This is a genomic window from Vibrio sp. 10N.247.310.23, from assembly GCF_041467155.1.
Classification (GTDB): Bacteria; Pseudomonadota; Gammaproteobacteria; order Enterobacterales; family Vibrionaceae; genus Vibrio; species Vibrio crassostreae_C.
The window spans coordinates 1-57671 of sequence record NZ_JBFSTZ010000027.1; the positions used below are offsets into that span (position 1 = coordinate 1).

51 protein-coding genes and 1 pseudogene (1 of these 52 running past the window's edge) are annotated in these 57671 nt (G+C 44.7%); 29 read left to right on the forward strand and 23 right to left on the reverse strand.

What is annotated here, in order from left to right; genetic code table 11:
- The first annotated feature begins 212 nt into the window (after positions 1–212).
- Positions 213–1259 (forward strand): lactonase family protein, encoded by a 1047-nt coding sequence (locus AB6D93_RS18550; RefSeq protein WP_102333783.1) that lies wholly within the window; start codon positions 213–215, stop codon positions 1257–1259.
- 68 nt (positions 1260–1327) lie between these two features.
- On the opposite strand, the gene AB6D93_RS18555 is transcribed toward AB6D93_RS18550, so the two are convergent.
- On the reverse strand, positions 1328–2503 hold the full coding sequence (locus AB6D93_RS18555; protein WP_102333782.1) for a 2-octaprenyl-3-methyl-6-methoxy-1,4-benzoquinol hydroxylase: 1176 nt from the start codon (positions 2501–2503) through the stop codon (positions 1328–1330).
- Positions 2504–2811: 308 nt separating this feature from the next.
- Here AB6D93_RS18555 and miaB point away from each other — a divergent pair, with 308 nt between their 5' ends.
- The 5 genes from miaB to lnt all read left to right on the forward strand — a co-directional run bounded on the left by miaB (position 2812) and on the right by lnt (position 8544).
- Positions 2812–4236, forward strand: a complete 1425-nt coding sequence (miaB, locus tag AB6D93_RS18560) for a tRNA (N6-isopentenyl adenosine(37)-C2)-methylthiotransferase MiaB (protein WP_065584439.1) — start codon at positions 2812–2814, stop codon at positions 4234–4236.
- A 163-nt stretch (positions 4237–4399) separates the two neighbouring features.
- The gene (locus AB6D93_RS18565) at positions 4400–5521 is read left to right on the forward strand and encodes a PhoH family protein (RefSeq protein ID WP_017062327.1); all 1122 of its coding nucleotides are present in this window, start codon (positions 4400–4402) and stop codon (positions 5519–5521) included.
- Complete coding sequence (gene ybeY, locus AB6D93_RS18570; protein ID WP_102333781.1) at positions 5522–5983, forward strand: rRNA maturation RNase YbeY; 462 nt, start codon at positions 5522–5524, stop codon at positions 5981–5983. It abuts the gene before it with no gap.
- Positions 5984–6103: 120 nt separating this feature from the next.
- Positions 6104–6994 (forward strand): CNNM family magnesium/cobalt transport protein CorC, encoded by an 891-nt coding sequence (gene corC / locus AB6D93_RS18575; protein WP_012603382.1) that lies wholly within the window; start codon positions 6104–6106, stop codon positions 6992–6994.
- A gap of 32 nt (positions 6995–7026) precedes the next feature.
- The gene (gene lnt / locus AB6D93_RS18580) at positions 7027–8544 is read left to right on the forward strand and encodes an apolipoprotein N-acyltransferase (RefSeq protein WP_017064170.1); all 1518 of its coding nucleotides are present in this window, start codon (positions 7027–7029) and stop codon (positions 8542–8544) included.
- 90 nt (positions 8545–8634) lie between these two features.
- Here the strand turns inward: lnt and AB6D93_RS18585 are convergent, their stop codons facing one another.
- Complete coding sequence (locus AB6D93_RS18585; RefSeq protein ID WP_017062329.1) at positions 8635–9105, reverse strand: zinc ribbon-containing protein; 471 nt, start codon at positions 9103–9105, stop codon at positions 8635–8637.
- Between the two features lie 263 nt (positions 9106–9368).
- On the opposite strand from AB6D93_RS18585, the gene leuS reads away from it, so the two are divergent.
- The 12 genes from leuS (at position 9369) to lipA (ending at position 22131) form a co-directional block, all read left to right on the forward strand.
- Positions 9369–11945 carry a leucine--tRNA ligase gene (gene leuS / locus AB6D93_RS18590; protein ID WP_102333780.1) on the forward strand — a complete coding sequence of 859 codons (2577 nt, stop codon included), beginning with the start codon at positions 9369–9371 and terminating at the stop codon, positions 11943–11945.
- Between the two features lie 179 nt (positions 11946–12124).
- Complete coding sequence (lptE, locus tag AB6D93_RS18595) at positions 12125–12763, forward strand: LPS assembly lipoprotein LptE (RefSeq protein ID WP_102333779.1); 639 nt, start codon at positions 12125–12127, stop codon at positions 12761–12763.
- 12 nt (positions 12764–12775) lie between these two features.
- Complete coding sequence (holA, locus tag AB6D93_RS18600) at positions 12776–13801, forward strand: DNA polymerase III subunit delta (protein WP_102333778.1); 1026 nt, start codon at positions 12776–12778, stop codon at positions 13799–13801.
- Between the two features lie 64 nt (positions 13802–13865).
- Positions 13866–14183, forward strand: a complete 318-nt coding sequence (gene rsfS, locus AB6D93_RS18605) for a ribosome silencing factor (RefSeq protein ID WP_017067142.1) — start codon at positions 13866–13868, stop codon at positions 14181–14183.
- Between the two features lie 3 nt (positions 14184–14186).
- Positions 14187–14657: a 23S rRNA (pseudouridine(1915)-N(3))-methyltransferase RlmH gene (gene rlmH / locus AB6D93_RS18610; RefSeq protein WP_004735246.1), complete on the forward strand. Its 471-nt coding sequence runs from the start codon at positions 14187–14189 to the stop codon at positions 14655–14657.
- A 6-nt stretch (positions 14658–14663) separates the two neighbouring features.
- On the forward strand, positions 14664–16556 hold the full coding sequence (mrdA, locus tag AB6D93_RS18615) for a penicillin-binding protein 2 (RefSeq protein WP_102333777.1): 1893 nt from the start codon (positions 14664–14666) through the stop codon (positions 16554–16556).
- Positions 16556–17677: a rod shape-determining protein RodA gene (gene rodA / locus AB6D93_RS18620; protein WP_017062334.1), complete on the forward strand. Its 1122-nt coding sequence runs from the start codon at positions 16556–16558 to the stop codon at positions 17675–17677. Before mrdA ends, rodA begins: the two co-directional genes overlap by 1 nt.
- Positions 17678–17680: 3 nt before the next feature.
- A complete protein-coding gene (locus AB6D93_RS18625) occupies positions 17681–18520 on the forward strand; it encodes a septal ring lytic transglycosylase RlpA family protein (RefSeq protein WP_048615264.1) in 840 nt (279 codons plus the stop codon).
- 93 nt (positions 18521–18613) lie between these two features.
- Positions 18614–19795 carry a serine hydrolase gene (locus tag AB6D93_RS18630; RefSeq protein ID WP_017067140.1) on the forward strand — a complete coding sequence of 394 codons (1182 nt, stop codon included), beginning with the start codon at positions 18614–18616 and terminating at the stop codon, positions 19793–19795.
- 232 nt (positions 19796–20027) lie between these two features.
- Positions 20028–20306, forward strand: coding sequence for a DUF493 family protein YbeD (ybeD, locus tag AB6D93_RS18635; protein WP_026084358.1), 279 nt, complete (start codon positions 20028–20030; stop codon positions 20304–20306).
- Between the two features lie 195 nt (positions 20307–20501).
- A complete protein-coding gene (lipB, locus tag AB6D93_RS18640) occupies positions 20502–21161 on the forward strand; it encodes a lipoyl(octanoyl) transferase LipB (RefSeq protein ID WP_004737632.1) in 660 nt (219 codons plus the stop codon).
- Positions 21162–21165: 4 nt separating this feature from the next.
- On the forward strand, positions 21166–22131 hold the full coding sequence (gene lipA / locus AB6D93_RS18645) for a lipoyl synthase (RefSeq protein ID WP_017064177.1): 966 nt from the start codon (positions 21166–21168) through the stop codon (positions 22129–22131).
- A gap of 204 nt (positions 22132–22335) precedes the next feature.
- Here lipA and AB6D93_RS18650 read toward each other — a convergent pair whose 3' ends face one another.
- From AB6D93_RS18650 to AB6D93_RS18660, 3 genes are all read right to left on the reverse strand, one after another.
- Entirely contained in the window at positions 22336–23697 is a 1362-nt protein-coding gene (locus AB6D93_RS18650) for a sodium-dependent transporter (protein WP_102333776.1), read from the reverse strand.
- Between the two features lie 289 nt (positions 23698–23986).
- Entirely contained in the window at positions 23987–24763 is a 777-nt protein-coding gene (locus tag AB6D93_RS18655; RefSeq protein ID WP_102333775.1) for a YggN family protein, read from the reverse strand.
- An 88-nt stretch (positions 24764–24851) separates the two neighbouring features.
- A complete protein-coding gene (locus AB6D93_RS18660; RefSeq protein WP_102333774.1) occupies positions 24852–25325 on the reverse strand; it encodes a GreA/GreB family elongation factor in 474 nt (157 codons plus the stop codon).
- A gap of 145 nt (positions 25326–25470) precedes the next feature.
- Between AB6D93_RS18660 and AB6D93_RS18665 the strand changes: the two genes are divergently transcribed.
- Entirely contained in the window at positions 25471–27405 is a 1935-nt protein-coding gene (locus AB6D93_RS18665; RefSeq protein WP_102333773.1) for an ATP-dependent DNA helicase RecQ, read from the forward strand.
- Between the two features lie 64 nt (positions 27406–27469).
- On the opposite strand, the gene dinB is transcribed toward AB6D93_RS18665, so the two are convergent.
- Positions 27470–28546 carry a DNA polymerase IV gene (dinB, locus tag AB6D93_RS18670; protein ID WP_029235195.1) on the reverse strand — a complete coding sequence of 359 codons (1077 nt, stop codon included), beginning with the start codon at positions 28544–28546 and terminating at the stop codon, positions 27470–27472.
- Positions 28547–28708: 162 nt separating this feature from the next.
- Between dinB and AB6D93_RS18675 the strand changes: the two genes are divergently transcribed.
- Entirely contained in the window at positions 28709–29947 is a 1239-nt protein-coding gene (locus AB6D93_RS18675; RefSeq protein WP_102333772.1) for a response regulator, read from the forward strand.
- A 135-nt stretch (positions 29948–30082) separates the two neighbouring features.
- Here the strand turns inward: AB6D93_RS18675 and nqrM are convergent, their stop codons facing one another.
- From nqrM to bolA, 9 genes are all read right to left on the reverse strand, one after another.
- Positions 30083–30337 (reverse strand): (Na+)-NQR maturation NqrM, encoded by a 255-nt coding sequence (gene nqrM / locus AB6D93_RS18680; RefSeq protein ID WP_009848378.1) that lies wholly within the window; start codon positions 30335–30337, stop codon positions 30083–30085.
- A gap of 16 nt (positions 30338–30353) precedes the next feature.
- On the reverse strand, positions 30354–31358 hold the full coding sequence (locus tag AB6D93_RS18685; protein WP_017059913.1) for an FAD:protein FMN transferase: 1005 nt from the start codon (positions 31356–31358) through the stop codon (positions 30354–30356).
- A gap of 174 nt (positions 31359–31532) precedes the next feature.
- Positions 31533–32759 (reverse strand): NADH:ubiquinone reductase (Na(+)-transporting) subunit F, encoded by a 1227-nt coding sequence (gene nqrF / locus AB6D93_RS18690; RefSeq protein ID WP_017059912.1) that lies wholly within the window; start codon positions 32757–32759, stop codon positions 31533–31535.
- Positions 32760–32788: 29 nt separating this feature from the next.
- Positions 32789–33385 (reverse strand): NADH:ubiquinone reductase (Na(+)-transporting) subunit E, encoded by a 597-nt coding sequence (gene nqrE, locus AB6D93_RS18695; RefSeq protein ID WP_009848375.1) that lies wholly within the window; start codon positions 33383–33385, stop codon positions 32789–32791.
- A 7-nt stretch (positions 33386–33392) separates the two neighbouring features.
- Positions 33393–34025 (reverse strand): NADH:ubiquinone reductase (Na(+)-transporting) subunit D, encoded by a 633-nt coding sequence (locus AB6D93_RS18700; protein ID WP_008223083.1) that lies wholly within the window; start codon positions 34023–34025, stop codon positions 33393–33395.
- A complete protein-coding gene (locus AB6D93_RS18705; RefSeq protein WP_017059911.1) occupies positions 34025–34792 on the reverse strand; it encodes a Na(+)-translocating NADH-quinone reductase subunit C in 768 nt (255 codons plus the stop codon). Before AB6D93_RS18705 ends, AB6D93_RS18700 begins: the two co-directional genes overlap by 1 nt.
- Positions 34782–36026 carry an NADH:ubiquinone reductase (Na(+)-transporting) subunit B gene (locus AB6D93_RS18710; protein WP_017067139.1) on the reverse strand — a complete coding sequence of 415 codons (1245 nt, stop codon included), beginning with the start codon at positions 36024–36026 and terminating at the stop codon, positions 34782–34784. Before AB6D93_RS18710 ends, AB6D93_RS18705 begins: the two co-directional genes overlap by 11 nt.
- Positions 36027–36031: 5 nt before the next feature.
- A complete protein-coding gene (locus AB6D93_RS18715; protein ID WP_032547482.1) occupies positions 36032–37372 on the reverse strand; it encodes a Na(+)-translocating NADH-quinone reductase subunit A in 1341 nt (446 codons plus the stop codon).
- Between the two features lie 519 nt (positions 37373–37891).
- Positions 37892–38200, reverse strand: a complete 309-nt coding sequence (bolA, locus tag AB6D93_RS18720) for a transcriptional regulator BolA (protein WP_017059909.1) — start codon at positions 38198–38200, stop codon at positions 37892–37894.
- A gap of 174 nt (positions 38201–38374) precedes the next feature.
- On the opposite strand from bolA, the gene AB6D93_RS18725 reads away from it, so the two are divergent.
- The 4 genes from AB6D93_RS18725 (at position 38375) to AB6D93_RS18740 (ending at position 42122) form a co-directional block, all read left to right on the forward strand.
- The gene (locus AB6D93_RS18725) at positions 38375–39526 is read left to right on the forward strand and encodes a methyltransferase (protein ID WP_017059908.1); all 1152 of its coding nucleotides are present in this window, start codon (positions 38375–38377) and stop codon (positions 39524–39526) included.
- Positions 39527–39592: 66 nt separating this feature from the next.
- Entirely contained in the window at positions 39593–40162 is a 570-nt protein-coding gene (locus AB6D93_RS18730) for a YajG family lipoprotein (protein WP_017059907.1), read from the forward strand.
- The gene (locus AB6D93_RS18735) at positions 40162–40710 is read left to right on the forward strand and encodes a peptidylprolyl isomerase (RefSeq protein WP_017059906.1); all 549 of its coding nucleotides are present in this window, start codon (positions 40162–40164) and stop codon (positions 40708–40710) included. The genes AB6D93_RS18730 and AB6D93_RS18735 overlap by 1 nt, the downstream gene beginning before the upstream one ends.
- Positions 40711–40763: 53 nt before the next feature.
- A complete protein-coding gene (locus AB6D93_RS18740; protein WP_102333771.1) occupies positions 40764–42122 on the forward strand; it encodes an AmpG family muropeptide MFS transporter in 1359 nt (452 codons plus the stop codon).
- Between the two features lie 62 nt (positions 42123–42184).
- Here AB6D93_RS18740 and AB6D93_RS18745 read toward each other — a convergent pair.
- A pseudogene (locus AB6D93_RS18745) lies at positions 42185–42404 on the reverse strand (2-dehydropantoate 2-reductase); the annotation flags it as partial.
- A gap of 360 nt (positions 42405–42764) precedes the next feature.
- Here AB6D93_RS18745 and AB6D93_RS18750 point away from each other — a divergent pair.
- The 3 genes from AB6D93_RS18750 (at position 42765) to csdA (ending at position 45850) form a co-directional block, all read left to right on the forward strand.
- A complete protein-coding gene (locus tag AB6D93_RS18750; RefSeq protein ID WP_017059903.1) occupies positions 42765–43547 on the forward strand; it encodes an outer membrane protein OmpK in 783 nt (260 codons plus the stop codon).
- A gap of 110 nt (positions 43548–43657) precedes the next feature.
- Positions 43658–44551 (forward strand): 2-dehydropantoate 2-reductase, encoded by an 894-nt coding sequence (panE, locus tag AB6D93_RS18755; protein WP_102333770.1) that lies wholly within the window; start codon positions 43658–43660, stop codon positions 44549–44551.
- A gap of 87 nt (positions 44552–44638) precedes the next feature.
- On the forward strand, positions 44639–45850 hold the full coding sequence (csdA, locus tag AB6D93_RS18760; protein ID WP_102333769.1) for a cysteine desulfurase CsdA: 1212 nt from the start codon (positions 44639–44641) through the stop codon (positions 45848–45850).
- Between the two features lie 69 nt (positions 45851–45919).
- Here the strand turns inward: csdA and csdE are convergent, their stop codons facing one another.
- The 4 genes from csdE to AB6D93_RS18780 all read right to left on the reverse strand — a co-directional run bounded on the left by csdE (position 45920) and on the right by AB6D93_RS18780 (position 48980).
- Positions 45920–46348, reverse strand: coding sequence for a cysteine desulfurase sulfur acceptor subunit CsdE (gene csdE, locus AB6D93_RS18765; RefSeq protein WP_102333768.1), 429 nt, complete (start codon positions 46346–46348; stop codon positions 45920–45922).
- A 41-nt stretch (positions 46349–46389) separates the two neighbouring features.
- Positions 46390–47199 (reverse strand): tRNA cyclic N6-threonylcarbamoyladenosine(37) synthase TcdA, encoded by an 810-nt coding sequence (gene tcdA / locus AB6D93_RS18770; protein ID WP_102333767.1) that lies wholly within the window; start codon positions 47197–47199, stop codon positions 46390–46392.
- Between the two features lie 113 nt (positions 47200–47312).
- Positions 47313–48425 (reverse strand): murein transglycosylase A, encoded by a 1113-nt coding sequence (gene mltA, locus AB6D93_RS18775; RefSeq protein WP_017064192.1) that lies wholly within the window; start codon positions 48423–48425, stop codon positions 47313–47315.
- An 81-nt stretch (positions 48426–48506) separates the two neighbouring features.
- Positions 48507–48980, reverse strand: a complete 474-nt coding sequence (locus AB6D93_RS18780) for a DUF2850 domain-containing protein (protein ID WP_017064193.1) — start codon at positions 48978–48980, stop codon at positions 48507–48509.
- Positions 48981–49141: 161 nt separating this feature from the next.
- On the opposite strand from AB6D93_RS18780, the gene argA reads away from it, so the two are divergent.
- The gene (gene argA, locus AB6D93_RS18785; protein ID WP_017065782.1) at positions 49142–50479 is read left to right on the forward strand and encodes an amino-acid N-acetyltransferase; all 1338 of its coding nucleotides are present in this window, start codon (positions 49142–49144) and stop codon (positions 50477–50479) included.
- A gap of 283 nt (positions 50480–50762) precedes the next feature.
- Positions 50763–50954 (forward strand): hypothetical protein, encoded by a 192-nt coding sequence (locus AB6D93_RS18790; RefSeq protein WP_046224581.1) that lies wholly within the window; start codon positions 50763–50765, stop codon positions 50952–50954.
- Positions 50955–51035: 81 nt separating this feature from the next.
- Here the strand turns inward: AB6D93_RS18790 and recD are convergent, their stop codons facing one another.
- The 3 genes from recD to recC all read right to left on the reverse strand — a co-directional run.
- Positions 51036–53246 carry an exodeoxyribonuclease V subunit alpha gene (recD, locus tag AB6D93_RS18795; RefSeq protein WP_102333766.1) on the reverse strand — a complete coding sequence of 737 codons (2211 nt, stop codon included), beginning with the start codon at positions 53244–53246 and terminating at the stop codon, positions 51036–51038.
- Positions 53246–56920 carry an exodeoxyribonuclease V subunit beta gene (gene recB, locus AB6D93_RS18800; protein WP_102333765.1) on the reverse strand — a complete coding sequence of 1225 codons (3675 nt, stop codon included), beginning with the start codon at positions 56918–56920 and terminating at the stop codon, positions 53246–53248. Before recB ends, recD begins: the two co-directional genes overlap by 1 nt.
- Positions 56921–57329: 409 nt before the next feature.
- A protein-coding gene (gene recC / locus AB6D93_RS18805) for an exodeoxyribonuclease V subunit gamma (RefSeq protein WP_102333764.1) crosses the window boundary here: on the reverse strand, positions 57330–57671 show its 3' portion. The gene runs 3135 nt beyond the window's last position; the window shows 342 of its 3477 coding nt (coding positions 3136–3477); its start codon lies off the right edge, out of view; its stop codon occupies positions 57330–57332.

Consider the following 57671-nt stretch of genomic DNA (forward strand, 5'->3'; position numbering starts at 1 on the left):
ATTTAGGTTCTGGCGCCGAGAGGTGTGAGAGTTCAAGTCTCTCCGACCGCACCATCATTAAATAGAACCCAGCTTTTTAGCTGGGTTTTGTTTTATCTGGAATATGCAAATCTGCTAGCCAAGTCACCAAGTATTCTCTTCTATAACCTCACTTTTAATACGATTTTATAAGACAATGTCAGCTCCATTTTCTAATTGAGTATGACTAGCCTATGAAACCCCTCCCCTTAACGATCGGTTGCTACACAGATACACCAAGTAAAAGCCAAGGTGTTTATCAAACTCAGTTAGATCTAGGAACAGGAAAACTATTACCTCTAGAGCTGATCATCAAATGTACTAACCCCTCTTTTATTACTGTAACAAAGACTGGGATCTATACTGCATCGGAAGTGGACCAGCAAAAACAGCCCCAGCTCATTCATATACCTAATGTTGATTCACAGCTAACACACAATACAAGCCTCATCTCGGGAGATCACCCTTGTCACGTCGCGATAGATCCACACAATAAGTTTGCTATCACGTCGCAATACTCATCAGGCACATTCGATATTTTTAGCTTAAGTATCAACGGCAGCATCGATAAACGACTCAAAACAATCCAGATGGTTGGTTCCGGGCCAAACAAAGAGAGACAAACTAGCCCACACGCCCATCAATGCCTGTTCTTACAAAACTCACCACAGTTTGTGACTGTCGATCTCGGCACCGATCGCATCAACTTCTATTGCTTTGATGAAGAGCAAGAAGAGTTCCTTGATGAGCCAATGCAGTCTATTAAGGTGCCCGCCGGCAATGGACCTCGCCATTTAATCTTTAACAAAGCTGAAGACAGAGCCTATGTGGTCTGTGAACTCTCTGAAACGTTGCTGACTTTGGAAAAGGTTTTAGGCATTTGGAATGTAGCGGAAGAGATTGATGCATTGCCTAATATGGAGAAGGGAGAAGCCGCAGCTGCGATTAAGCTATCGCCTGATGAGCAATTCCTTTATGTGTCATGTCGACACCAATCAAGAATCAGTAGCTTCAAAATCGACTCTGAGACTCAAAGGCTGACTTTCATTGATAGCTACGACACTGAAGGCAAATTCCCAAGAGACTTCCATATAACGAACGATGGGAAATGGCTTATCGCCGCCAACCAGCACTCCAACAACATCACCTCATTCAAGCGAGATAATGAAGATGGGTCTTTGGTTTATACAGGGTACTCTTTAGAGATCGATGCACCGGTTTGTGTGACGCAACAGCGATAGTAGTCATCTGATACAAAAAAGGAGAGCATTCGCTCTCCTTCTTTTCATAAGCAGTCTTAAACGCTCAATTAGAGACCCAAAGCGTATTTCAATACTTGAGCTTTAATCGGGCCTGAATTTTCAGCTAGTTTTAGAGCAGCATTACGTACAAATTTCAGTGGGCCAATGTCGTTGCTGAATGTCTTGTAGAAGAAATCCATGCCACTTTGCATCATTAGATTGTCGCCTCTTCTTATCACTTCATAGCGTCTTGCTACAGACTGGTTCAATTCACCCTTTTCTTTGGTGACATCCAGCAGTACTGATACATCTTTGAAGCCTAAGTTAACACCCTGCCCAGCCAAAGGGTTGATGGTATGCGCAGAGTCTCCGACCAAAATACAGTTATTCTTCGAGTATGATTGAGCATGACGTCGTGTCAGAGGAAAAGAACCCGAATTCAAGACTTTGATATCACCTAACTCTTTAGGAAAGTGAGTAAGTACTTCGTTACGTAGTTTTTCAGGGGCCATTGCTGACAGTTGCTTAATACGCAGTGGAGAATCATACCAAACTAACGAGCCCAGCCCGACTTCTTGACCGTCAGAGGTTAGAGAACACAAAGGCAAAAATGAACGAGGGCCACTTGGTAGAAATTGCTGCCAAGTAATATCTTGCTGAGGTTGTTCTGTTTCTACATTGATAAGCATACAGTGTTGTCGATAATCCCAAGCCGTGATGCCAATTCCAGCTTGTTGGCGAACGGCTGAATTCGCACCATCAGCACCAACCACCCACTTCGCAGACAACTCAGCCCCTGATTGAAGCTTTACGATATTGATTTCACCAAACTCAATCACATCGAGCTTTTCTGGGCATAACAGTTCGAGATTGTCGTAGGCATCAAATTGAGACCATAAACCTAATTGAATGAGTCTGTTCTCAACGATATAGCCCAAACGAGGAAGGTCTAGTGAGGCAGCATCAAATCGAGTACGACACTCTGGGTGCTCCCACGTCTCTAAACGTTTATAAGAACACACTCGCATTGCTGCAATACTTTGCCATGCACCAAGATTTTCAAGCAAATCGACCGATGCTTGAGAAATCGCTGACACACGAATGTCCATCGCTTGCGATTCATCAAAAGCTTGTGGGGCAAAACCTTCGATCACCGCAACACTCAGACCTTGCTTTGCAAAACCGATTGCTGTTGCTGCGCCAACCATGCCGCCACCGACTACTACAATATCGTAACTGTTCATATTTCGTACTTATCAGTTTGATTCTTTGACTGTTTTTGATTGTACTTTTTCATAACTAACTTGTAACCAAAAACCTTATTCGAAAAAAGGGTTATCCCTTATGGCATATGGCGTTAACGATAATAAAAACCACCACATAAGAGATTTGTTCAGACTACTAGTCAGTCGGTTTTGAAACCAGTACAATACTCCGCTTGCCGCTAGAGCCTGTCATAAAATTGAATACCGAATTATGACAAACGGGGCTAGCGGATGAATAATGGGCGATTTGCTCCCTTAAATTAAACTAACGATCGAGCGAACATATAATGAGTAAGAAACTGCTAATTAAAACTTGGGGCTGTCAGATGAATGAATATGATTCATCAAAAATGGCCGACCTGCTTAACGCTGCAAATGGCTATGAGCTAACTGAAGTACCTGAGGAAGCAGACGTACTACTATTGAATACTTGTTCTATCCGCGAAAAAGCGCAAGAAAAAGTATTCCACCAGCTTGGTCGTTGGAAAACGCTTAAAGATAAAAAAGAAGGTGTGGTGATCGGTGTGGGTGGCTGTGTAGCGACTCAAGAAGGTGATCACATTCGTCAACGTGCACCTTACGTAGACGTTATCTTTGGCCCACAAACATTACACCGTTTGCCAGAGATGATTAAATCATCACTGTCTAACGAAAAGCCAGTAATGGATATCTCTTTCCCAGAGATCGAAAAGTTCGATAACCTGCCAGAGCCAAAAGCTGAAGGCGCGACGGCGTTCGTTTCTATCATGGAAGGTTGTTCTAAATACTGTACTTACTGCGTTGTACCATACACACGTGGCGAAGAAGTTAGCCGTCCAATGGATGATGTACTTTTCGAAGTTGCTCAACTTGCAGAGCAAGGCGTACGTGAAGTTAACCTGCTAGGTCAAAACGTAAACGCATACCGCGGTCCAACACACGAAGGCGATATCTGTTCATTCGCAGAACTGCTTCGTCTTGTTGCTTCTATCGACGGTATCGACCGTATTCGTTTCACAACAAGCCACCCGCTTGAGTTTGGTGACGACATCATTGAAGTTTACAAAGACACACCAGAGCTAGTGAGCTTCCTTCACCTACCAGTACAAAGTGGTAGTGACCGTATTCTTACGATGATGAAGCGCCCACATACGGCTATCGAGTACAAATCTATTATCCGTAAACTGCGTAAAGCTCGCCCTGACATTCAAATCAGCTCTGACTTTATTGTTGGTTTCCCTGGTGAGTCTAAGCAAGACTTCCAAGATACAATGAAGCTAATTAAAGACGTTGATTTCGATATGAGCTTCAGCTTTGTTTTCTCTCCACGTCCAGGTACGCCAGCGGCAGATTACCCATGTGATGTACCAGCACAAGAGAAGAAAGATCGTCTGTACGAACTGCAGCAAACGGTAAACACACAAGCTATGCGTTTCTCTCGTCTAATGTTAGGCACAGAGCAACGTATCCTTGTTGAAGGCCCATCAAGAAAGAACCTAATGGAACTTCGCGGCCGTACAGAAAACAGCCGTGTTGTGAACTTCGAAGGTTCTGCAGACCTAATCGGTCAATTCGTAGATGTGAAGATCACTGAGGTTTACACCAACTCACTACGTGGTGAGCTAGTTCGCACAGAAAAAGACATGGGTCTACGCGTTGTTATGACTCCAGCAGAAATGATGGAAAAAACAAAACGTGAAGACGAGCTAGGTGTAGCGACATTTACGCCATAGGCAATACAACTGTTTGAGCACAAAGCGCAAACACAAAGCTTGAAATTACCTAACTAAGTGACCATCTTAGAAATAGGGATATCACCATCAGAAGCCCGGTCTAAATCGGGCTTTTTGCTCTTTGTTTTATTTAAGAGTGAGTGGCACAAAATGAGAGGCTAATTTGAGCAATAAAATCGTTACCTTAGAGATAAATCTAGAACCAGCAGACAACAAGCGCTTGGCAAGTTTATGCGGACCATTTGACGACAACATCAAGCATCTTGAGCGTCGTCTGGGCGTTGAGATTAATTACCGTAGCAACTTTTTCACCATTGTCGGTAAGCCTCACACTACAGCCGCAGCTTTAGACATCATCAAACACCTCTATGTTGAAACGGCTCCAGTTAAAGGCAACATAATCGATATCGAACCAGAGCAAATACATCTGGCGATCACCGAGTCAGGCATTTTGGAGCAACACGTCGAGTCTGAAATTGACTACGGCAAAGAAGTGACCATTAAGACTAAAAAAGGCGTCATCAAACCTCGAACGCCAAACCAAGCACAGTACCTAATGAACATGGTGACTCATGACATCACCTTTGGTATTGGGCCAGCAGGTACAGGTAAAACCTACTTAGCCGTTGCTGCAGCAGTTGATGCACTTGAACGCCAAGAGATTCGTCGCATTCTATTGACGCGCCCTGCTGTTGAAGCCGGTGAGAAGCTTGGTTTCCTACCGGGTGATTTAAGCCAAAAAGTAGACCCATATTTACGTCCACTTTACGATGCGCTGTTTGAGATGCTTGGCTTTGAGCGAGTTGAGAAGCTGATTGAACGTAACGTAATTGAAGTTGCGCCACTGGCTTACATGCGTGGTCGTACATTGAATGATGCGTTTATCATTCTTGATGAGAGCCAAAACACCACGGTAGAACAGATGAAGATGTTCTTAACCCGTATCGGTTTTAACTCACGCGCTGTGATCACAGGTGATATTACGCAAATCGATTTACCTCGTGGTGCAAAATCAGGCTTACGCCATGCGACTGAAGTGCTCAATGAAGTCGACGACATTAGCTTTAACTTCTTCATGTCTGAAGACGTCGTTCGTCACCCTGTAGTTGCTCGTATCGTCAACGCATACGAGAAGTGGGAAGCAAAAGACCAGAAAGAGCGCAAAGAGTTTGAAAAGCGTAAACGTGAAGAGCGTGAAGCCAAACTTCTTGAGGCTCAGCAGGTAGTTACGACACAATTAGCAACACAAAATAGCTCTGTAATTGCAGAACAAGGTGATAAATAGATGTCTATTGAACTAGACCTGCAATTAGCGGTCGAAAATGAGCAAGGTCTTCCAACTGAGCAAGATATTCAGCTTTGGTTGGACAAGACAATTCCTCAGTTTCAAGAGAACGCTGAGTTGACGGTTCGTATCGTTGATACACAAGAAAGCCACCAGCTCAATCATGAATATCGTGGCAAAGATAAGCCAACTAACGTGTTGTCTTTTCCATTCGAGGCTCCTCTAGGGATCGAGTTAGATCTACTGGGCGACCTCATTATCTGCCGCCAAGTTGTCGAAAAAGAAGCAGAAGAGCAAAGTAAGCCTCTGCTAGCACACTGGGCTCATATGGTTGTACATGGCAGTCTGCATCTGCTAGGTTATGATCATATCGAAGATGATGAAGCTGAAGAGATGGAGTCACTCGAGACAGAAATCATGCAATCTATGGGGTTTGAAGACCCTTACATTCTAGAAAAGTAAATTGATTCTAGTAAAGTAGGTTGCAGAGAAACAATAACTCATCGAACCTGTGATTTTCACAGGAATCTGAGTTGTAACGTGTGCTATCACACTTCTGATAGCGTTATTTTTTGAGAAATCATGAACGAAGGTAACCCCCCCACTTCTGAGGGAAGTAAAAAATCTGAAGGTCCGAGTAGAAAGTCCTTCTTTGAACGCCTAGGCCAACTATTTCAAGGTGAAGTAAAAGATCGCCAAGAGCTCGTAGATGTAATCCGCGACTCAGAAATTAATGACCTAATTGACCACGACACACGCGACATGCTCGAGGGTGTTATGGAAATTTCAGAGATGCGAGTACGCGATATCATGCTGCCTCGCTCTCAAATGGTTACAGTTGAACGCACAGATGATCTAGATACATTGATTGCGCTCATTACTGATGCTCAACACTCTCGCTACCCAGTGATCAGTGAAGATAAAGACCATGTTGAAGGCATTCTATTAGCGAAGGACCTACTTAAGTATTTGGGTTCAGAAAGTGCTCCATTTGATATCGAACAAGTGATTCGCCCTGTCGTGGTTGTTCCTGAAAGTAAGCGAGTTGATCGCCTGCTTAAGGAGTTCCAAGAAGAGCGTTACCACATGTCTATCGTTGTCGATGAGTTTGGTGGAGTTTCTGGCCTGGTAACCATTGAAGATATCCTCGAAGAAATCGTTGGTGAAATTGAAGACGAGTTCGACGATGAAGAAGAGCTAGATATTCGTAAGCTGAGTAAGCATACCTTCTCTGTAAAAGCTTTAACCACTATTGAAGAGTTCAACGATACGTTTAACACTGCCTTTAGTGACGACGAAGTGGATACGGTAGGCGGCATGGTTATGACAGCACTCGGCCACCTGCCGGTTCGTGGCGAAATTGTAGAAATCGAAAACTACCATTTCAAAATAACATCAGCAGATAACCGTCGTGTGATTCAGCTACAGGTAACCATTCCTGACGAACAGCCTCTTCCGACTATCGAAGAATAACAACTTCTCTCTAAAGAGATGACAGAAATTAGATGACTAATACCTTTATTCATCGCCTATTACGGCCGCTTGCGGCCGTTTTTGTTGGCGCTATAACCACCCTTTCATTCGCTCCATACTCTATATGGCCTCTTGCTATTCTCAGCCCAGCTTTGTTGCTGTTACTGATCCACAACCGCTCTCCTAAAAGTGCGCTTTGGATTGGCTACGCATGGGGTTTAGGTCAATTCACCACAGGTATCAGCTGGGTATACGTCAGCATTGATGGTTTTGGCGGCATGCCACTGGCAGCCAACCTATTTTTGATGGCATTGCTTGTTGGCTACCTAGCCGTTTATTCAGGGCTATTTACCTGGGGTTTGAATAAATTCTTCCCTGCCAATAACCTAAGCCGCTTTTTCCTTGCAGCTCCTGCATTCTGGCTAGTCTGTGATTGGCTGCGTGGCTGGGTAATGACGGGCTTCCCTTGGCTTTGGTTAGGCTACAGCCAAATCGATTCGCCATTGGGTTCATTTGCACCGATTGGCGGCGTAGAGCTAGTAACTTTAGCGATCATTGTTTCAGCCTCTGCATTCACTTATGCGATTGTTAACCGGGCTTGGAGCATCGCTCTCATTCCCGCCGTCGTATTTAGTGCAGGCTTTGGTATTCGCAACATCGACTGGGTCACGCCGAACCCTGAAAAAACCACGTCAGTCGTCTTGATACAAGGCAACGTCGATCAAGACAGTAAATGGCTACCGAGTCATCGCTGGCCAACCATGATGAAGTACACCGACCTAAGCAGAGAAAACTGGGGAGCGGATATCATCATCTGGCCTGAAGCGGCTATTCCAGCATTCGAAGTTGAGATCCCATCTTTCCTACGTAACTTGGATAGCGCAGCGAAGATGAACAACAGTTCGATCATTACCGGTGTGCTGAATCAGTCTGAAGATAAGAAATACTACAACAGTGTTCTTTCTCTCGGTGTGAATCCATACGGTGAGTACAGCTACGATCCAGACGAGCGCTACCATAAACACCACCTGTTACCATTTGGTGAGTTTGTGCCGTTTGAAGATATCTTGCGTCCATTAGCACCTTTCTTTAACTTGCCAATGTCATCATTTAGCCGTGGCGACTTTGTTCAACCAAACATAGTGGCAAATGGTCGTCACTTAGCGCCGGCACTGTGTTATGAGATCATCTTTAATGATCAAGTTAGACAGAACGTAACCGACGAGACTGACTTTATTTTAACGCTCTCTAACGATGCGTGGTTTGGTCGTTCGATTGGCCCTCTGCAACATATGGAAATTGCACAGATGCGTGCTCTGGAGCTTGGTAAGCCGGTTATTCGCTCGACCAACAACGGTGTGACGGCAGTTACTGATTACAAAGGCAATATAATCAAGCAAGTGCCTCAGTTTGAAACGGCAGTGTTAAAAGCTGAACTCATTTCAACGGATGGTCAAACGCCTTATCACACAGTAGGTACTTGGCCACTGTATATCTGGGCGATGCTCAGCTTGGTGATTGGTTGGGTAATTAGAAAGCCAAAAAGCTAGATTCGACGAAAAGTGATTTGAGGGTTGACTGATCGGGTCAACCCTTTTTCATTGCTGTGGTTTTGCGTTGATACGCTATGGTTCAGAAGCTTACGGTTTAAGGGCTTTACGACTAAACCCTTTAGAACCACATTTAATGCATGGAATGATATTGGTTGGGTGGTTATATTCGGTTTGGTGACCACACTCGTCACATACTAAGGTTCCCAAGCCAATGACTTCACCCGCTTGATACAAGCCTTGGTGTTCTAAGTCTTGGAACAGTTCAACCCATTCCACCTTAGTACGATCAGTAATATCCAACAGCCCTTGCCAAATAGAGTCCGCAATCATCAAATAGAATGGACCGCTTTTACTCTCTTCATAGCTTTCGGAAAACTCTTTTAAGTCCGACTTCACGTAGGCAGAGATCAATGAAAGCTCATCTTTAGTCATATCATTAGCTGCTTTCGCAAACTTGCCCGACGTTTCGATTTTGTTGTTGAGCTCTTCAGGGCTATGCTTCAGCGTTTCAATCACCTCTTCGACGACTTCTTCATAGAGCGCTTTTTTCTTCGGCATAACAACCTCCTTAAGATAACCAACTTTTACGCGTGCAAACGGATGTGTCGCAATGCACTCCCGCTCACAAACAAATGCAATTCATACTCTTAAGTATAGTTGCCCAGCGAAATTCAGTGAAAATTACGCCATCTACTAGGCAGCAACTGCAAGTATGAAGGGTATAACTATTGTTGTACTAGGCTCCTTTAGGTATTCTATGACGATCTGTAAGATTCTGTTCTAACCGAACTCACAAATTCCAAGATAACCGGATACCATCGATGCAAGAACAATATAACCCGCAAGAGATTGAACAAAAGGTTCAACAACACTGGGATAACAGCGAGACTTTCGTTGTAAGTGAAGACCCAAACAAAGAAAAATTCTACTGTCTTTCTATGTTCCCTTACCCAAGTGGCCGACTGCACATGGGTCACGTGCGTAACTACACCATCGGTGATGTGGTATCTCGTTTCCAACGCCTACAAGGTAAAAACGTAATGCAGCCAATTGGTTGGGATGCATTCGGCCTACCAGCAGAAAACGCAGCGGTTAAAAACAACACAGCGCCTGCACCTTGGACTTACGAAAACATTGAGTACATGAAAAACCAGCTGAAGCTTTTAGGCTTTGGTTACGACTGGAACCGTGAATTCGCAACGTGTACACCTGAGTACTACCGTTGGGAGCAAGAGTTCTTCACTAAGCTTTACGAAAAAGGCCTAGTGTACAAGAAGACGTCTTCTGTGAACTGGTGTCCAAACGACCAAACGGTACTGGCAAACGAGCAAGTAGAAGATGGTTGCTGCTGGCGTTGTGATACTCCAGTAGAACAAAAGAAGATTCCACAGTGGTTTATCAAAATCACTGAGTACGCTCAAGAGCTACTAGATGATCTAGATAACCTTGATGGTTGGCCTGAAATGGTTAAGACCATGCAACGCAACTGGATCGGTCGCTCTGAAGGTGTTGAGCTATCTTTCACTGTTAACGGTGAAGAAGCTCCATTAGAAGTTTACACAACTCGTCCAGATACACTAATGGGTGTTTCTTACGTTGGTATCGCTGCAGGTCACCCTCTTGCAGAGAAAGCATCGAAGAACAACCCTGAGCTTGCTGCATTCGTTGACGAATGTCGCAACACCAAAGTTGCTGAAGCTGAACTGGCAACGATGGAAAAGAAAGGTATGGATACTGGCCTAACGGCTATCCACCCTCTTAACGGCCGTGTTGTTCCTGTTTACGTAGCTAACTTCGTTCTTATGGATTACGGCACAGGTGCGGTAATGGCAGTTCCTGCTCACGATCAACGTGACTACGAATTCGCAACTAAGTACGGCATCGATATCATCCCAGTAATTAAACCTGAAGACGGTTCTGAACTAGACGTATCTGAAGCGGCTTACACAGAGAAAGGTGTACTGTTCGATTCTGGTGAATTCGATGGTCTTGCGTTCCAAGAAGCATTCGATGCAATTGCTGCGAAGCTTGAAGCTGAAGGCAAAGGTAAGAAGACAGTAAACTTCCGTCTACGTGACTGGGGTGTATCTCGTCAACGTTACTGGGGCGCTCCAATCCCAATGGTAACCACTGAAGACGGTGAAGTTCACCCAGTACCAGCAGACCAACTGCCAGTCATTCTTCCTGAAGATGTAGTAATGGATGGCGTAACGAGCCCAATCAAGGCTGACAAGTCTTGGGCTGAAACAACATTCAACGGCGAACCCGCTCTACGTGAGACTGACACGTTCGATACGTTTATGGAGTCTTCTTGGTACTACGCACGTTACTGTTCACCGCAAGCAGACGACATTCTAGATCCAGAGAAAGCAAACTACTGGCTACCAGTTGACCAATACGTTGGTGGTATCGAGCACGCTTGTATGCACCTGCTTTACTCTCGTTTCTTCCATAAACTTCTACGTGATGCTGGCTACGTGACGTCTGATGAACCGTTCAAGCAACTACTATGTCAAGGCATGGTTCTGGCTGACGCGTTCTATCACGAAAACGAAAAAGGCACCAAAGAGTGGATTGCACCGACTGACGTAACGGTTGAACGTGACGGTAAAGGTCGCATCGAAAAAGCAGTCGACGATCAAGGTCGTGAAGTTGAACACTCAGGCATGATCAAAATGTCTAAGTCTAAGAACAACGGTATCGACCCACAAGAGATGGTAGACAAGTACGGCGCTGATACAGTACGTCTATTCATGATGTTTGCATCACCTGCAGACATGACGCTTGAGTGGCAAGAGTCTGGCGTTGAAGGGGCTAACCGCTTCCTTAAACGTGTTTGGAAATTGGTTCACGCTCACTCTTCTAAGGGTGCTGCTGAATCTGTTGATGCTTCTGCGCTATCTGGCGACCAAAAAGCACTTCGTCGTGATATCCATAAAACTATCGCGAAAGTAACGGACGATATTGGCCGTCGCCAAACGTTCAACACGGCAATCGCTGCAATCATGGAACTGATGAACAAGCTGGCGAAAGCACCTCAAGAATCTGCACAAGACCGTGCAATCCTTGACGAAGCGCTAAAAGCGGTAGTACGCATGCTTTACCCAATGACTCCACACATCTCTTACGAAATGTGGATTGCACTTGGTGAATCAAACGTAGACTCAGCAACATGGCCAACTTTCGATGAGAAAGCGCTAGTTGAAGACGAGAAAACTATCGTTGTTATGATCAACGGTAAGCTACGTGCGAAACTAACCGTTGCTGCTGATGCAACAGAAGAGCAAGTTCGTGAGCTTGGTCTAAACGATGAGAACGCTAAGAAGTTCCTAGATGGCTTAACTATCCGTAAAGTTATCTTCGTACCAGGTAAGCTTCTAAACATCGTTGCTAACTAATTTCGTTAGCACAATGCAATTGCTAAAGAATTAACGAACTTAATTCATCAAAAGCAGTCTGTAGACAGGGTAGCTAATTGCCCTGTCTACTTATTTAAGCGCTTTAGACTTGAGCCTAACCACTCAAACGAACTAAAGCCTTTAAATAAGTATTCTACCTTCATGAGAGCCATCAAATAATGCGCCTGATTTCACTATCTTCATTGAAAGTTACTGTTGTTGTTTTAACCGTCAGCCTATTAAGTGCGTGTGGTTTCCACCTACGTGGTGATTACTCCGTACCAGAAGAACTCAACAAGATCTCCGTAACCAGTTACGACCAATACAGTACGTTTACACGTATGATGAAAGGTCAACTGCGTATGAATGATGTAGAAATTGTGCTACCGGCTGAGAATACACCTAACCTGCATATTATTAGTGAGAGCGTAGGTGAGCGAACTCTGTCTCTATACCAAAACACTCGTGCAGCAGAGAAAGAACTGACATTCCGCGCTTCATACCGCGTAACTGTCCCGGATCTAGGCTCAAAGACGTTCTCAACCAGCGTAACCCGTAGTTACCTAGATAACCCGCTAACTGCACTTGCGAAGTCGGTTGAACGAGACATGATCGAAGATGAGATGCGTAAGTTGGCAACAAGCCAAATCCTTCGTCAGATGGCTCGTCTAAAAGCGAACATTGCAGCTGATAGCATGGACCTAGATGCACTAGAGCACGTTCAAGTGAAAGAACTCGAAAAGCAATACAACATCAAGAATGTTGAGATCGTACCAGCTTCAGAAGAACAACCAACACTTAGCGATTCGGCTGAGTAATAGGTTTATTTGATGCGTATTTTTGCTGACCGCTTATCAGAGCAACTTATTAAACAGTTGAGTAATGTTTACCTAATTTTTGGTAACGAACCGCTACTGTTGCAAGAGAGCCGAGAAGCGATTCAAAAGGCTGCAAAACAGCAAGGCTTTGAAGAACGTCACCGCTTTGCGATTGATAGCAGTCTCGACTGGAATCAAGTCTACGACTGCACTCAAGCACTGAGCCTATTCTCTAGCCGTCAGGTCATCGAGCTTGAACTGCCAGAGTCAGGCGTCAATACCGCAATAGCGAAAGAGCTACTCGCAATCTCCGAGCATATCCACAGTGATATCTTGTTAATCTTGGTGGGCACTAAGCTCACCAAAGCTCAAGAAAGCGCTAAGTGGTTTAAGGCTCTTTCGAATCAGGGTCACTGGGTCAGTTGCCTAACGCCAGATGTCAGTCGGTTACCTCAGTTTGTCCAAGCGCGTTGCCGTCAAATCGGTTTAACGCCAGACCCTGAAGCGATTCAAATGCTGGCGCAATGGCATGAGGGTAATCTATTTGCTCTCACCCAAAGCCTAGAAAAACTGGCTCTCCAATACCCAGATGGAAAACTCACGTTAGTACGCTTAGAAGAATCGCTGAGTCGACACAACCATTTTACTCCATTCCATTGGAGTGATGCGTTATTGGCAGGCAAAGGTAACCGAGCACAACGAATCCTGCGTCAGCTAGAAGCTGAAGGTGTCGAACCCGTCATTTTATTACGTAGCATACAACGAGAGCTTGCTCTGCTATTACAAATGCAGCAACAAATGAAACAGATGCCGATTGGTCAGGTCTTCGAAAAACACCGTATCTGGCAATCTAAAAAGCCTCTTTATAACGCCGCGCTAACAAGAGTTTCGATTTCTCAATTACACTCTTTGTTCGCGTTGCTCACTCAAGCTGAATTGATGACAAAAACTCAATATGAGCAGTCGCCTTGGCCACTAATTCATCAGTTAAGCGTAGAGTTTTGTATCCCTTCAGCTTCAATACCATTTCACGCATAAAAGCGTGGTATATTCTAGGGTCGACAGCCCCTAAAAAGCTAAATTCAGATTAAAGGAACACCCCGTGTTACGTGAAGAACTAAAAGATTTTCTTGCAGACAAAGCCGACGATATGAAAGCAGAATCGATTGTGACTATCGATGTAGAAGGCAAATCAAGCGTTACTGATTACATGATTGTTTGTACAGGTACCTCTAAGCGCCATGTTGCTTCTATTGCACAGCATGTTGCTGATGAAATACGTAAAGCAGGTATGCAGCCACTAGGCATGGACGGCCAGCAAGAAGGTGAATGGGTTGTTCTAGATATGGGCACAAGCATGCTTCACGTTATGCAAGAAGAACACCGTGAACTGTACCAACTAGAAAAACTTTGGGGCTAAGCTTTGAAGATCCAGTTAATCGCAGTTGGCACAAAAATGCCAAAGTGGGTTGAAGAAGGCTTTAAAGAATATAAACGCCGCTTCCCTCATGATATGCCATTAGAGCTCATTGAAATTACTGCGGGAAAGCGCGGTAAAAATGCGGATATTGCACGCATTCTTCAAAAAGAAGGCGAAGCGATGTTGGCAGCGGTTCCAAAAGGCAACCGCATTGTCACGCTTGATATCCCAGGTAAAAAGTGGGACACACCACAACTGGCAGAGCAATTGGAAAGTTGGAAGTTGGATGGACGCGACGTTTCTATCCTTATCGGCGGGCCTGAAGGATTAGCACCTGCATGTAAAGCGGCTGCAGACCAAAGTTGGTCTCTGTCTGCGCTTACTCTCCCTCACCCATTAGTACGCGTTATCATGGCTGAAAGCTTGTATCGAGCTTGGAGCATCACTGCTAACCACCCTTATCATCGAGAATAAGCGTTAATGTTACGTAAACGTAGCCAAATCCGTGATTACAAAGCAGAAGCACGACTATTTACTAATCGTGCTTTTGTTGCGTTTGCGGGGATCATAGTCATGATATCGATGTTGGTTGTTAATCTGTACAACATTCAGGTCAATCAATATCAAGACTATAAAACCCGCTCTAACGATAACCGTATCAAGGTCGTTCCAATCGCCCCCAACCGTGGTTTGATTTATGATCGTAATGGTGTGCTTCTTGCCGAAAATCGCCCGGTTTTCAACCTAGAAATCACACCAGAAAAAATCAAAGATATGGATGACACGCTCGTCCGTCTACAAGAATTAATCGAGATCCCGCCAGAGCGCATTGAACTATTTGATCGTGATCGTCGCAATTCACGACGCTTCAAGTCAGTACCTATTCTGAATCAGCTTACCGAAGAACAAGTTGCGATCTTCTCTGTAAATCAACATAAGTTCCCAGGCGTTGAAGTTACAGGTACGCTAAAACGTTTCTACCCTTATGGTGATGTGTTAACTCACGTGATTGGCTACGTATCGCGCATCAATGACCGTGATATGCAGCGCCTGGTTCGCGAAGAGAAAGACGCCAATTACCAAGCCACTCGCGACATCGGTAAACTTGGTATTGAGCGCTACTACGAAGACATGCTTCACGGTACCGCTGGCTATCAAGAAGTCGAAGTTAACAGCCGTGGACGAGTGATCCGTACTCTAAAATTTGTACCGTCGGTTCCGGGTAAAGATATCGTGCTCAACTTGGATATCAAGCTACAACTATACGTACATAAGTTACTGGATGGCCGCCGTGGCTCAGCTATCGTTCTCGACCCGAAAGAAAATGGCGTGTTAGCCATGGTATCTAGCCCAAGCTACGACCCAAATGCATTCGTACATGGTATTTCGTCTAAAGGTTATAACGCCCTGCTTCAAGACAAAGACCGCCCTTTGGTTAACCGTGCAACGCTAGGTATTTACCCACCAGCATCGACGATCAAGCCATTCATTGCTGTTGCTGCTCTGCAAGAAGGTGTTATTACACCAAACACTACGCGCAATGACCCAGGCTATTGGAAGATACCAAACTCAAAAACGAGACCATTCCGTGACTGGTTGCGTTGGGGACACGGGGTCGTTGATATAGAGAAAGCGATTGAAGAGTCAGTGGATACTTTCTTTTACCAAATTGCTTATGATCTCGGCATTGATCGCATATCCAAATGGATGATGATGTTCGGCTTTGGTGATTATACTGGCATCGATATTTATGAAGAAAGCAAAGCCAATATGCCAACTCGTGATTGGAAGATGGCAAGACACCGTGTGCCTTGGTACCAAGGTGACACCATCCCAGTTGGTATTGGCCAAGGCTACTGGACTGCAACACCCATGCAGATTGCAAAAGCCACATCAGTTTTGGTCAATGAAGGTGAAGTAACCGCACCTCACCTACTTCGTTCAACCATTGATAACGGTCGTCCATTCGATGAACAAATCATGTCGGACATTGAAACTTACCCACCGCTAACCGGGGTTAAGAAGAAGTATTGGGATATCGCTCAGGAAGGTATGAGGCTGGCTAACCACGGTAAGAAAGGTACGGCAAGACGTTCATTCCAGAAGATGTCTTACCAAACCGCTGGTAAATCGGGTACCGCGCAGGTATTCGGCTTAAAAGAAGATGAAGAGTACAACGCGGACGAAATCGCAGAGCACTTACGCGATCACGCCCTCTTTACGGGTTACGCGCCTTTTGAAGATCCTGAAGCCGTCGTGACTATCGTTCTAGAGAACGCAGGTGGCGGTTCTTCTAACGGCGGCCCAGTAGTAAGAAGGATTTTAGACCATATTATCCTTGCAGAAGATTATCAAAGTGAGCCAATTAAATAATGAAACTTGATCCTTCAACTGGACGAAATAGAGCCCTATTCGAAAGGCTGCATATCGACCTGCCGCTTTTGCTTGGCATTCTGGTTTTAATGGGCTTTGCCCTGCTGATCATGTACAGCGCAAGCGGACAAAGCCTTGCGATGATGGACCGCCAGGCGATGCGCATGGCTCTGTCTTTAGGTGTGATGATCTTCCTAGCGCAAATCTCACCTCGTACTTATGAAACCTTGGCACCACTGCTATTTGTAGGTGGTGTCATCTTGCTATTGGGCGTGTTGTTCTTTGGTGAAGCCTCTAAAGGCGCCCAGCGTTGGTTAAACTTCGGCTTTGTTCGATTCCAACCGTCAGAGCTATTAAAGCTCGCGGTGCCTTTGATGCTGGCACGATTTATCGGTAAGCGCTCACTTCCACCAACATTCCAAACATTAGCGATCTCGCTAGTGATGGTGTTTGTACCGACGATTCTAATCGCAAAGCAGCCTGACCTAGGTACATCTATCCTTATCGCCGCATCTGGTATCTTCGTGATATTCCTGGCTGGTATCAGTTGGAAAATCATTGCTAGCGCGGCAATCGCATTAGGGGCATTTATCCCAATCCTATGGTTCTTCTTGATGCGTGAATATCAAAAAGTGCGTGTTAGAACCCTTTTTGATCCTGAATCAGATCCATTAGGTGCGGGTTACCACATCATTCAAAGTAAGATTGCGATAGGTTCGGGTGGTATATCAGGAAAAGGTTGGTTGCAAGGCACTCAATCTCAACTAGAGTTCATCCCAGAGCGTCATACTGACTTCATTTTTGCGGTCATCGCCGAAGAATGGGGCATGATCGGTATCTTGTTCTTGCTTGCGATCTACCTGTTTATTATTGGACGTGGCTTAGTGCTTGCGAGCCAAGCTCAAACCGCATTCGGTCGAATGATGGGCGGAAGTATTGTACTGAGCTTCTTCGTTTATATTTTTGTAAACATTGGCATGGTAAGTGGCATTCTACCTGTAGTTGGTGTTCCTCTTCCTCTAGTCAGTTATGGCGGTACTTCAATGGTTACCCTTATGGCTGGTTTTGGTATTTTAATGTCGATACATACACACAGAAAAGCATTCTCAAAGGCGACCTAATCGATGTCTATTACAACGTTTCAAAAAAAAGCATCCTTGGTTGAAGAGCTGCCAATCAAAAAAATAGTCTCTATCTTGGGGCTAGCGATTTTAATCAATGGTTGTTCTTCAAAGCAGCCAACAGGCCGCTACGATATTGATTCAGATATTGCACCAGACGCACCGATTTCGGTAGAGCATTTAGAAGATGCTCACCCTCAGTATGAACCTTATAGTTTAGGTGGTAATACGGATTACACTCTGCGTGGCGAAGACTACAAGATCGTAAAAAAGACCGAAGGGTTTACTGAGAAAGGCAAGGCCTCTTGGTACGGTAAGAAATTTCATGGTCACTTAACGTCTAACGGCGAGATCTACGACATGTATTCGATGTCAGCAGCTCACAAAACATTGCCAATTCCAAGCTATGTAAAAGTGACGAATACCGACAATAACAAAACCACTATTGTTCGTATCAATGACCGTGGCCCATTCCATGAAGGCCGAATCATTGACCTTAGTTATGCGGCAGCTTATAAGCTCGATGTGTTGAGAACCGGCACGGCAAATGTTGAGATTGAAGTCATTACTGTGGCTATGCCAACCGACGCAAATAAAAAGGCTGCTTTACCGCAATTTATTATTCAAGTCGCAACATCTCCACATGAAGATAGAACAGAGAAGTTAGCGAAAGATCTAGCCGAAAAGCTAGAAGTAGCAACGTTCTTGCAGCCAAATGATGACAACTACCGTCTGATGATTGGGCCATTTCATGACTATGCTCTGACTCAAGAGAAATTAGAACAAGTTAAGCTAATGGGTTACCCGTCAGCTTATATAAAAAAACACACCCTAACTCGCTAATTAATCTAACAGTTACTTCTGGTAATCAGCGCTCTGGTGTGACAGAGTGATTCTGTTAATATATGAATAGTTCACCAAATAATTGCATTCAAAATGATTAAATCTAATAAACTTGTTAAATCGATTTTTGCTACTTCTGTTGCTCTTTCTGCAACGATAGCTACATCGTCATTCGCCGCTCCTATTGTTGTTCCTGATGCACCTCAAATCGCCGCTAAAGGTTTTGTTCTGATGGATTACCATTCAGGCAAAGTACTAGCAGAGAAAGAGATGAATACTCAACTTTCTCCAGCAAGTTTAACCAAGATGATGACGAGCTACGTAATTGGCCAAGAGCTAGAACGTGGCAACATCAACTTAAACGACGATGTTGTAATCAGTGAAAATGCTTGGGCTAAAAACTTCCCAGATTCATCTAAGATGTTCGTTGAAGTAGGTACAACGGTTAAAGTTGAAGAACTGAACCGCGGTATCATTGTTCAGTCAGGTAACGATGCTTGTGTTGCTATGGCTGAACACATCGCTGGCTCTGAAGATGCATTCGTTGACCTAATGAACGCTTGGGCAAGCTCTATCGGCATGAAAGACACGCACTTTGCTAACGTGCACGGTCTAGACAACCCGAACCTATACTCAACGCCTTACGATATGGCGCTACTTGGTCAGGCGCTGATTCGCGACGTACCAGACGAGTACCGTATCTACTCACAGAAGAAATTCACATACAACGGCATCACCCAATACAACCGTAACGGTCTGTTATGGGATAAGAGCATGAACGTTGATGGCATCAAAACAGGCCACACAAGCAACGCAGGTTACAGCCTAGTAAGCTCAGCGACAGAAGGCAAAATGCGCCTAGTTGCTGTAGTTATGGGCACCAAGAATGCGAATGCTCGTAAAACAGAAAGCAAAAAACTGCTTAGCTACGGCTTCCGCTTCTTTGAAACAGTGGCACCACACACAGCCGGTGAAACTTTCGTAGAAGAGAAGATCTGGATGGGTAGCAAGGACACAGTTGCGCTAGGTGTCGACGAAGATACTTTCGTGACGCTACCTCGTGGTCAAGCTAAGAACCTGAAGGCAAGCTTCGTTCTTGAGAAAGAGCTAGAAGCGCCAATCAGCAAAGGCGATGTAGTTGGTAAACTATTCTACCAAGTAGACGGTGAAGACGTTGCTGAATACCCCCTACTAGCACTTGAAGATGTAGACCAAGGCAGCCTATTCAGCCGTCTATGGGACTACCTAGTTCTTCTATTCAAGGGTTTATTCTAAACAAGCCAAAGGTTTGTTCTAGGTAAAACCTAAGCTTGTTATATAGCTAACCTAATGAGTAAGTTCATGATTTGCTCATTAGTGAACCAAAAGCCGCCATGTGCGGCTTTTGTTGATCTTGAGTTCGGTGATATTTACACGTAATATTCCGCCTTATTACTCGTGTCTGTTGACCGAACACGCTTTTTATCGACATTTCGCCAATTTGCGAGCGTCTAGCCTTTTGGAGCTAATCATGAACATCAATTCTGATGCAAAACTAAAAGACCTCTTAGAGTTCCCTTGTTCATTCACTTACAAAGTAATGGGCCACGCTAAGCCAGAACTGACTGAGCTAGTACTAGAAGTGATCCAGCGTCATGCTCCTGGTGACTACAGCCCAACGCTAAAACCGAGTGCGAAAGGTAACTACCACTCTGTTTCTATCAATATTACTGCGACTTCAATTGAACAAGTAGAAACTCTTTATAAAGAACTGGGCGAGATCGAAATCGTTCGTATGGTTCTGTAATCTCCGATTGCACATGAAAAACAGCGGCTTATTGCCGCTGTTTTTGTTTAAAGCACCCTATCTAGCTCAAATTCATTCAACTTAATTTTCAATAAATACAAAGAAAGTTGAAAAACCTTGCAGTCCGTCTGTAGTTAGAATCATGTTTCGCGTTTATAATGCGTTCACTTTATTAATCCTTGAGGGAGTGCAGCTTTGCAAAATAAGCTAATCGTAAAAAAATTAGGCCGTCAGGATTACGAACCTGTATGGAAAGCCATGCATAAGTTCACAGACGAACGCACGGAAGAAGACGTAGACCAAGTTTGGTTGGTTGAACACAACCCTGTCTTCACTCAAGGACAAGCAGGTAAAGCCGAGCATGTATTGAATGCTGGTGATATCCCTGTAATACAAAGCGATCGCGGTGGCCAAGTGACTTATCACGGCCCAGGCCAATTAGTCGCTTACTTTCTGATTAACATTCGCCGCAAGAAGTTCGGAGTGCGTGATTTGGTTACTCATATCGAGAACCTCGTAATCAATACTCTGAAAGCTTACAATATAGATTCAGCTGCCCGACCTGACGCTCCTGGTGTTTATGTCGATGGCAAGAAAATCTGTTCACTCGGATTACGTATTCGACGTGGCTGCTCGTTCCACGGGCTAGCACTCAACGTCGATATGGACCTGTCTCCATTCCTGCGTATTAACCCATGTGGTTACCAAGGTATGGAAATGGCGCAGGTAAGCCAACTCGGTGGACCAAGTGAACTAGAAAACGTTGAGCAACAGTTAATACAAGAGCTCGTAGAGCTACTCGGCTATGACCAAGTAGACATTCAAGCCACCAGTAACATTACAGCAGAAGCATAAAATCATGAGCAAACCAATCCAAATGGAAAAAGGCGTTAAATATCGTGACGCTGACAAAATGGCATTAATTCCCGTAAAGAATATGCCTGCTGAACAGAAAGAAGTTCTACGTAAGCCTGAATGGATGAAGATTAAACTTCCTTCAGACAGCCATCGTATTCAAGAAATCAAATCAGCAATGCGCAAAAACAACCTGCACTCAGTTTGTGAAGAAGCGTCTTGTCCTAACCTAGCCGAGTGTTTCAACCACGGTACGGCAACGTTTATGATTCTTGGCGCTATCTGTACTCGTCGCTGCCCGTTCTGTGATGTTGCCCATGGTCGCCCTGTTGCTCCTGAAGCTGAAGAGCCGAAGAAACTAGCTAAAACAATTCAAGACATGAAACTGAAGTACGTTGTAATCACTTCAGTTGACCGTGATGACTTGCGTGATGGCGGTGCTCAGCACTTTGCTGACTGTAACCGTGAGATTCGCGAACTCAACCCAAATATTCGTATCGAAACACTGGTTCCAGACTTCCGCGGTCGTATGGACGTTGCGCTTGACCTAATGAAAGACAACCCGCCAGATGTTTTCAACCACAACCTAGAGACAGCGCCACGTCTATACCGTAAAGCGCGTCCAGGTGCGAACTACAAGTGGTCTCTTGATCTACTGAAGAAATTCAAAGAGCAGCACCCTGATATCCCAACAAAATCAGGTGTGATGATGGGTCTTGGCGAGACAAAAGAAGAGATCGTTCAAGTACTGAAAGACCTTCGCGAACATGGTGTGACTATGCTGACACTAGGTCAATACCTAGCACCAAGCCGTCACCACTTACCAGTAGAACGCTACGTGCCGCCTTCTGAGTTCGATGAGCTGAAAGAGATTGCTCTAGAGCTAGGCTTTACTCACGCAGCGTGTGGCCCGTTTGTACGTTCTTCTTACCATGCGGACTTGCAAGCTCAAGGTATGGAAATTAAGTAATCACGATTGCTTAACGAACAATGCAAAGGCGCTGAATATTATGTTCAGCGCCTTTTTTCTATCTTGTTCGTGCCGCTATAGCTTTATATTTCGTGCCACTAAGCTTTATATAAAAACAACAAAGCCACTCTTTATGAGTGGCTTTGTGCTTAATATTTCAAGTTCAGATGAGGTAATTTCAAAAAGCCCAGATAGGGTTCTGCATTAACCGAAAGATGCCCAGATAACCGTTGCTACCAAAATTGGGCACACAAACTTCACATACATTGGCCAAACCTTACCAAACCAACCAAGTTGAAAATCAGGACTGCCTTGTTCAAGCTCTTTCACTTTTGAAGCTCGGCTCCATACCCAACCACCAAACACACAGAACATCAGTGCAGCGACTGGTTGAAGATACTGAGTTGCAATCATCGCTACCATGCCAAACATCGCAGCAAAGTTGTAAACAATCACCACACTAAACAGCGCGATAGCACCACCAATCACCCAGCTTGTTGGCGTTCGTCTAGTATTGAAACGCTCACTCACTAGCGCAACCGGGCCTTCAAGCATCGAAATCGAAGAAGTCAGTGCAGCAATCGTTAGTAGTAAAAAGAACACAATCGCAAAGATCTGTCCAAGCACACCTAAACTATCAAACATCAACGGCAAAACCGTGAATACTAGAGTGTCAGAGCTTAATAGTGAGCCGTCTTCAGCGTAGATTTGAACGCCTTTTTGCATCGCAACAAACATTGCTGGCATCACCACTAATCCAGCAATAAAAGCGACAGCAGTATCCACCAGAGTTACGTTCATCGCCATTTTTGGTAGGTTCTCTTTCTTGCTTAAGTAAGAGCCATAAACCAACATAGAGCAACCGCCAATAGTGAGTGAGAAGAACCCCTGTCCCATTGCCGCCAGAATCAGTTTTCTATCCCACACTTTCTCAAAGTCTGGAATAAGGTAATGTTTTAGGCCTTCCATCGCGCCAGATTGCGTCATGATGTAAACAAACAATAAGCCAAATAAAACAAACAGCGCAGGCATCAAACGAGTCGACCATTTCTCGATGCCTTGCTTAACACCGCCCTGCACAATCAAGATAGTCAGTACATAGAACGCGACGGTACCAAATACGTTGCGCTCAACACTGAAGCCCTTAAACCAATCAGCAATCGCTTCTAGGCCGATAAGATCCGCGACCGCACCAATTAGGAAACAGATCAACCAGCCACCAACAATACTGTAAAACGCCAACACTGCGCTTGGTACACTCAGTCCAACCCAACCGATAAACTCACCGACTTTCTTACCCAAAGGGTTTGTCGTCAAAGATCGCATGCTATCAACTGGGTTTGCTTGGCCGTGACGGCCGATAGCCATCTCAACCACCAGCATAGGGAAAGCAACCACGAAGATCATGATCAAATAGACTAAAAGGAAAGCGCCACCACCATTGCTGGCAACTTGAGTCGGGAAACCCCAAATATTACCCAAGCCAACCGCTGCACCAGCCGCTGCTAAAATAAAGCCTAAACGAGAGCTAAAGTGCTCTCTTGAAGAGGAAGGTTGTTGGTCCATATCGCCCGCATTAAGAATCAGTGAACTAGTTGGGAAGTACAGTAATAAAAAGCAATGATAGGCACAACCAATAAATGAACAATTCTCTATTTTTTACAATCAATGCGCTATTTAGAACCACAAAATTAACAAAAGACCAGTCTTATCGTTCAATTAGAAACAACAAAGCGAAATGGAAGGCTTGAGAAGGAAATGGATTAAATAGAGATAAATACTCGCCGTATGGTTCCATTTATACAAACAAAAAGAGCACCAAACGGTGCTCTTGTGATTCATCAGTTAATTCAGATTAGATCGTGAATACTTGATAGTCCTTTAGATTCGGAATGATTTCATGCAGCTCTTGCTCTTGTTCCGCCATCTCATCAAGAGAATCACAGAACTCATTCGCTTCCTCTTTCACTTGTTGAGAGTGTTCTTTCATTCGCTCTTCAACTTTCAGCTTTAATTCAGCCATACTGTCAGCCAATTCAGTCAGGTTTAGGCCACCATCTTGTTTCATTTTTTCTGACATCGCATTAAAAGCGCTAGAGATAAATTCTTGGTTAAAGATTTCTTTCGCCTTCTCGAAATCTTCAGACCAGCCATTGGCCATCGAATCAAAGCTTTCTGCAGGTAACACTAATTCGCCATCTTTGTAATAACGCGCTTCCAGTTCTGCAAAGTAGGTTTTCATCGATTCTTTTACATTATCAAATGACTCAGGTGAATCCAGGCTAGCCGCGATATCATCAATCACGTCATTGGCTAACGCTAAGCTATCGTTCGCCATTTGTTTCGCTCGAGGTAAGTACTCACTCATATTTTCGCGGTATTTCTCAATCGCCGCTTGTTGGTCGGCATCAAGCTCAACCTTCTCACCATGGATATAGAGGTCGTTGTTATCATCAAAAACGGCCGTATCACCATTCACTTGATGGATTTCGACTTTTTGATCATCGATTCTTAGTTCATTCTTCAAATCAACTCGACACTGAGCAGCAAACGTTGGCAGGCTCACAACTGCCATCGCCGCAGTTAACGATGCAATTAATACACTGTTTTTCATAAATACATAGCTTTTCATAACATCCTCTCATCAATCTGACAGATTACTATACCCTTGGATTATGCCTCTTTGTCAGAGAAACGTTTTATATCTATTAGTCAGTTAGTTAGTCGATAGAGATAACTTCGTAGCAAAACTGCTTATCAGCGACTTTAAATTCAATCTCATCGCCAACTTCTTTACCCATTAGAGCCTGACCAAAAGGTGCATTTGCCGTCACGATGGCAATCTCATTCTCATTCCACGTGACAGAAAGCCCGCCGACTCTAGGTCCCATAAAAAAGTGTTTATATTTATCATGCTCGTCAATGACCACAACGTAGCTGCTCACTGCAATCTTCTCACTATCACGCAGCACTAAGTTGCGATAACACTGAATGTCGTCCTCACACTCTTGCACCCTCACCGCTTGGCCATGGGCGAGATATGAAGCTTCTAGTGCCAATGTATCGTACTTATGCTCAGGCACTGTCTCTTCATCTGTCGCAGCATCAATCGCGCGTTGAGTAGCAGATTGTGCGATACGTAATCGGGATTCGAGTTGCTCTATGATTATTTGGCGAAGCTCAGACTTATTCATACTATTGGGGTGCTTTTCTATAGGAGCTACAGAATAGAATTAGGTACAATCAGGTGCAAGACATTTGATTCATCAAGCGACGCTATCATGAATGGGCGCCCGCTTTAGCATCAATACGACACTTAATAACTCAGGTAGAACATAAATGATTGAGCAGAAGCTAAAACAAGTATTCGGATTCGACTCACTGCGCAATGGGCAAAAGCAAGTCATTGATAACGTTCTATCTGGTCACGCGACTGCCGCGATATTCCCGACAGGCTCAGGTAAATCGCTGTGCTATCAATTACCAGCATTAGAGTTACCGCACTTAACCTTGGTGATATCGCCACTGTTAGCCTTGATGAAAGACCAACTCGCTTTCCTGCACAGTAAAGGCATTAGCGCAGCGGCAATCGAATCAAGCCAAGACCGACAAACCACACAACAGGTTATGCAGTCAGTGCGTAACGGTGACACCAAGATCCTCATGATCTCCGTCGAGCGCTTGAAGAACGAACGCTTTCGTCAGTTTATCTCCCAAGTGTCGATCTCACTGCTTGTGGTCGATGAAGCGCACTGTATTTCAGAATGGGGACACAACTTCAGACCCGACTACCTGAAGCTTCCTCAATACCAAAAACAGCTCAATATTCCTCAGGTTCTACTACTGACAGCCACTGCGACTACAGCGGTTATCCAAGATATGAAGTCAAAGTTTGAAATTGATGAAGAGCGCGTTGTGGTTACGGGTTTCTATCGTCAAAATCTCGATCTGTCGATTCAACCTTGTGAACAAACCAGTAAGCTAGAAACCTTGTGCAATGTGGTTAACCAAGCTTCTCTCGCTCCGACTATTGTTTATGTCACCCTTCAACAAACGGCAGAGATGGTGGCTCAGCAGCTTCGCAATGCTGGCGTTAATGCAGTGGCTTACCATGCGGGTCTTAAGCCTGAAAATAGAGATGCTATTCAACACCAATTCATGAATGATGACGTGAGCTGTATCGTCGCAACTATCGCGTTTGGTATGGGCGTGGATAAGTCCAACATTCGCCGAGTGATTCACTTTGACTTACCAAAATCGATCGAAAACTACTCACAAGAGATCGGCAGAGCTGGTCGAGATGGGCAAGCGTCTGAATGTATTTTACTGGCTAACAAACACGGTTTAAGTACACTCGAGAACTTCGTTTTTGGTGATACGCCAGACAACATATCGATCCAAGCGGTATTAAAAGAGATCTACGAAAATCAAAACATTGGCGCTTCTGGCTCGAATCAATGGGAGATCATGCTTAATCAACTATCACGTGAATCCAACATTCGTCAGTTACCGCTAAAAACACTACTGGTGTATCTCGAAATTGAAGGTGTGATTGAGCCCAAGTACAGCTACTTCGCAGAGTACAAATTTAAGTTCATTCGTCCGAAACAGCAGATCACAGAGCAATTTCAAAGTGAACGTCGTCAATTTGTCGAAGCGATTTTCCAATGCTCTCCTCAAGCAAGAGTGTGGTGCCAAGTCGACTTCGATGCGCTTTGGACACACTTCCAAGCCGATCGTCAGCGTGTGATTGCGGCTATCGACTACTTCAATGAACAAGGTTGGATTGAACTAGAAAGCAAGCAGATCACCGATGTCTACGCGATCCACAATACTTCTGAAGATATGATGCAACTGTCAGAGCGTCTAACTGAGTTGTTTAAAGCAAAAGAAAACAGCGAGATAAACCGCCTTAACCAAATGCTGAATTTCTTTGAGGCGGATACTTGCCTAAGCTCACGCCTTGCGAGTTATTTTGCCGATGATAAAGCACCAACAAACTGCGGTCACTGCTCTGTATGTCGAGGAGAAGTGGCAATCTTACCAACCGTTGATGTTGAACCTATCGATGATGAGACGGTGATGACATGGATACATGAGTTTATTTCGGCTAGCCAACAACTGATTACCGACGAGGCAATTACTCGCTTCTTATGTGGAATCGCCACCCCGCTTTCAACCAAACTCAAAGCCAGTAAAATGGTCGGTTACGGCAAGCTAGAGCAGCAACCGTTCAGTGATACCTTAGCGCGAGTAAAACAACTTCCTAGGTAATTCTTACTTATAAAAAACCGACTAGGCTATGAAGCGTAGTCGGTATTCATCTCACTCATTATCTTTAAAAGAAGCTCAACTGACGCATTTGGTCTTTAGGTTGCAGCATTACGCTTAAACCAAGCAGGCGTATTTCTCGCCCCTGTTGTCTTTTCAGTATTTCACTAAGCAGCTCTTTGAAGTGTTCACGATCGAGAGAGGCATGGATGTGTTCAATCGTGGTTTGTTGAAAGTCGGCGAACTTGAGCTTAATGCCCTGCTTGATGATCGCTTTGCTTGGGCTAGCCTTTTCTAAGCGAGTCTCGAGTTCAGGAAATAGCTTATCTTCGATTACCTGCCAACATTCTGCGTAGCTTGAAATGTTTTGGGTAAAGGTGCGCTCTACACCTACCGATTTTCGCTCGCGCTCGATGATAACTTCTCGATCATCAATGCCATGACTGCGCTTCCAGAGTGATGCACCTTGACGGCCAAACTTGAGTAGCAGGTCTCGATAGTCAGACTCTTTGATATCCTTACAAGTAAAGAAACCCGCTTGGTGCAGCTTTTCTATGCTCACTTTGCCGACACCGGGAATCTTTTCAAGTGGTAGCTCATCGATCACTGATTGCACGTCTTGTGGAGGGATAACAAACTGACCATTGGGCTTATTCAGATCTGAGGCCACTTTCGCCAAGAATTTAATCGGTGCAATTCCTGCAGAAGCTGTCAAGTTGAGTTCGTTCCAAATATCACGGCGAATAGACTCGGCAATAAGTGTTGCTGAACCGTGACACCGCTTAGAATCGGTGACATCAAGGAAAGCTTCATCCAAGGAAAGTGGTTCAATGATTGATGTGTATCGAGAGAAGATTTCACGGATCTTTTTAGATATCTCGACATAGACCGACATTCTTCCCGGCACAACCAATAGATTAGGACAAAGCTGTAGGGCCTTTCCGGTAGGCATTGCAGAGCGAACACCAAACTTGCGGGCTTCATAATTACAGGTGCTCAAAACGCCGCGTTGCTTTTCATGCCCACCAACAGCTAACGGGCGATTTCGGTAAGCAGGGTTATCACGCATTTCTACAGCCGCGTAAAAACAATCCATATCGACATGGATTATTTTTCTGACTTTCTCTTGGTCCGAACTGCACATTTGGAAATAACTCAACCTTACAACTGTATCTATGAACAGTATAATCAATTATTCTCAGATTTAAAATGATCTGGAGTCCAGCTCAACAGGTTTCACTTCATTCGCCGCCCACTATTCTGATAGTATTGTTAGGAGTATTTAGTCTATAAGTAGGGATAGCTTTTGAGTGAAAAAATACTAGTGGTAGAGGATAGTCGCGCATTCAGAAACTATCTTTACCAACAATTTAAGAACGATGGCTATGAAGTTGCGTTGGCGGAATCTGTAGAAGAAGCCAAAGCGATCTTAGAGCAAGAAACGGATTTCTTGTGTGCAGTCCTCGACTACTGTTTACCTGACGGCCAAGACGGCGAGATCATTGATCTCGTCTTAGGCTATCAACAGAAAATCATTGTCCTGACCGGGATGTTCGACAATCAACTGCGAGAGCAAGTCCTAGCCAAAGGCGTTATCGATTACATACTTAAAGACAGTATGTCATCAGTAAGCTACCTACTTCCCCTGGTTCAAAGAATTTCGAATAATCGCCATCACAAAGCATTGGTTGTCGATGATTCAGCGGTCGTTCGCCGTTACATAGCTCAACTTCTAGAACACCAATATATCCAAACTATCCAAGCCGAAGATGGCGAACAAGCATTAAAGCTCCTTCATAACGATCCCGATATTACGTTCGTTGTTACAGACCATGATATGCCGAAGAAAGACGGTATAGCGATGATCCGTGAGATACGACGCGATCACGACAGAAACCAGTTGGCTATTCTAGGGTTATCAGGCAGCGATGATCGCACCATGACAGCTCGATTCCTTAAAGCGGGGGCTAACGACTTCCTTTACAAGCCTTTTAACCAAGAAGAATTTTTTTGCCGTATCCATCAACTGCTTGATATGAAAGAAGCGGCCAACGAGCTATTTCGACATGCCAACGAGGATGCTCTTACTGGCTTATGGAACCGTCGTTACCTGTTCAATCAAACATGTAAAGGTTGTGAGCAGCGCAGTATAGCCATGATGGATATCGACTTCTTCAAGAAAGTGAACGACACCTACGGTCACGATGGTGGTGATGCAGTCCTCGTGGAAGTCGGCAAGATCATCAAAGACCATTTTAAAGATGATGTTGCTGTACGCTTCGGTGGCGAAGAATTTTGTATTCAGTCGTGTGGTTCGTTTGAGAGCTTTGTTGACAACTTAGAGTCCATGAGAGAAGCCATTGAAAGCCATGTTGTTGAGCATGACTCTCAAAGAATCAAGGTCAGTATCAGTATCGGCGTAACCGATTTAGACGCGAAGCTAGATGAGCAGATCAAAGCCGCTGATGAGCTTCTTTATACGGCAAAAGAGCAAGGTAGAAACCAACTAGTGTTTGCGCGTAACAGCATGCAAATCGAACAATAGTCATTCGCCTCTGTTTCCATTTTTGGTATACCAAGATTAATTGCTAGACCTCAAAACTAAAAAAGCTCAAGACGATAATCTTGAGCTTTTCAATTTGAGGGCATAGATAACTCTATCCCCTATGACTGTCACCAATTAAGCGATACGGTCTTTACTCCAAGCCGCTTCTTTTTGTTGACGCTCAGCCAGCTTCTCTTCACGGTAAGCTTCACGTGCTTCACGCTTCTTACGCGCGTCACAAGGTTCAGGGCAGTTACATACTTTATCAATACCAACAGCACCCAAACCGCCACAGCTACCTTTCACAACTTTCTTTTGGATAATGTAGCCAATTGACATCGCTGCGATTACTGCAAGAAAAACACCAAATGTAATCAGAAATGTATTCATAATTATCTCGCTTACCTTATTTACCTAAGTATGGCTTAAATGCTTCAGAAGCAATTTCTTTAAAGCCATCTGCTGTTTTTACCACCATGAACACTGGGATGTTATGTTGGTTTGCGACTTCCATTCCTTTTTCCTCACCTAAGACCATAAGGCCCGTAGATAAGCCGTCTGCAGTCATTGAAGACGGGTTTAAAACAGTCACAGAAACCACTTTATGGTGAAGAGGCTTTCCTGTTTCAGGGTTGATGATGTGTGAGTAACGAACACCATCACGTTCAAAATAGTTACGGTAATCACCAGAGGTTGCGATAGCCATATCACCCGGCTCGATGATCTCTTGAATATTACGCTCATCAACGCTTGGTTTCTCAATCGCGATACGCCAGCCCACGTTCTCACGGTTTAAACCTTTCAGACGAATTTCGCCACCGACTTCAACCATGTAGTTGTGAATACCGATAGAATCAAGGTAGTCAGCGACGACGTCAACACCCCAACCTTTTGCAATCGTGGATAGATCGACATACAGGTTAGGTAGGTCTTTCTTCAACATGTTGCCTTCAACACTAAGATGATGGATACCAATCTTAGCCTTGCGAGCCGCCAGCTCTTCATCTGATGGCACAACTTCAGGACGAGCTTCAGGACCAAAACCCCATAAGTTAACTAACGGACCAACCGTTACATCCAGAGCTCCTTCAGTAAGACCGTTCAAACGAATCGCTTCTTTCACAACCGTCGCTGTTTGCTCAGATACTTCGAACGCATCCGCACCTTTATGCTGGTTGAAACGGCTTAATTCGGAATCTTCACGGTAAGTCGACATCTGGTCGTTTACTTCTTCAAGTAGACGATCGATCTCTGTATGAACTTCATTAGACTCAGGAAATTCATCACCATTGATGTATTTAATATTGTAACTCGTGCCCATCGTTGGGCCACTCAAATGCACTTGCTCTCTTGACTGCTCACAGCCCGCAAGAAAAATCAAAGAAGTTAATGCAACAAGCCAAATTCTCACTTGCTTACTCCTGTCTAATGTTGAGGATTTATATAAGGAAAAATAAGAGTAAAAAATAGGTATTTTGAATGCCTTACTCTTTCTTATATAAGCCAGTATGTTGTCAAAAGCTGTCTTAGAAAAACAAATGGCTGACTCGTAGGAGTCAGCCATAATATCAATCACTTAAGTGGATTAACCACCGAAGTCATCTAGTAGGATGTTTTCATCTTCTACACCAAGATCTTTCAGCATGCCGATAACAGCAGCGTTCATCATCGGTGGACCACACATGTAGTACTCACAATCTTCAGGAGCTTCGTGATCCTTCAGGTAGTTTTCGTACAGTACATTGTGGATGAAACCAGTGTAACCGTCCCAGTTGTCCTCTGGTTGAGGATCAGACAGTGCACAGTGCCACACGAAGTTTTCGTTTGCAGCCGCTAGGCCATCGAAATCTTCAATGTAGAACATCTCACGCTTAGAACGTGCGCCATACCAGTAAGACATCTTACGAGTAGACTTAAGACGCTTAAGTTGGTCGAAGATATGAGAACGCATAGGCGCCATACCTGCACCACCACCGATGAATACCATTTCATTGTCTGTGTCTTTAGCAAAGAACTCACCAAATGGACCAGAAATAGTACATTTGTCGCCTTCTTTAAGAGACCAGATGTATGAAGACATCACACCAGGAGCTACGTCAGGGTTGTTTGGCGGCGGAGTTGCGATACGCACGTTAAGCTTGATGATGCCTTTCTCTTCTGGGTATGAAGCCATAGAGTAAGCACGGATCGAATGCTCTTTAACGATAGACTCATAACGGAACAAGTTGAACTTATCCCAGTCACCACGGTATTCCTCAGGAATATCGTAATCTGCGTATTTCACGTGATGTGGTTCAGCTTCAATCTGAATGTAACCACCCGCGCGGAACGGAACTTCTTCACCTTCAGGGATCGCTAGAGCAAGTTCTTTGATGAAAGTAGCTTCGTTGTTATTCGAGATAACAGTACATTCCCACTTTTTAACACCAAAGATATCTTCGTCTAGTTCAATCTCCATGTCAGTTTTCATAGCAACTTGACATGCAAGACGTTCGCCTTCGCGAGCTTCACCTTTTGTGATGTGATCAAGTTCAGTTGGAAGGATGTCGCCACCACCAGACTTAACTTTTACACGACACTGACCACAAGAGCCACCGCCACCACAAGCAGAAGATACGAAGATACCAGCGCCAGCCAGGGCACCAAGTAGCTTGCTACCAGGTTGAGTAACGATCGCCTTTTCAGGGTCGCCGTTTACTGAAATAGTGATGTCACCTGATGGTACTAACTTAGACTTAGCGAAAAGAATCACTAGTACTAGAGCCAGTACAATAATGGTAAACATCGCTACGCCAAGAATAATACTAAACATTTGTTATTCCTTATTACTGGGTGCTTACCCTACAGTTGAACACCAGAGAAAGACATAAAGCCTAACGCCATCAGACCAACAGTAATGAACGTGATACCAAGGCCACGAAGACCTGGAGGTACGTCAGAGTACTTCATCTTCTCACGGATACCCGCAAGAGCAACGATAGCTAACATCCAACCCACACCAGAACCGAAGCCGTAAACAACAGATTCAGCAAAGTTGTAGTCACGAGTTACCATGAAAGATACACCACCAAAGATTGCACAGTTAACTGTGATCAGTGGAAGGAATATACCTAGTGCGTTGTACAAAGGTGGGAAGAAACGGTCTAGAACCATCTCTAGGATTTGTACAAGTGCCGCGATAACACCGATGAATGCGATGAAGTTAAGGAAACTTAAATCGACACCTTCAACAAGCGCGTTTTCTTTCAGGATGTGTGTGTAAACAAGGTTGTTTACAGGAACAGCGATTGTAAGTACTACAACTACCGCAACACCAAGACCAAAAGAAGTTTTAACTTTCTTAGATACCGCTAGGAATGTACACATACCTAGGAAGAAAGAAAGCGCCATGTTTTCGATGAAAATCGATTTAACTAGCAGACTAATATAATGTTCCATGACTACCTTACCCCTTCGCTTCTACTTGTTCTGGTTTGAACACACGAATTGCCCAAATCAAGAAACCAATTAGGAAGAATGCAGAAGGTGCTAGAAGCATCAAGCCGTTTGGCTGATACCAACCACCGTTGCTCACTAGAGGTAGTACTTCCATACCAAATAGTTTGCCAGAGCCTAGAAGCTCACGGAAGAAACCAACAGTGATAAGAACGAAACCGTAACCAAGACCGTTACCAAGACCATCGATTAGAGATGGGATTGGCGCAGACTTCATTGCGAATGCTTCAGCACGACCCATTACAATACAGTTAGTAATGATTAGGCCTACGAATACAGATAGCTGCTTAGAGATATCGTATAGGTATGCTTTAAGCACTTGGTCTACCACGATTACTAGTGATGCGATAATTGCCATCTGAACGATGATACGCACACTGTTAGGAATGTGGTTACGGATCAAAGAAACGAAGAAGTTAGACAGAGCAGTAACGAACATTACCGCGATAGTCATAACAAATGCTGTTTCTAGCTTAGTGGTTACCGCAAGAGCAGAACACACACCAAGAACCTGTAGCGCGATTGGGTTGTTGTCCAACACCGGCGCTAAGATGCTCTTTTTAATTTCTTTTGCACTAGACATTAGTTCAGACCTCCGTCACGAACTTTTGCTAGGAACGGACCAAAGCCCATATCACCTAACCAGAAGTCAAATGTATGTTGAACACCAACGCTAGTCAGTGTTGCACCAGAAAGGCCATCTACACCGTGCTCAGAACCTTGAGGAGCGCCACCTTTAACAACCTGAATAGCAGGTTTGTGGTTTTCGTCGAATAATTTCTTACCAACGAATTGAGCGCGCCAAGATGGGTTCTCAACTTCACCACCAAGTCCAGGAGTTTCACCTTGCTCGTAGTAAGTGATACCAGAAACTGTGTTGCCATCAGTTTCTACCGCAACGAATGCGTACATCATTGACCATAGACCGTTACCGTGAACAGGGATGATAACTTTAGAAGTTTCAGCGCCATCTTTCACAAGGTATACAGTACCCGTGTTAGCACGACGAAGGATCTTAGCGATGTCATCTTCAGCTGAAAGCTTGATTGACTGAGCTGGATCTTTTGCCGCTTTACGTTGGTCGTATGCAGCAGCATCGCCGTCAACGAAATCGCCAGTAGCGAAATCAACTAGACGAGGTTCAATGTTCTCTGCGTACAGTTCAGGGATATTACCCGCAAGTTCAATGCCCGCAACTTCAAGGATCTTAGTTTGCTGATCTAGAACCGCGTTAGCTTGTTGCTTAGGTTTAAGAACAACTGCAGCTGTTGAAACGATGATTGAGCACACTAGGCTCAATGCGATAACAACAAACAGCGTCTTTTTAATGCTATCGTTATTACTTGCCATAGCGCGCTAGTCTCCGCTTAATGTTCTTCTCGATTACAACGTGGTCAAACAGAGGAGCAAATAGGTTTGCGAATAGAATCGCAAGCATCATGCCTTCTGGGTATGCAGGGTTAACTACACGAATCATTACACACATTGCGCCGATTAGGATGCCGTACCACCACTTACCTTTGTTGGTAAATGAAGCTGATACTGGGTCAGTCGCCATGAAGAACATACCGAATGCGAAGCCACCTAGAACTAGGTGCCAGTGCCAAGGCATGCTGAACATTGCGTTAGTATCAGAACCGATCACGTTAAACAGCGTAGACACAGCAATCATACCGATCATTACACCAGCAATGATTCGCCATGAAGCGATACGCATGTAAACGATCATCGCAGCACCGATCATAAGTGCTAGAGTCGATACTTCACCGATAGAACCTGGGATGTTACCAATGAATGCGTCCATCCAAGTGATTGCTTCACCAGATGTTACGTTCATTAGTGCGCTACCGCCGCCTTGAGCCCATTGGCTAAGAGCAGTTGCACCAGAGAAACCATCTGCAGCAGTCCAAACTACGTCACCTGAAATCTGTGCAGGGTATGCAAAGAATAGGAACGCACGGCCAGCAAGTGCAGGGTTCAGGAAGTTACGACCCGTACCACCGAAGATCTCTTTAGCGACTACAACACCGAAGGTAATACCTAGTGCTGCTTGCCATAGAGGAAGTGTTGGCGGAACGATAAGCGCGAATAAGATAGAAGTAACAAAGAAACCTTCGTTTACTTCGTGCTTACGCACCATACAGAACAGAACTTCCCAGAAACCACCAACGATGAATACCGTTGCGTAGATAGGTAGGAAGTAAGTCGCACCAAGTAGCATCTTGCTGCCAACACCTGCATCGGCTCCTAAGGAGGCTCCAAGCATTTCGGTTAGCCAGTAGTGCCAGTTACCACTGATAACAGATGCTAGTTCAGCACCTGCATACATATGGTTAAGTGCTGCGATAGCTTGGCCACCCGCGTTGTACATACCCCAGAACATTGCTGGGAATACCGCGAACCAAACCATGATCATGATACGTTTTAAATCAACGCTATCACGAACGTGCGAGCTTTTCTTTGTAATAAGACCTGGCGTGTAGAACACTGTCGCTGCTGCTTCGTAAAGCGCAAACCACTTCTCGTGTTTACCACCTGGCTCAAAATGATGCTCGATGTCTTCAAGAAACTTTTTAAGGCCCATGAAAATTACCCTTCCTTCTCAATCGTATCTAGGCATTCACGAAGTAGTTGACCGTACTCGTACTTACCTGGACATACAAAGGTACACAATGCTACATCTTCTTCGTCTAGCTCTAGCGCACCTAGTGCTTGAGCACTATCAATGTCGCCTGCACATAGATCACGAAGCAGCAATGTAGGTTCCATATCTAGAGGCATTACGCGCTCGTAGTTACCAATTGGAACCATTGAGCGGTCACTACCGTTTGTTGTCGTTGTCATGTTGAACAACTGACCTTTAAACAGGTGACCAAGGAATGAACGAGTAACAGAGAACTTGTTCTTACCAGGCATAGCCCAGCCGAATAGCTCTTTATCACGACCTTCACGTAGAACAGAAACTTGCTGATGGTAACGACCAAGGAAAGCATGTGGACCTGTTGCTTCAGTACCCGTAAGTACAGAACCAGAAATCACACGAACTTCGCCTGGCATTAACTCGCTGTCTGTCAACTCTTCAAGGCTAGCACCAATTTGAGTACGAACTAGACGTGGGTTGTTCACCACTGGACCAGCCAGAGAAACAACACGCTCAGAGTAAATCTCACCAGTAAGGAAAAGCTTACCGAATGCGATAACATCTTGGTAGTTAATGCTCCACGCTACATTTTGTGCATTTACCGGATATAGGTAATGCATATGCGTGCCTGCAAGACCTGCAGGGTGTGGGCCATCAAAAACATGCTCTTCAACGTTAGACTGAGCTGAACGAGGTAAGCTAGTACCTTTTTTACAAACGTACACTTTACCGTTAGTCAGAGTTGAAAGAAGATCTAAACCAGCAACGAAAGCATCAGACTGCTCGTTAATGATTAATTCTGGCTCAGCTGCTAGCGGATTAGTATCCATAGCAGTAACGAAAATAGCCTGAGTTTCAGAATCAACTGCTGGAACCTTGCTGAACGGACGAGTTCGCAAAGCGGTCCATGCGCCAGACTCAACTAACTGAGCTTTAACCGTTTCACGGTCAAGGCCTACTAGTTGGTTAGCTTCATAGCTATTGAACGTGATTTGCTCATTGCCTGCTACTTCAATCACTACTGATTGAAGAACACGCTTAGCACCACGGTTCACTTCAATAACTTTACCGCTTGCTGGAGAAGTAAATACAACACCTGGGTTCTTTTTATCTGCAAAAAGAACTTGGCCTTTCTTCACTTCATCACCAACGCGAGCATGCATCGTAGGACGCATACCAACGTACTCTTCGCCAAGCAAGGCGACTTTAGTGATGGACTTACCATCATTAATCACCTGGGATGGAGTTCCTGCGATAGGAAGATCCAAACCCTTATTTATTGTAATCATACGCACTTGCACTACTTTATCGGGAAAAAGATTCTTTTAATTGCGTAAATTCAGGACGTTTTAAACTCGCCCTTAGACACGACATTACAGTGTCCGGTTTTGGTAAATTTGAGATACCAAAATCGCAACATTTTCATAATAAAATCACCACACGAATCATGTGAGATTTATCAGGTGCGATATTCTAGCATTTTTTGACAACTCGATGCCATGACCAATAACTTGAATACAGCCTTTATTTGGTGAGATTTGAAGCATATGGCCTCTCAAATATGTATAAATTTGACGAGCCGCACAGATAAAATGGCTTTTGAATCGTGTTTTAAACAAGAGATTAATACTCTGTCACAAACTAATATTTTACTAGTTATGTTGAAACACTGTTAATAAAAACATTACTCATTGTAGGTATTTGAGCTCGTTCAATTTGACATCAGTTTGGGTGATATAAGAACGAAAAATACATACGTTTGACGACAAAAAAAGCGCCATGGCGCTTTTCTCTGTATATAGGCCTTCTTACTTTCCGCCACCCATACACATTGGACTGTCTGGCACGCTATCTAGCTGCTTCATCCATTCATCTTTTGTATAAGTGTGAATAGACAGTGCGTGGATATTATTGGCTAACTCTTCTGAAAGTGCCTTATTTACCGCTCGATGACGAGCAATAAGACGCAAACCTTCAAACACATCGCTGACAACAATCACTTTGAAATGACTCTCAGAACCAGCCGGAACATTGTGCATATAGCTCTCATTGACCACGTTTAAATGACTTGGTGAAAACTCATTGTGCAATTTTGTTTCGATAACTTCTTGGATCATTGTGATTCCTTAATAACGTATTGGCATTATCCGTGGGCTGAGTATAAACCCTAACAGGTCGAGTGTCTGAGTATTTCATAGCAAATGGCATAGGTTTGGTTGAGTTTTTTCTATCTTGTTCAGCCTGCATTTGAGACAATATCTTTGTTATTTCTTACATAAGTATCTCAAGCAATGAAAACCGAACTTACCCTTCACGACAGAACTTTGACCTTACATCGTTTCCCGAAACGTTCAAATGAAACCCTTCAAGCTTGGGATGCGGGCGACGAATACATTATTAGCCATGTTGAAGAGATGAACCTTGAACCTGGTAAACACATCCTGATCATGAACGACAGCTTCGGTGCCCTATCGACTTGGTTCTCGAAAGATCATGATGTCACTATGATGAGCGACTCATTTATCTCTCACCGTGGCGCCCTGAAAAACTTGCAGCGCAATCAAAGTAACCGAGTGAACTTCTTGAACACGATGGATGATATCCCACACGGTATCGACCTTGTGATCATGCAGCTGCCAAAAACAAATCGTCACCTAATCTGGCAACTGAGCCAGCTACGCCAAGCATTGCCTGTAGGCTGCCAAGTGATTGGCGTCAACAAGGTAAAAGAGATTCACACCTCTACGCTTAACCTGTTCGAAAAATACCTAGGCGAAACCAAAACATCACTAGCGAAGAAAAAACACCGCTTAGTCTTCTCATCTCCAAACTGCCAGCCAATTCAAACGGTAGAGCCTTTTGTTGAATGGGATGTGGACGGTGAAGATATCCGTCTGAAAAATTTACCAAATGTTTACTCAGGGGAAGCACTCGATCAAGGCGCTCGCTATATGCTAGAGCACATCCCACAAGATCCTGAGCTACGTCATATCATCGATCTAGGCTGTGGCAACGGTGTATTGAGTGTAAAAGCAGGGCAATTGAACCCACAAGCTCGTATCACCTGTGTGGATGAAAGCTTTATGGCTGTGGAGTCAGCACGCCAAAACGTCAAGGATAACCTTGGTGAAGACGGCAACTTCCAGTTCATCGCCAACAACTGTTTAGATGGCTTTAAGAAAAACAGCACCTACTTAGTGATGTGTAATCCTCCATTCCATCAGCAACAAGCGATTACTGATCACATTGCATGGCAAATGTTCTGTGATGCAAAGCATGTTCTTAGCAATGGAGGCAAATTAATTGTTATTGGCAACCGACACCTCGGATACGATGTCAAACTAGCGAGACTATTTGGTGAAGCTAACGTTGAAACGCTTGAACTAAACCAAAAATTTGAGATATTACAAGCAACAAGAGAGCCTGCGAATTTTAATAAATAAGCAGAAACGACTTCACAAGAATTTAAGATACCGAGCTTCTGGTGTGAATTTAGAAAGGATAAAGGAATGAAAAAACTGATTTTGGCTGCTTCTATTATGGCTTTGACAGCATGTTCAGCCCCTCAGCAAGAACAGATCAATGTAATGCCAGAAGCTTCACTAAGCTCAAGCAACCTTGTACAAGGCAAAACATACACACTAACCAGTAAAGATGTTCGTGCCGCTCAATATGTTGCATTGGTTGATAGTGGCCGTTCAAACATTCAGCCAATTCACGCTAAGCAAAACATGCGTATTTCTCTAGAAAATGCTGTTGCACAGCAGTTAGAGTCTCAAGGTTTTCGTGCGAGCGTAAACAGTGAAAACTCGATTGTTTTAGAGATTCAAGAAGCACTCGTTACCGTAGAGCACACCATTATGGAAAACAAAATGGACGGTAAAGTAACGCTTGAAGTTACCGCTGAAACACCTGAAGGCAAACTAGTTAAAACATTCAACGGCACTGCAACACGCACTGGTGCATTGAGTGCATCTAACGACGACATCTCTATGGTTCTTAATGACGTGATCAACTTGGTTCTTACTGAGATCGCTAACGACCAAGAGCTACAAACTTACATGAAGGAACGTTTCTAATGGGTCGTATTTTATCTTCTATCGCATTAATGCTAGTGAGCGTGAGCGTTTGGGCTGGTCCTAAAGTAAACGTGGAAACAACATTAGGCGACTTCACTATTGAGCTTAACCAAGAACAAGCACCGGTTAGTGCGGAGAACTTCCTAAAATACGTTGCTGACGGCAGCTACGAAGGCACTATCTTCCACCGTGTTATTCCTGGCTTTATGGCTCAAGGTGGCGGCTTCGATCAAGAGATGAATCAACAAGCAACTTACGCTCCTATCAAGAATGAAGGCAGCAATGGCTTGAAGAACGATACAGCAACAATCGCGATGGCTCGTACTAATGCGCCAGATTCTGCAACTCGTCAGTTCTTCATTAACTTCTCTGATAATGACTTCTTGAACGCAAAAGGTAGCAACCCAGGCTACGCTGTATTCGGCAAAGTAACTGAAGGTTTTGATGTTGTTCAAAAGATGGCAACGATTCCAACCAAGCGAATGGGCCGCATGTCAGACATACCAGTTGACCCAATCGTCATCACTAAAGTGACCCTTCTTAAGTAATCCAATCTAACGCCCTTATTTCTTAAGGGCGTTTTTCTACACAAGGACGCCCTATGTCATCAGGCACTCCCTCTCTTTCTTGGATGCAGACTTTCCGCAGCTACCTAGATAAACGCCTACTTTGGGTGTTTATGCTCGGCTGTTCGAGTGGCTTCCCATGGGTTCTTATTGGATCCAATATGTCTGGTTGGCTAAAAGATGCAGGTTTAACGCGTGCTGCCATCGGCTACTTTGGCAGTGTGTTTGCCGTGTATGCGATTAACTTTCTATGGGCACCATTGGTAGACCGAGTAAAACTGCCGGTGCTTCACGCAATACTCGGCCAGCGACGCAGTTGGATCTTTTTCTGCCAATCCATTGTTTTAATCGGTACCTTATTCGTCGCAGGCGTCAATCCCGCAGAGAACTTGGCGTTTACTTCAATGTTGGCGCTCGCTATTGCCATTGCCTCAGCCACGCAAGACATCGCGATTGATGCATTTCGTATTGATACCTTCCCAAAATCCGAAGCATCAAAACTGCCGCAAGCTTCTGCAATGGCCGTAATTGGTTGGTGGACGGGGTATTCTCTACCAGGCTACCTTGCCTTTATTAACGCAGACTCAATCGGTTGGAATGGCGTGTATTACGGAATGGCAGGCGTCGTTGTCGTACTAATGCTGTTTACTCTTTTTGTCGGAGAGCCAAATACACAACGCGAAGCCCTGCAAGAACAGGCTCAGCAACGCCACAATAAGGTTGTCGGTTCGAAAGTCGTGGCTTGGTTCAGTGTTACCGTGTTAGAACCGTTTTATGACTTCTTCAAACGAAACGGAGTTCAAGTTGCCATCACCCTACTGCTGTTCGTATTCCTATTTAAGATAGGTGAAGCCTTCCTAGGTCGCATGTCGATCACCTTCTATAAAGAGATAGGTTTCAGTAATGAACAGATCGGTCATTACTCCAAGTTAATTGGCTGGGGCGCGACGATATTCTTCACTTTGGTAGGCAGTGTCTTCAATGTGAAATTCGGTATTGTACGCGGACTGATGATCGGCGGTGTGGCAATGGCGGCCAGTAATCTAATGTTTGCGTGGATCGCTCACACTGGCCCGAGTGAAACCTTGTTCTTGGCAACGATTATTGTCGATAACTTCACAACCGCCTTTTCAACAGTAGCTTTTGTCTCTTTCTTAACGCTATTAACCGGGCAAGCATTCTCAGCGACACAATATGCATTACTCGCATCCTTGGGCAATTTCGGTCGAACAACGCTGGCTTCCTTCAGTGGTGAGTTGGTTGATTACCTCAATGACTGGTCAACCTTCTTTATACTGACTGCACTCATGGTGATACCGAGTTTGATCATGCTCTATTCGTTACGCCACTTTTTCACGGATTTATTAGAAAAAGCCAAAAACAATCAAGAATAGAGTCAAAAAAAATGATAAGAGGGTAGCATTGAGCTTCCCTCTTTTACGTTCGGTCTTCAGATCTAGTCTGTTGTGTCGCTCACGATAAGATTAAAACCTGTTCCCATCGAATCATCAATCGCCACAACCAAAGGCTGACCCGCTACAGTAATCGTCACAAAGTAAGACCCCGCCGCAACATAAATGCCATTCGCATAATCTTTGAATTTCACATCACTTAGCGCCGGAGTGCTGCCAGCAATACCCACCGTTTTCGGTCAAAGATAGATCAAAGACTGGATTGTAAGACGGGTTGAATTGTCATTTTTTAAGAGAAAACGCTTAGAAATGAATACTGTTGATTTTGATATGCATGTCACTCTAATTAGTAGAATCGTTTGCTTAGCACAGTATTTCACCTATTTATCCACAAAATAATCGAGTTTCACAAAATCAATAGAATTAGAGGTGCATCAAGATGCATTGCCACATTAAAGTTCCATCATTTAGATCATTAGTGTGATCAGCTTCACCTTAATAATTGTAATTTTCACTCCGTCTCACTTTTATTTGAGAACAAAATCGCTATTATGCTCGGCATTCGGACATCATAAACACGCACGGATTAGCGGGTTACTTATTTCAAACATAGAGAGTTCCATTATGCGTAAATCACTTTTAACTCTTGGCCTACTTGCAGCAGCATCTGCTCCAGTAATGGCGGCTGATTATTCTGACGGCGACATCCATAAGAACGATTACAAATGGATGCAATTCAACCTTATGGCTGCAATTGACGAACTTCCAGGTGAGTCTTCACATGATTACCTAGAGATGGAATTCGGTGGCCGCTCGGGAATCTTCGACCTTTATGGCTATGTTGACGTATTCAACCTAACGTCTGATCCAGGCAGCGATAAAGCTGGTGCTGAAAAGATGTTCATGAAGTTCGCTCCTCGTATGTCTCTAGACGGACTTACAGGTAAAGATCTTTCTTTCGGTCCAGTTCAAGAGCTTTACGTATCTACACTTATGGAATGGGGTGGTAACTCTGGCGTTAACACTCAAAAAGTTGGTTTAGGTTCTGACGTAATGGTTCCGTGGTTAGGCAAAATTGGCCTAAACCTTTACGGTACATACGATTCAAACAACAAAGATTGGAACGGTTACCAAGTTTCTGCAAACTGGTTTAAACCTTTCTACTTCTTCGAGAACGGTTCATTCGTCTCTTACCAAGGTTACATCGATTACCAATTTGGTCTGGAAGACAAGTACTCTTCTGCAAGTAACGGTGGTGCAATGTACAATGGTATCTACTGGCACTCAGATCGTTTTGCTGTTGGTTACGGCCTAAAAGGTTACAAAGACATCTACGGTATTAAAGATACTGATGGATTCAAATCAACAGGCTTCGGTCACTACGTTGCAGTAACTTACAAGTTCTAATCGAACTTCTAAGAAAGTTTCCTAAATGGCACCCTCGGGTGCCATTTTTTATTGCTTTCATTTAATGCCTCGCTATCCTTGCAGCATCACTTTCTTATCTCGGTATTGCTGTGAACATCACTATTGTTGGGCCAGGGGCCATCGGCTCTTTATGGGCAATAAAACTGCTTCAAGCTGGTCATAATGTCTCTTTGTGGAGCCGTTCTTCCGACCACTCCATTGAGCTATCACTTGATGGACAACCCTCTCTCCCTATCAGTAACAACAATATCGAACGATTAGCCGCGAGTGATCTGGTTATCTTCACCGTCAAGGCTTGGCAAGTCGAAACCGCAACCACTCCGCTCCTCCAACATCTCGACCCAGACACCATTCTAATGTTCATGCACAATGGAATGGGCGCGGTCGACAACATTGCCACTCAAATTAATGCTCACCCGATAGTATTGGCAACCACGACCCAAGCAGCATTCAAACCTGATCGTAATAGTGTATCTCATACAGGAATAGGACAAACCCAGTTGGGTGCTTTTAACCAAACGGGTCAACAGTGCACGTTTTTGGTTGATGTATTGGATGATGCTCTCCCCACTGTGAGTTGGAACCCACAAATAGAAACCGCGCTTTGGGCTAAACTCGCCATCAATTGTGCTATCAATCCACTGACAGGGTTGGAACAAATCAAGAATGGTGAACTTGCAGACCAAAGGTTTGAGGGTATTTTAAGTTCTATAGTTGAAGAGCTAACACAAGTTATGCAAGCCGAAGAGATCGCTTGTTCATTCGACGGATTAGAAGCAAGTGTCAAGCAGGTCATCCAAGCCACGGCGCAGAACAACTCATCCATGAAGCAGGATATGTTTTACCAACGCAAGACAGAGATCGACTTCATCACTGGACACCTAATAAAAACAGCGCTTAAACATCAGATAGAAGTTCCTGTTAACCAAAAGCTGTTCAATCAGGTCAAAGAGCAAGAAAATAGCTGGAATCATCAAGATTAGTCAGCAACGGTCAACAAGTCGCGATAAAATAACAATACCGCTAAGCATAACGCTGGCACCAATTTCCAAGATTTTAGGTAAGAATAGATGCTTGATATCAATCACATCCGAGAGCAGTTTCCTGCGCTATCACAAACCATCAATCAACAACCATTGATTTACTTAGACAGCGCGGCAACGACACAAAAACCTCAGGTAGTTATTGATGCCATTAGCCAATATTACTCCAAACAAAATGCCAATGTTCACCGTGGTAGCCATAGCTTAACAGCGAATGCGACCAGTCAGTTTGAAGCTGCCAGAGATAAGGTCGCTCAGTTTATCGGTGCAAGCTCTTCAAAAGAGATCATCTGGACTCGCGGTGCAACCGAAGCGCTTAATCTTATCGCTCAAACCTACGCCAGAAGCACCCTTAAGCCCGGCGATGAGATCTTAGTCAGCGAAATGGAGCATCACGCCAACATCGTGCCTTGGCAAATTGTCGCAGAGCAAACCGGTGCTAAAGTCGTTAAAGTACAGATGACACCGGATTGTGAATTTGACCTCACTGCGTTTGATGCACTTTTAAATGAACAAACCAAGATTGTTGCATTAGCTCAGATAACCAACGTAACGGGTTCTCGTCAGCCGATTGAAGCCGTCATCGAGAAAGCACATAAGATGAATGCGATTGTTGTGGTCGATGGTGCGCAAGGCATCGTTCATGAGTCAGTTGATGTTGCTGCTTTAGGCGCTGATTTCTACGTATTCTCTGGACACAAGCTCTATGCCCCTGCGGGCATCGGTGTGCTTTACGGCAAGCTTGAATTGTTAGAAGCGATGCCACCTTGGCATGGTGGTGGCAAAATGGTCGAGCGCGTCTCTTTCTCTGGCACTACTTTTTCAGAACTGCCTGGCAAATTCGAAGCGGGCACGCCAAATGTGGCAGGGGCCATAGCACTAAGCACCGCAATAGAATGGTTAAGTGGTTTTGTACAACAAGATGTCGAAAATCATATCCACCAACTACAACACGAGACTTATCTTGCGCTCAGTAAACTGGATGACATTCAGATTTTAGGGTATCAACCTAACGCAAGTGTGATTACTTTTGTGATGGATGGTGTTCACCATCAAGATATAGCGACTCTACTGGATCAGCAAGGTATCGCAGTACGTGCAGGACATCATTGTGCTCACCCATTAATGGATGCACTTAATGTGAAAGGAACGGTTCGAATTTCATTTGGTATTTACAACAACATGGATGACGTTGATAAGCTTATAGCTGCGATAGAAAAAGCCGTTGATATGCTTTAGGGTGTGGCGAGATTATTTAGGGTTGGCGTTTAGCGTCAACCCTTTTTGTTTCTGTGTATCTGAGTGATATTAAGCACTTAACTCTTGGATTTGAGCAACAATCGCTTTTAATCCGTTTCCGCGAGATGGGCTTAGGTGGGTGATTAAACCGATGTTTTCAAAGTAACCATCAATATCGAACGCTTGAACCTGCTCTGATGTTTTTCCATCATACGCAGCCATCACTAATGCAATCAGACCGCGCACGATACGAGCATCAGAATCAGCACAAAAATACCAAACACCGTCGATGTTCTGAGAAACTAGCCAGACTTGGCTTTCACAGCCAGAGACAACCACCTGCTCACTTTTCAGTTCATCAGGCATCGTTGGCAGTTTCTTGCCCCATTGAATCACTTGACGATAACGGTCTTCCCAACCGCTGAAAGTCTGCATCTTTGCGACAATATCATCACTGGTAATTTCTTGGCCGAATGGAGAACTTGGAAATGACGTCATTTTTATATCCAGTAAATTCTTAGTAAGCTCAAAGTAACGAGTTACTTAGTATGCTTTTGAACGATCTTTTCTACGATACGTGAAACCGCCACAAAACCAAACGTAGCCGTTACCACCGTTGCTGCGCCAAAACCTGTCGCACAATCCATTCGTTTTGACCCTTCTGCGGTCGCTTTCGCAGCACATACACTGCCGTCAGCTTGAGGATATTTAAGTTGCTCAGTCGAGAACACACAATCGATGCCAAACTTACGTGCTGGGTTCTTAGGGAAATTGTGATGACGACGTAATGTGTCTTTCAATTTCTTCGCTAACGGGTCTTGAATCGTCTTAGTCAGATCAGCCACTTTGATTTGAGTTGGGTCGACTTGGCCACCCGCACCACCCGTGGTGATCACTTTGATTTTGTTACTACGACAATACGCCAACAGCGAAGCCTTAGCTTTCATGCTATCAATCGCATCGAGAACAAAATCGAACTCTTTCGACAAATACTCAGCCTGATTGTCAGGACCAATAAAGTCATCAATCAGGTTCACTTTACACTCAGGGTTAATCAACTTAACGCGCTCAGCCATCACTTCGATTTTGCTCTTGCCAACCGTACCCGACATTGCGTGGATCTGACGGTTGATGTTGGTCACACACACATCATCCATATCGATCAAAGTCAGCTCACCTAAACCAGTACGAGCCAGCGCTTCAACCGCCCATGAACCTACACCGCCAATACCGATCACACACACGTGTGCTGCTCTAAGTATGTCGACTTCACTATTGCCATATAGGCGACGGGTGCCACCAAATCGTTGGTCATAGTTTTCTGAAGCTGGAGTGGTCAATTCACGCATTGTTGCCGCCAATTTATTTCTGAGAAAAAGAAAAGAGTGCGTTTTATACGCACTCTTGAATAAAAAGTCTAGGGGATTAGCGATTCGCTTTCAATGCCCTATTTTATTGTAGCTTACTCAACCTTTTCAGGAGGCAAAGCCCAAGGCGCTTCAGTTGCGCTGCCATCTAAACCGAGCTTCCACACACGACCAAAATGCTTGTAATGGCCCGCTTCTGTACCCGCTCGAGGGCCCATGCCGTGGTAAAGGTCCAAATGGTTTTGCTTAACCGCGCCGCCCGTATCCAAAACCAATAGCAGTCTTAGTTGATGAGCGCCGCTCCAAGTACCATCAGCATTCAATAATGGAACCTCAGCAAGAATCGGCGTCCCCATAGGCAAGATAGAGCGATCGCCCGCAACCGCCGCCATAGGTAATAGAGGAATGCCCGCGCTACCCATCACAGATAGGTCGTCTCTCGCTTCAAAAAACACGAAAGATGGGTTTTGCTCAAGCAGCTCTTTGACCACTTCAGGATCGTTTGCCAATACCCACTCTTTGATTGCTTTTAGCGACATTTTTTCGCGTGGAACTAAGCCTCGTTCAATCAGAACACGGCCAATGCTCACATAAGCTTTATTGTTCTTACCCGCGTAGGCGAAATACTGCAGCGTGTCATCATCACCGAAGTGTACAAATCCACTGCCCTGTACTTCCATCATAAATGGGTCGATACGGTTTGCTGAGTAACCTAACTCAAGGCCCTGACCTTCTAGTGCGCCGTTGTAAATCTCTTGGCGTGTTGGACACTCTTTACCACACTCAGGAAGCCCGTAAACAGGGTAACGATATTCTTCATTCGCTTCGTGGCGCAGCTCCATCACAGGAGAAAAGTAGCCCGTGAACAAAACATTGCCTTGTTTATCACCACCACCTAGTTGAGCGGTTTGAACGCCAAAATTCGCTAGCTCGCTTGGATCTCCACTCAGCATCGCCCACTCATTGAGTTGTTGATAAAGCGGCTCATAGATTTTAGCCATCGAAGGGGATTTAGAAACCACCATCTCAGCTTGTTCTGCAAATGCGGTGTAGTCTCTTGGTTTATTGGATTCAACCTGATCGACCTTATTCAAGGTGCGAGGAAATTCGTCATCAAGGTGTTGCTGAGCAAGATCAGTGGGTTGAGCACAGCCAAATAACAAAGAGGCAGCGACAAGGGGAAGCCATTTTTTAATCACAAGAGTCATCCTAAAAATTCTATGCATCGAGGATGACAAAAACAGTCAGATAACACAATCTTAGATTGTAAGAGTTTACAAGAAGATAACCTATCGGACGGAGTTATCGATATGGCCCTTAAGGCGGAAGATAGGATTGTAGTGACTGTCAGAATCGAGCACCATTTCTGTATTGTCAGAATTGGTCATGCGGAAGCGATAGGTTTTATCACCCGCCTTGTATTCAAAGTAGTTTCCATCAAAGTCAAAGCTCGTCGAAACAACAGACCCACGAACTGACACACCATTAGCATTCAGAACAAACTCATCGGTCGCATAATGTGCAACATCTTGCTCTATCCAAGTGCCGTATATCAGATTGTCGGGCGTCGCCGCATTTTGCACTCGGGAAAGCACATCGCCGAACAAAGAAACCACCGCAAACGAACCCACTAAGGCTAGAACCATTAAACAACGTTCAATGATCTTACGCTTCAACTTAGATTGATTGCGCTGATCAGCTTCGCTGTAGAGACCTTTGGTTATCTCATCGATTTTGTTCTTTGTTGCTGGAGCTTGTTGCATTCGGTGACTACTCATAAGGATGCTATGCGCATTCTACACTGAGACAGTTTATATATTGAAGCCTAGATAAGATTAGTTTGCGCTTTATTCCAAAAAGGTGTTGTTTACATTTGAATTTAAATGCTAAATTATCGAATAAATAAACAAAATGGACTTGTTCTGTGAAATTAAGAAGTACAGCGCTAGTAAAAGGTTTCAGACAATCAACCCCTTACGTAAATGCTCACCGTGGCAAAACCATGGTCATTATGCTGGGAGGCGAAGCCGTTGCCGACAGGAACTTTGGTAACATTATTAGTGATATAGCCTTGCTCCACAGCCTTGGAGTAAAGATTGTTCTCGTTCACGGGGCAAGACCGCAGATCAACCAATTGCTCGCCAAGCAAGATTGCCATACGCCTTATCACAAGAATATTAGGGTCACTGATGAATATTCTTTGGGCGTCGCTATGCAGGCTGCTGGACAGCTTCAACTTGCCATCACCGCGCGCCTCTCAATGAGCTTAAACAACACACCGATGGCAGGCACTCAACTCAATGTTATGAGTGGTAACTTCATTACGGCTCAACCGCTTGGCGTGGATGACGGTACGGATTATTGCCACAGCGGGCGTATTCGTCGAATCGATATCGAAGGGATCAATCGCACGCTTGACCAAGGTTCAATTGTACTGCTTGGCCCTATTGCCAGCTCCGTGACAGGCGAAAGCTTTAACCTACTTTCTGAAGAGGTCGCTACCCAAGTTGCTATTCGTCTAAAGGCCGACAAGCTGATTGGCTTCTGCTCCGAACAAGGGGTAACAGATGAACGCGGTAACGTGCTCGCCGAACTCTTCCCTAAAGATGCCAAGCAAATTCTAGAACGATTAACGGAATCTCAAAATCCTGCCGAAGACATGAGCACAGGAACACTGCGCTTCTTGAAAGGAGCGATCTCCGCTTGTCGAGCTGGTGTGCCTCGTTGTCATCTAATCAGCTACAAGGTAGATGGCGCATTAATCCAAGAGTTGTTCTCTTTTGACGGTATTGGAACCCAAGTGGTCATGGCTAGTGCCGAGCAAGTAAGACAAGCTCAGATTGACGATATTGGTGGCATATTTGACCTTATTCGTCCTTTGGAAGAACAAGGCATTCTCGTTCGTCGCTCAAGAGAACAATTGGAACAAGAGATTCACCGCTTTACGATTATCGAAAAAGACGGACTGATTATTGGTTGCGCTGCACTATATGCGTATCCGGAAGATCACATGGCAGAGATGGCGTGTGTGGCGATTCACCCTGACTATCGCGATGGAAACCGTGGGCAATTGTTGCTGGATTACATGCGTCACCAATCAAAATCTCGTGATATCGACCAGATTTTTGTCCTTACTACGCACAGCCTTCACTGGTTCCGTGAACAGGGTTTTTACGAGATAGCGGTTGATGAATTACCGATGGAAAAACAGGGGCTGTACAACTATCAACGTAACTCAAAAATCTTAGCGTTAAATGTGTAAATAAAGTTTTGGACTAAAATCTCACTTCAAAGGAAAAATAATTGCAAATGTAATCGTTTTCTATATGAGATTTATTAACTATGCACTTTCACTCACACGTATAATTGTATAGAATTTAGACGCTTTAATAATCTTAACAAATGTTTTTATTGGAATTGCCATCTCGATAGTCATGTCGAACTCATTGAGGTGGTCACTGCACGGATTGCTATACCCGTTGACGGCCAGCACGCTAACATTAGCTCTGCTCGTTAATATAAACAGCAAAAAGAGCAATATTGATATGAGAACCATTGTTTGTAACTCGCTGCAAAGTTTTTGGGATATGGCTGATAACCAATTCTTAGAAGGGCTAGACGTACACTGCGTGTTCCCTGTTAGCGAGAATCTAAAAGAGTTTATTTTGAATTGCCAAGCAAAGTACAAGATAAACCACATATCGTTTACTCGAGCGTTTTTAGGCTCTGATTCCTAATAACGCTCAAAGCAACCAAGGATGGTTGCTTTGTGTTTATCTAGCCCTAAGTTCAAAACCTTCTCTAGCCGTCCATAACGACTAATTCGTTAAGCGACTGCCTAAACCACTCACTCGCTCTGTTTTCACCTTAATCCCACGCTTCAACACATTTGTATCGCTGAACATCATCAGTCGTTTCTTCGCACGTGTAATACCTGTATAGATAAGCTCCCGCGTTAAAATAGGGCTGAAATCTGGCGGCAAGATCATTAAGGTCAGATCAAATTCACTACCCTGAGATTTGTGTATTGTCATTGCATAAGCCGTTTCATGATCGGGCACTCGGCTTGGTAGCACAGCTTTTACGCTGCCATCGGGCAACTCAAAATAGACCTTCAAACGAGGGGTTAAGTCAGGTTGACTAGAACCCGCCTCAAGCATACAGATACCAATATCACCATTGTACAAACCCAAGCCATGATCATTTCGCGTCACCATAACAGGACGTCCGTGATACCACAGCTCATCATTATGAGGGCTCACCAAACGCCTTGCGGCCAGTGCTCTTTCAATTCTGTGGTTGAGGCCTTTAACACCAAAATCCCCTTCACGAATGGAACACAACAGTCGGCATTGGCTGAACAAATCGAGTACCGATTTCGCTCTCGCTTCTTGAGTTTCTAACTCTTCCAACGGCACATTCATTCTATTGAGGTACGCACCATACTCGTTAACCAAAGTACGCAGCATCAGGTTATAGCTGTCACTAGACAGAGGGTGGTTTTCGATATCACCAAAACCTTTGGCAAACACTTGGTCTACTTGATTCGCAGAACCATTATTGATTGCTTTTGCCAGCTGACCGATACCGGAGCGCGCATCGAAACGATAACTCTTCTGCAGCATACACAAGCTATCCGCAATCGCAGGCGGATTCACCGCTCCAGCTTTGTCTTGTCTTGGTTTAGCTATCGCATCAAAACCTGTCATCTCTGCAATCAAATTGCCTTGCGCTGTGCTGTACCCTGCAGAGTTGAATGAACAGATATCACCGAGCACAGCACCTGCCTCTACTGAAGCGAGTTGGTCTTTATCACCCAATAAGATGAGCCTTGCGTGCTCAGGAAGTGCATCCACCAGCTTATACATCATCGACAGATCAACCATTGAAGCTTCATCCACTACCAAGATATCAAGGTGGAGTGGATTGCGTCGGTTATGCCTAAACTCAGCACGGTTAGGAATCGCGCCGAGTAATCTGTGTAAGGTGCTCGATTCGGTCGGTATGTTGGCTTTCACTTCAGGCGCTAATGGCAGCTGTTCAATTGCTTTACCGATCGACTCGGTTAAACGCGCCGCCGCTTTACCCGTTGGTGCCACTAGCTTAATCGTTGGTGTTTTACCTTGGCTGAGAGATTGCTCGACCATCGCCGACAGTAATTTGGTTACCGTGGTTGTTTTACCAGTACCCGGCCCACCAGAAATCACCGCAAAACGACGACTCAACGCTACCGCTGCCGCGACCTTTTGCCAGTTCAAACAGACAGATAACGGCACGAGGCTATCCAGCGCATCTAAATCTGTCACTTGCTTGGCTTGAACAATCGCTTGGTCGATTGATCCCCAATCTAAAGCCTGCTCATTCACAATATCAAGATGGTCACACACCAATTGTTGGCGTAATACCTGAGACGTTTGTTGGCTTGCTTCAGCCTTGGCTAAGGCGTTAAACAGAAAATGATAGCTACGTGCAAAAAGCAGATTGAGCGTTTCAGTCAGCGCTTTTTTCTGCTCAGTATTGAACTCTACCGGCTTACTTAAACGGTTTAAGGTCTCAGCTAACACAACTTCGTAGTTCCAATAACGCTGTAAATAGACACGCTGCCCATCGAACATTAGAGGCTTAACACAATCGTTGGTCGTTCCCACTAAGTTTGATGATTGAAGCACAGCCACCCAATCAATACCCAACAGTTTTTGGTTCAATTGCAGTGCAGTTTCACCGTATAACCCAAGTAACTGAGCAAGATCTGCCGCTAGTTCAGGGCCTGTCGTATGCTGCTGTATAAGCTGAGTACAAATGTGTCCTTTGCCTAATTCATGGCTCACTACCCCCGCGAGAAAGCCGATCTCTTGAGGGTAGCTCGTGGCTTGATGAGCAAGAAAACGGGCAAATTGATAATCCAACTGACGAATAGAACCCTTATCCGCAAGAAACTGGAGTACATCCATCAGTTGCTCAGGAATAAGTGAAACTGGCTTTGCTGTGTTCGCAGTATCTATGCCGGTATTAGTGGTCGTTGTTGTCATTATAAAAGCCCCATCTGTCCAGTTTCATCGTCATTCAATTGTGCCGAACGTCTGTCTATCACTTTACCGTCAATCAATTGATCCATTTCATCAAGTAAAGCCAGTGTTGGTTTCGCCGAGAAAATACCTTGCTGAGATTGGCCGTCCATTCCTCGTAAGAACAAGTAGTACACGCCACCAAAATGTTGTTCGTAGCTGTAATTGGCAACGCGGCTGCGTAAGAAACGGTGCAACGCCAATGCATAGATTTGATATTGCAAATCATAGCGATGGTCGGCCATAGCCGATTTCAATGCCTCGCCATGGTAGACAGCAACATCATCTCCTAAGTGATTCGATTTCCAGTCGAGTACATAGTATTTACCTTGGTGCTCAAACACCAAATCGATGAAGCCTTTCAACATACCTTGCACGGTTTGGAAACCTAGATCGCCCGCTTTGGCTGACAATGGATCGTGATATTGAATGGTTTGATTCAGTTCAGATGCAGCCAATACTTCGATCGGCAGTAAGAATTCCATCTCAACTAAACGTTGCGTCGAGTCTTTCTCGCTTAGCTTTAAGTTCTTGCCGTCTAATGCGGTGTTCAGCACTGTATCGACCAGTTGCTGAAGCACAGGTAGCCACTCTAATTCATATTGCTCTGATTCTAATAAGTGAGTGATTACTTGCGTGTTATGTTCACTGGTTGCTGGCTCGGTAAATTCAACCTCCTCAAACAAGGTGTGTAAGAAAGTACCTGGGCGAGCACCACGAGGGAACGTAAAGATAGAGCGTTCAGGCTCAATCAACTCAGACTCATCCTGCTCATCAGCCGAGTCAATATCAAAACCAGACACCTCAATGGTCGCGTCATGACTCGCACCGTGACTGCCCTGTTTGACAAGCCCCGAGTAACTGGTGATACGCCAAGCTCGGTCAATTGAAGCCTTAAGTTCACTGGCCTGTAAGTCGTCACTCACTTGCTCTGTTTGCACAAAAATTTGTTCGTGAGCGGTAGGTGTTTCGGCTAACAGCACACTGGAATTCTTACCCTCAATAGCCGATAGAGCTTGATGCAACTCGGCGATGCCTTGCTCTTGTCCGTTTTGAACCAAATAGCCCATGGCACTCAAGTGCACGCCGGTCGGCTCTTTGGTTGAACGCCCTTTACGTAGCGGTGCCATGCCAATAAAACATCCATAAACAGCACGAGTCAGCGCCACGTAAATCAAACGTAAGTCTTCCGCCAATCGCTCTTTGTCGGCTTGCGCTAAGGCACTATCGCTACCCGTAATATCAAGTACCGTGGTATCTGAGTCATGGTCGTAGAACTTGCCTTCGCTCGCTTCTCGGTAACTCGCGACAAATGGGAGGAATACAAGGTCATATTCCAAGCCTTTCGATTTATGAATGGTAACGATTTGAACCAAGTTTCTTTCTGATTCAAGGCGTTGAATGTAGTCGTCACTGCCACCTAAACCATTTTGAGCATCGGAAATCGCTTCTGCTAACCAACGCAACAAACCGTAATCACTATCGAGTTCTTGTCTTGCTTGTTGCAACAATTCGCCAATGTGCATTAAATCAGTGAGTGAGCGCTCACCATTTTCTTCTTCCAGTAAGCGTTCCGCGAGATGTCGTTTACTGATCACGCTGCGAAGCATTGGCAACACGCCGCGCTGAAGCCACAACTTACGATATTCTCTAAACTCGTTAACGACGTTTTCCCACACCACTTCATCGTTGTTGAGTTCATCCAATGATGCGGCATCCAGAGCAAACAACTCCGACGCTAAACTGGCGCGTAATGCTCGGTCATTTTCAGGTGTCAGCACCGCCTGCAACAAACGTTGAATATCTTGTGCGACCAAGCTGGTGAACACACTGTCTCGGTTGGATAAATACACGCTCGCAATGCCTTGTTCCGACAACGCGTTCTTAATCAGGCGACCTTCACTGCCGGTTCGAACCAAGACAGCAATATCACCCGCATTCACGGCATGTTGTTTTTTGCCGTTATCAAAATAGGCTTGCTGGTTTTGAGAAGCGGTCAGAATGGTTTGAATTTGACTCGCCGTCGCCTCTGCCATTGCCTTGTGATATTCACCTTTCGGCAATGGCTTGTCTTCAGCCTCTTGCAGCCAAAAGGTCAGTGCATGTTGGGTCTGGCCATTCATCACCCATTGGCGCTTGTCAGCAGATGGACTGGCAGCAACGGGCAAAAATGGAATGTCTTGATCGTAGATAAACGGGCTATCCGAATTCATAAACACTTGGTTTACTGCGCTGACCATATCAGCACTCGAACGCCAGTTAGTGCCTAAGGTGTAGTGAGCACTAACTTGGTTTCTCGCCTTGATATAGGTAAAGATATCTGCGCCACGGAAACCGTAGATAGCCTGCTTCGGGTCACCGATCATAAACAGACCACACTGCGGATTATCGAGGTAGATTCGGCTAAAAATACTGTATTGCAGCGGATCGGTATCTTGGAATTCATCGATCATCGCCACCGGGTATAAGGTACGGATTCTTTCCACCAGCAATGACTGCTCATCGACATCGATCGACGCAGATAACTGAGTCAGTAGATCATCAAATGATAACCACTGCTTCTGCTGTTTTGCCTTGGCTAGCATAGTTCGACAATGAGTAATCGCATGCGCCAATAACGGAGCTTTCAAATCAGCTGGGTGATTTAAGAAATCCTCAATCGCTCCGAAAACTGCATGCTGAGGCGCGGTGCCTTTTGGTGTTTTTTCAATTAACGTTGCTTGTGAGAACTTCTCTAGTTTATCTGGAAACTGGTAATCATGAGTGTCGCTCTGCGCCCATGCTGTCACAGCTTCTAACCATGTCGGCAGAGATTTCTTAGTGTAGCTACGCTTGTTCACATCCGAAGCAGAGATCAAAGCCAAAAAGTCCGCTTCGGATTCACACCACAGCGCTTTAAGTTGCTTCACTTTATCTAGGTTTTGGTTGTGCAGAGTTTGCAAGTCGCCCGACATCGCATCTACCGTCAATTTCAGCGGAGATCCTGTCAGATAACGATTTACGTCTGCTAATAACGCAGCCGGTGAACCCCAAATATTACGAACCTCACCAGCCAGTTGAGTCGGCAGCGGGTAAAACTGCTTACGCCAGTAGTCAGCAACCACTTGCGCTTTTAGGTGACTTTCATCGGTCACAAATTCATTATCAAAGCGGCTTCCAGACTCAAAAGCATTTTGAGTCAACATTCGCTGACAGAAACCGTGAATGGTGTATACCGCAGCCTCATCCATTTGTCTTTCAGCGTTAAGCAGAGTTTTAGCCGCGCCAGCATGATCATCGATGGCTTGTAACAAAGGAGCAATCACTGGGTCGTCACTTTGCCCACGTGCAAACGCAATCCGTGCATCATGGATTCGAGCACGGATACGATCTCGCAGCTCAGCGGTAGCCGCTTCGGTAAAGGTCACCACTAGAATTTGGTCTACGGTTAGCGGCTCATGATGTCGAGTAGCTTCAGTCAGATCGCCTAGCGGCGCAGCAGTGCCGTGCCCGAGCAGTAAGCGCAAATACAAGCCAGCAATAGTAAATGTTTTACCCGTACCCGCTGATGCTTCAATTAAACGCGCGCCATGAAGTGGAAACATCATGGTATCGAGTGTCTGTGGAGCGATTACCTGAACACTGCTTGTGGTCGTCATGCCTTACTGCCTTCTGATAAATGTGTTGTTACAAATGTGACCTAGCGTAGAAAACGTCATTCAATTTACGTCCTACGCTAATTTGTTAATAGTTAGTGCGATCTCTCTCACGGATCAATTCGGATCGCCTCGCTACTATGCGCCCACGAGTTCAGGAGCGCGTACGAGTTTTGTACTTTACGGCGTTACTTTGAACCACAGAATAATGGTCCCTCTGACCTGTGGCCGTACAGCGAACGCCCTACACTAATAATGATTTACTGGCGGCCACTTTATTTCCTGTACCTTGCTTCTATTCACCTTGATTCCCTTCATCTTGAAAGCAAGCGTACCAAACGCTTACCAGCGACTCTCTTTTGTCTTTCATTAATTCAGCGCACTCGCTATTGATCTTGTCGATCACAGCCACCTACTCCTGATCTTCCAGATCGGCAGCAGCCAACCTTGCCGCCTGTAGCACAAGCGTTGAATACATACGCGACTCAGTAGCCAATTCATCGTCCCATTTAGACCAGATTCGTGAGATGTAGGTATCTCTACCCTCGCCCGTGAAGGCGAAGCTGTCATTAAAGGTATCGGCCATTTTCTTGAGTGACTTTTCTTCATCATCGACCCACTTACCACGGCTAAAGCCCGCTTCAACACCAGCTAATGCCGTTTTCGGGAAGTATGGCAATGGTGCAGTCATACCTTGATAAAACAGTCGTACTAACTCAGCCAATAAACTCTTCGCCTGCTGCGCATCACCGAT

What these genes read in the sequence shown, in the direction of transcription:
- AB6D93_RS18550 (WP_102333783.1), top strand. Translation starts at nt 213, where the DNA reads ATGAAACCCCTCCCCTTAACGATCGGTTGCTACACAGATACACCAAGT.
- tcdA (WP_102333767.1), bottom strand. Translation starts at nt 47,199, where the DNA reads ATGCGTGAATTGACCACTCCAGCTTCAGAAAACTATGACCAACGATTT.
- mltA (WP_017064192.1), bottom strand. Translation starts at nt 48,425, where the DNA reads ATGACTCTTGTGATTAAAAAATGGCTTCCCCTTGTCGCTGCCTCTTTG.
- nqrF (WP_017059912.1), bottom strand. Translation starts at nt 32,759, where the DNA reads ATGTTTAGTATTATTCTTGGCGTAGCGATGTTTACCATTATTGTACTG.
- lptE (WP_102333779.1), top strand. Translation starts at nt 12,125, where the DNA reads ATGCGCCTGATTTCACTATCTTCATTGAAAGTTACTGTTGTTGTTTTA.
- AB6D93_RS18555 (WP_102333782.1), bottom strand. Translation starts at nt 2,503, where the DNA reads ATGAACAGTTACGATATTGTAGTAGTCGGTGGCGGCATGGTTGGCGCA.
- corC (WP_012603382.1), top strand. Translation starts at nt 6,104, where the DNA reads ATGAACGAAGGTAACCCCCCCACTTCTGAGGGAAGTAAAAAATCTGAA.
- AB6D93_RS18730 (WP_017059907.1), top strand. Translation starts at nt 39,593, where the DNA reads ATGAAAAAACTGATTTTGGCTGCTTCTATTATGGCTTTGACAGCATGT.
- AB6D93_RS18780 (WP_017064193.1), bottom strand. Translation starts at nt 48,980, where the DNA reads ATGCAACAAGCTCCAGCAACAAAGAACAAAATCGATGAGATAACCAAA.
- AB6D93_RS18700 (WP_008223083.1), bottom strand. Translation starts at nt 34,025, where the DNA reads ATGTCTAGTGCAAAAGAAATTAAAAAGAGCATCTTAGCGCCGGTGTTG.
- AB6D93_RS18660 (WP_102333774.1), bottom strand. Translation starts at nt 25,325, where the DNA reads ATGAATAAGTCTGAGCTTCGCCAAATAATCATAGAGCAACTCGAATCC.
- bolA (WP_017059909.1), bottom strand. Translation starts at nt 38,200, where the DNA reads ATGATCCAAGAAGTTATCGAAACAAAATTGCACAATGAGTTTTCACCA.
- AB6D93_RS18650 (WP_102333776.1), bottom strand. Translation starts at nt 23,697, where the DNA reads ATGGACCAACAACCTTCCTCTTCAAGAGAGCACTTTAGCTCTCGTTTA.
- recD (WP_102333766.1), bottom strand. Translation starts at nt 53,246, where the DNA reads ATGACAACAACGACCACTAATACCGGCATAGATACTGCGAACACAGCA.
- csdE (WP_102333768.1), bottom strand. Translation starts at nt 46,348, where the DNA reads ATGACGTCATTTCCAAGTTCTCCATTCGGCCAAGAAATTACCAGTGAT.
- nqrM (WP_009848378.1), bottom strand. Translation starts at nt 30,337, where the DNA reads ATGAATACATTTCTGATTACATTTGGTGTTTTTCTTGCAGTAATCGCA.
- dinB (WP_029235195.1), bottom strand. Translation starts at nt 28,546, where the DNA reads ATGTGCAGTTCGGACCAAGAGAAAGTCAGAAAAATAATCCATGTCGAT.
- nqrE (WP_009848375.1), bottom strand. Translation starts at nt 33,385, where the DNA reads ATGGAACATTATATTAGTCTGCTAGTTAAATCGATTTTCATCGAAAAC.
- recB (WP_102333765.1), bottom strand. Translation starts at nt 56,920, where the DNA reads ATGACGACCACAAGCAGTGTTCAGGTAATCGCTCCACAGACACTCGAT.
- csdA (WP_102333769.1), top strand. Translation starts at nt 44,639, where the DNA reads ATGCTTGATATCAATCACATCCGAGAGCAGTTTCCTGCGCTATCACAA.
- AB6D93_RS18750 (WP_017059903.1), top strand. Translation starts at nt 42,765, where the DNA reads ATGCGTAAATCACTTTTAACTCTTGGCCTACTTGCAGCAGCATCTGCT.
- AB6D93_RS18715 (WP_032547482.1), bottom strand. Translation starts at nt 37,372, where the DNA reads ATGATTACAATAAATAAGGGTTTGGATCTTCCTATCGCAGGAACTCCA.
- rodA (WP_017062334.1), top strand. Translation starts at nt 16,556, where the DNA reads ATGAAACTTGATCCTTCAACTGGACGAAATAGAGCCCTATTCGAAAGG.
- AB6D93_RS18735 (WP_017059906.1), top strand. Translation starts at nt 40,162, where the DNA reads ATGGGTCGTATTTTATCTTCTATCGCATTAATGCTAGTGAGCGTGAGC.
- AB6D93_RS18630 (WP_017067140.1), top strand. Translation starts at nt 18,614, where the DNA reads ATGATTAAATCTAATAAACTTGTTAAATCGATTTTTGCTACTTCTGTT.
- ybeY (WP_102333781.1), top strand. Translation starts at nt 5,522, where the DNA reads ATGTCTATTGAACTAGACCTGCAATTAGCGGTCGAAAATGAGCAAGGT.
- AB6D93_RS18725 (WP_017059908.1), top strand. Translation starts at nt 38,375, where the DNA reads ATGAAAACCGAACTTACCCTTCACGACAGAACTTTGACCTTACATCGT.
- AB6D93_RS18705 (WP_017059911.1), bottom strand. Translation starts at nt 34,792, where the DNA reads ATGGCAAGTAATAACGATAGCATTAAAAAGACGCTGTTTGTTGTTATC.
- lnt (WP_017064170.1), top strand. Translation starts at nt 7,027, where the DNA reads ATGACTAATACCTTTATTCATCGCCTATTACGGCCGCTTGCGGCCGTT.
- AB6D93_RS18665 (WP_102333773.1), top strand. Translation starts at nt 25,471, where the DNA reads ATGATTGAGCAGAAGCTAAAACAAGTATTCGGATTCGACTCACTGCGC.
- AB6D93_RS18585 (WP_017062329.1), bottom strand. Translation starts at nt 9,105, where the DNA reads ATGCCGAAGAAAAAAGCGCTCTATGAAGAAGTCGTCGAAGAGGTGATT.
- AB6D93_RS18790 (WP_046224581.1), top strand. Translation starts at nt 50,763, where the DNA reads ATGAGAACCATTGTTTGTAACTCGCTGCAAAGTTTTTGGGATATGGCT.
- miaB (WP_065584439.1), top strand. Translation starts at nt 2,812, where the DNA reads ATGAGTAAGAAACTGCTAATTAAAACTTGGGGCTGTCAGATGAATGAA.
- lipA (WP_017064177.1), top strand. Translation starts at nt 21,166, where the DNA reads ATGAGCAAACCAATCCAAATGGAAAAAGGCGTTAAATATCGTGACGCT.
- holA (WP_102333778.1), top strand. Translation starts at nt 12,776, where the DNA reads ATGCGTATTTTTGCTGACCGCTTATCAGAGCAACTTATTAAACAGTTG.
- AB6D93_RS18625 (WP_048615264.1), top strand. Translation starts at nt 17,681, where the DNA reads ATGTCTATTACAACGTTTCAAAAAAAAGCATCCTTGGTTGAAGAGCTG.
- leuS (WP_102333780.1), top strand. Translation starts at nt 9,369, where the DNA reads ATGCAAGAACAATATAACCCGCAAGAGATTGAACAAAAGGTTCAACAA.
- AB6D93_RS18655 (WP_102333775.1), bottom strand. Translation starts at nt 24,763, where the DNA reads ATGAAAAGCTATGTATTTATGAAAAACAGTGTATTAATTGCATCGTTA.
- AB6D93_RS18710 (WP_017067139.1), bottom strand. Translation starts at nt 36,026, where the DNA reads ATGGGCCTTAAAAAGTTTCTTGAAGACATCGAGCATCATTTTGAGCCA.
- AB6D93_RS18740 (WP_102333771.1), top strand. Translation starts at nt 40,764, where the DNA reads ATGTCATCAGGCACTCCCTCTCTTTCTTGGATGCAGACTTTCCGCAGC.
- mrdA (WP_102333777.1), top strand. Translation starts at nt 14,664, where the DNA reads ATGTTACGTAAACGTAGCCAAATCCGTGATTACAAAGCAGAAGCACGA.